Below are 57671 nucleotides of genomic sequence, written 5' to 3'. Positions count from 1 at the left end.
AGCGTCGAAGATCCTGCAACGGGCATCCCGTTCTTCAGGGTGCAGGTGGTCGTGGCCGACGCGGAACTGGGTCGGATCGGTGATGTGGCTCTGGTACCAGGTATGCCCATAAACGCCTTCCTGCAAACCGGCGAACGCAGTGTGCTCAGCTATCTGACACAGCCCATGATGGATCACGTTAATAAGGCCTTCAGGGAACAATAAGGCGTTTCGTACAGAATTTGGATCGTAATCGCCCGATTTCGACCACCTGCCGAAGCAGAGGTGAACTTCTACTCCGCTCTGGAAAGATCAGACGTGACCGTATAGCTAAGATACATGAACAGCCGGCAGACCCGGCGCGGTTCGATCATACAGCAATTATCGCTTTCTCGAAGGCATCTGTGCTTTCTTGTTTTCAAAGGATGGCTGTGTTTGGTCTTTTCGGCTTTGCCTTGTGACCTGCTCCCTAGAGAGTCCGCTAATTTAGGTTAGCTCTGTCCAGGTATTGGTCCTTCATTGACCGGTTAACATATTCGGTTGGTGTCATGCCGGTGAGACTGGAATGTGAGCGGTTTTGATACCCTGATTTACGGCATGCACGTCCTTACGTAGATGGGCCAACGCCAGACGTGATTGCGTCGAGTCGCGCTGCTTCCAGTCAGTCATTTTATCATCGACAAGGGCAGCAATCGCTTGATCACGGTTTTGTCGGTCATGAACCGCACCTCTTTGGGTGTAGGCATTCAGGCTTCTGCGGTATTTCCACAGTAATCCCCCCATTTCTAATGGGGGTCATCAGTAGAATCTAAGCTACTTTTAGTTTCAGGATCGTGCCGTCTGATCCAGCGCTTTCATTATTATTGAGCGCAAAAGCAAAACGTGTTTATAGGCCTCTGCAATCTGACGGGATGCCTCCTCATCCATCTCAAGCATTCCAATATTTGAATGATAGGCAAGCTGTTTAAGATTGTTCGCGATCCGCGACTGCCCCAACAGCCCCAGGATCTGTCCCAGTGCTTCTTTATCAGCGTTCGACGCTGTCGAGCGCGTTCTGCGGCGAGATAGGGCGTCAACGAGAGCTTTCGCGTGAATGTAAGTGCTCAACGCCATACCGCCGGCGAATTCGATCAGCGTTTGGTGATCCTCAACCGCGAGACGCAAAGTCAGCGCGAGCAATCACGAGAGGTCTTGTAGCGGCGCGAAACGCTGCGACTGGTATTCATGGGAGCCGGTTGGGTTGCTGTTCCTAGGGCGTTGAAATGTTTACGAACCGTCGTCATAGCCACGGTCCTGAATGTCGACGAGACCTTGACTACAGTTGTTGTTTCGTCCCTCCTTTAGGCAACAGATTCAAGGACGCGCAGCTTGCGAGGAACATTCGGATCGCTCTCAAGATAACGCTCTCAGTCATCAAGTACTATGAGAAGATCTGAGGTCTGAGCGGGTTCCAGGTTTGTCCGATCAGCTGCACCGTTTCAAATTCTCCAGTATTGCCGAAATGCCTATGCGGTCAATCGTTTAGCAAGTTTGACAGCTTGTGTTTGAGTATCTTGCCGGTCGCGGCGGCGGGGAGCCGTTCTGTGAGGATGATCTTTGACGGGCGTTTGTAGCCTGTCAGGCGGGCGGCGGCGAATTGGCGGAGCGCGTCTTCGTCCGGCCAGTCATTCTGCGCGGCTTCGACAAAGGCATAGACTTTTTCATCGCCGTCTTCGGCATGACCAATCACCGCGCATTGAATGACTTGTGGGTGATCGTTCAAGGCCGCCTCGACCTCTGGCGGGTAGACGTTGAAACCACCGTGGATGATCAGTTCCTTCGACCGGCCCTTGATATGAAGATGGCCCACATCATCGATCATCCCCAGATCCCCGGTGCGTAGCCAGCCGTCATTGGTGAAGACCTGCGCTGTGTCATCGGGATTGCGGAAATAGCCCTGCATCACGCCGCCGCCAGCCACCAGGATTTCGCCAACGTCGTCTTCCGCACCCTGCGCCCCCAGATCCAGTTTGACCTTCACCCCGGGCGAGGGCGGACCGACCGAGATGTCGTCATTGCTGTCCGCATGCCGCGTGACGCAAACGCCCGCGCTGGTTTCGGTCATGCCGTAGCCGTTTTGTAGCGGGATGCCGTAGAACGCCTCGGCCCGCCGTTTCCAATCCGGGTCAAGTGGCGCGGCCCCTGACGAAACATAGCGCAGCGTGTCAGAGGGCAGCCGGTCATGCCCCTGTTCCTTGGTGTATTGCATGAGAAGCGCGTGCATCTGCGGGACCGCAAAAAGGATGGTCAGGCCCGATGTCAGCGCCTGATACAGCGTCGCAGGGGCAAAGCGCGGTTCAAGCCGGATCGACGCACCCGACACCATCGCCCCCATCAGCACCGACACCAGCCCGAAAACATGGCTGATCGGCAGCACACCATAAAGCACGTCACTGTCCCGCAACTGCCGGGTCGTGCGCGTCGCCTCACCCCCGAAAATCAGATTTGCATGGGTCAGCATCACGCCCTTCGGCTGCCCCGTGGTGCCGGTGGTGTATAGAACCGTGGCCACATCCGCCAACACCCCATCAGGGGCCGACGCCCGGGCCAGCACCTGCAGACCGGATGTCAACGGGACAGCGGCCAGCCGGTCGGCATGAGCCGTCGCCTCTGCCGAAATATCGGTGGTAAACAGGATCGCCGCCGGATCGGCATGGGCAATGACCCGGTCGATCTCCACCCCGCTTTGGCGGGCGTTGACCGGGATGAAAGCGGCACCAACGCGCGACACCGCGAAAATCGCAGCCAGCGCCGGGGCGCAGTTTTCCATCACGATCATCACGCGATCATTGGCACGCACGCCCAACCGGGCCAGCCGCGCAGCGATATCTTTGCTCGCCACCCCCAGATCGGCATAGCACCAGACATGGCCAAGCGTATCGGTCAGCGCGGGCGCATCGGGCTGCGCAGCAATCTGCTGGTCCAGAACGCCATGTATCAGCATCGTCATGCGGGCACCCGCACCGCATCAAGCCGGGCCAATGCCGCCTGCGCCTCCACCTCGATCTGCGCGATGATCTCGGCCATCGGTGCAACCGCGTTGGTCAGACCCAGCGCGTGCCCCGCAGACAATAGCCCCTTGGACACATCACCGGTCTGATACGCCCTGCGCCCGATCTTGCCCGACACCAGGGGCATCAGATCGGCGATGGTAATATCGGGGTTTTCCGCCTCCATCCGGGCAACGGCCTGCGTGGTGTCATTGGCAAGCGACCGGACCGTATTGCGCACCGATTGCATGGTCAGGGCGGTGTCACGTTCGCTCGCTCCGGCAATCGCCGCCTTGTAGGCGGGATGCGCGTTCAGCTCCTCCGCCACCAGCAACCGCGTGCCCAGCACCACACCCGACGCACCCATGGCCAGTGCCGCCACCAGTTGCGATCCATGCCCGACGCCACCGCCAATCAGAAACGGGATCGTCAGGTCCCGCCCCGCCATCGCCGCGTTCACGAACGACCCGATCATATCCATCCCCGGATGCCCGCCACATTCCGCGCCCACGATACTGACCATATCGACACCGACCGCCTGCGCCTTTTTGGCAAAACGCACCGCGGGCACCTTGTGGATGACGGTCAGACCAAGATCCTTCAGCAGCGGCATATAGGGTTCAGGATTGCGGCCAGAGGTTTCGACCACCGTAATCCCCTCATCCGCGATCAGCCGGAACAGATATTCAGTCCGTTCGCCGGGCACCAGTTTCGGCAGCATCGACACATTGACGCCAAACGGTCTGTCACCACACAGCCTGCGGGCACGGGCGATTTCAGCTGTCAGATCAGCATCGTCAGGAAAACTGGCCGCAGTGATAAATCCAAGGATGCCGGCATTGGCGGCGGCGGCCACATAATCGGCATCGCCCAGCCACATCAGCCCGCCCGCCAGCATCGGCAGTCTGATACCCAGCCGGTCAGTCAGCGCCGTCCGGAACAGGGTCATGACCGGAACACCGGGGGGCGTTTTTCGCAAAACGCGGCCATGCCCTCGGCCGCCTCTGGCGATGCGACGGCCTGCGCCATGCTTTCAACCTCGCGCGCCATCTGCACATCCAGCGGCTGATCGGCAGCACTCCGCAGCAAGGCGCAGATCTGCGACTGCGCCTGCCTTGGGCCTTCTGCAATCCGCCGGGCAAGGGTTTCGGCCTCTGCCAGCGCCTGCCCTTTGCGGCAAAGCCGGGTGATGCCGCCCAGATTGTTCAGCGTTTCCGCGCTGATCGGTGTGCCAAACAGACAGGCCTCCATCGCCAATTGGCGCGGCAGCAATCGAGAGAGCGCGGATGTCAGCCCGCCATCGGGGGTCAGGCCAACCTTGACATAAGCGGCTGTAAAGGTGGCGTTTTCGGCGGCGACGATCAGGTCGCAGGCAAGTGCGAACGACAGGCCAGCACCGGCGGCACCACCTTCGATGGCCGCGATCAGGGGGACAGGACAGGCATGCATGGCCCGGATCACATCATGCAACTGTTCGATCCGCGCGCGCCGCTCATCCTCTGGCAGACTGGCGCGCTGCCGCAGCTGGGTCAGGTCGCCACCGGCACAGAAAAACGGCCCGCCGGTCAGAATTACAGTGCGAATAGCCGGGGCCTCTGCGTTCTGCATGGCCGCCTTGATCGCCTCGTAAAGCTCTGGCTGGATCGCCCCGCGCCGTGCCTCCTGATTATGGATGATCAGGGCGGCATCCTTTTGTTCCAGTCTGATGCTCATGGCGCTGACACCTGTTTGTAGGTCCCGGTCGAGGTGGCAATCAAGCGCCCATCCTTATCGCGCAGTTCTGCGCTGGCTAATTTTAGTTTGCGCCCACCGCCTGTGATCTGGCCAATCGCCTCGACCGGGCCGGGGCGCGCCGGGGCGATGAAATTGACGTTCAGCGAAATGCTCAGAAACGGCTGGCGACCGCCCGGGTCCACCTGCATCGATGCCGTTGCACCGGCAGCACTGTCCAGCAGGCAACTGATGATGCCGCCATGCAGAACGTTGTGGCGGTTCAGATGATCGTCACGCACATCCAGCCGACACCGGGCGCAGCTGTCCGTGCCGGACACATCCAGCACATAACCGATCAGCCGTTGCGTGCCGGTTTCGCCGGTGATGATCAGCGGATCAGGCGCGCAGGGCAATGAACCGCTCCAGATGATGATCGGTATCGCCAAAACGGTGATCGGCCATGATGATCCGTTTGGCAAACCGGCCCAGCGCATATTCCTCGGTCATGCCGATACCGCCATGCATCTGGATCGCCTCTTCCGCAATCATCCGCCCGGCACGCCCGATCAGGTTCTTGGCGGCCGAAACATGCAGATCCCGCTGGGCAGGCGCATCATGCAGATGCCCCGCGGCCAGGATCACGGCAGAGCGGGCCTGTTCGACTTCAAGCATCATATCAGCCAGCCTGTGGGCCAGAACCTGAAAGCTGCCGATGGGCCGCCCGAACTGCTTGCGGGTCTTCAGGTAATCCTGCGTCATGGCCGCCACCGTTTCCATGGCGCCCAGCGTTTCGGCCATCTGCGCCAGCGTGGCTGCGGCCACGGCCTGCGACAATGCATCAAAGGCCTCAGGCAGCAGCGGTTCGCCCGGCGTATTCTCCAGTGTCAGCTCTGCCGCGCGGCCCCCTTGGGCAATGTCGTAGCCATGCAGCGTCAGACCGGCAGCATCGCCCGCGACGCGCCACAGGCCGATACCGGTGTGGTCATTTGCAGCGCCCGCATGACGCGCTGTGACGATGATGCTGTCGGCGTCCTCTGCCCCCACCACAACGGTTTTCTGCCCGCTGATCGCATCGCCATCCGCGCGTGTTTCAACCCAATCAAGATCGTAACGCGCGCCCAATTCGCCATGCGCCCAGGCCAGTTTTTCAGTCCCCGCGATGACATCGGCTATGTCGTGCCCCGCCGCTGTCAGCAGCAGACCGGGCACCAACGCGCGGTCGATCATCGGCAGGGCCACATCAGCGCGCCCCAGCTCCTCGAAAACCACTGCGATGTCGAAACCCGTACCGCCGAAACCACCAGCACCCTCGCTGAAAAGCGCGCCGATCACACCCAGTTCGGCCAATGCCGCCCATGGATCGTTTGCTGTCGCCAGCGCCTTGCGCAGCGTGTCCTGCAGCATGCGCTGTTCATCTGTCAGATCGAAATTCATGTCGCGTCCCGCATCATGTGTTTGGCGAAAATCTCGCGCTGGATCTCGTTCGAGCCGCCAAAGATCGACAGTTTGCGGTTGTTGAAATAGGCACCCGTCACATTGCCCGCGTCAAACGGATCAGGCAGTGTCATGTTGGTCCCTTCGATCGCTTCGGACGCAAAAGGCATGGCATGTGGCCCAACCGCGCGGCGGGCCAGATCGGTGATTTCCTGCCGGATCTGCGTGCCCTTGATCTTTAAAAGCGAGCTTTCCAGCCCCGGCGCCTGCCCGGCAGCGGCCTTGGACACAATGCGCAGATTGGTCGTGGCCATCGCCATCAGGTCGATTTCGACCTGTGCGACACGGGCCGCGAAATGCGGGTTTTCGATCAGAGGGCGCCCGCGCATCCGCACCCGGCCCGCGATCCGTTTGACCGCATCCAGACCGGCCCGCGAAAACCCGACACCCGCGATATTGGTCCGCTCATGGGTCAGCAGATATTTGGCATAGGTCCAGCCCTTGTTTTCCTCACCCACCAGATTTTCGACCGGCACACGCACATCCGTCAGCCAGACCTCGTTCACCTCGACCGACCCGTCGATCAGGGTGATCGGGCGCACTTCGACCCCCGGCGCTGTCATGTCGATCAGAAGGAATGAAATGCCTTCCTGCTTCTTGGCCTCCGGATCAGTGCGGACCAGGCAGAACATCATGTTGGCGTATTGGCCCAGCGTGGTCCACGTCTTTTGCCCGTTGACGATATAATGGTCACCGTCGCGCACCGCACGGGTGCGCAGTGCAGCCAGATCGCTGCCTGCCCCCGGTTCGGAATAGCCTTGCGCCCACCAATCCTCACCGCTCAGCACGCGCGGCAACCAATGCGCCTGCTGCGCCTCTGACCCGAATTTCTGCAAGACCGGCCCAAGCATCGACAGCCCGAAAGGCACGATCCGCGGGGCATTGGCCATCGCGCATTCTTCTTCGAAGATATAACGCCGCACGGCCCCCCATTCCGCTCCGCCAAAGCGTTTGGGCCAGTTCGGCGCAAGCCAGCCACGCGTATTCAATTTCGCATGCCAACCATCGTAATCGGCCTTTTTCAGCGGCTGCGACAGGCGGACCTTTTCCGCCAGTTCTTGCGGCAGGGCCTCGGCCAGAAAATCGCGCAGTTCGGCGCGGAATGCTTCGTCTTCGTCGGCAAATGTCAGGTCCATGTCTTGGCCTCTCAATAAATCTCGAACAGACCAGCGGCACCCATGCCACCAGCGATGCACATGGTCACGACGCCCAGCTTTGCACCCCGCCGCCGCCCTTCATGCAGCAGATGCCCGGTCAGACGGGCACCTGTCATGCCAAACGGATGGCCAACAGAAATCGACCCGCCATTCACGTTCAGCTTGTCAGGATCGATGCCCAGTTGCTGCTGACAATAAAGCGCCTGACTGGCGAACGCCTCGTTCAGTTCCCACAGGTCGATATCATCGACCGTCAGTCCGTGCCGTTCCAGCAGTCGGGGCACGGCAAAGACCGGGCCGATGCCCATCTCCTCCGGTCCGCAGCCCGCCACGGCAAACCCCTTGAACGCGCCCAAGGGTTCCAGCCCGCGCCGCTCTGCTTCGCCCGCGTCTATCATGATCAGGGCCGCAGCACCGTCCGACAACTGGCTGGCATTGCCGGCCGTGACAAAGCCGCCATCGCGCACCGGTGCCAGCCCCGCCAAACCGTCAAGCGTCGTGCCCGGCCGGTTGCATTCATCGCGGTCCAGCGTAACCTCGCGCTCGTCAACCTCTCCGGTTTCCTTGTCCTTGACCGCCATCACGGTCGTCATCGGCAGGATTTCCCTGACAAAGCGTCCTGCTTCCTGCGCGGCCGCCACCCGTTCCTGACTGACCAGTGCAAAGGCATCCTGCTCCTCGCGCACAATACCATAACGCTCCGCCACCAGATCGGCGGTTTCGATCATCGTCATGTAAAGCTGCGGCATTGTCTGCGCCAGCGCGGGTTCCGGCACACGCCGCACATTCGGGATGACCAGCGAAATACTTTCGACACCCCCCGCAATCTGCGGGCCAGCGCCATCCATGATCGCCTGTGCTGCGGTGGCCACCGCCTGCAAACCACTGGCGCAGAACCGGCTGACCGTCTGCCCAGCACTGGTCACAGGCAGCCCGGCGCGCAGCGCGCTTTGCCGCGCAATGTTGCCACCGGTCTCGCCCTCAGGATAACCGCAGCCGATCACCACATCCTCGATCATATCGGGCGACAGCCCGGTCCGTTCCAGCAACCCGGCAATCACATGGCCGGTCATGGTCGCGCCATGGGTGCGGTTCAGCGACCCCCGATGCGATTTGGCAAGGCCGGTGCGGCCTGCATCCACGATCACCGCTTGTTTCATGCGCCGGTCTCCTTGTTCAGATCGTCAAATTCGCGGCCATCGGCCACCAGTTGTTCCAGCAGCGGGGCGGGTTGCCAGAAATGGGCATCCTCCTGCGCGAACACATTGATATCGGCGAGGATCGTGTCCAGCCCCTGCAGATCCGCCCATTTCATCGGCCCGCCATGATAACGCGGAAACCCGTAACCCAGCAGTAGCGTGACATCGACATCCAGCGGACGGCGGGCAATGCCTTCGCCAACCACCTTCGCCGCCTCATTGACCATCGCCGCCATGTAGCGGCGCAGAATCTCGGCCTCGTCAAACGCCCTTGGGGTGATCCCCAGAGCCGCGCGTTCCGCATCGATCAAGGCCACCACATCAGGATTTTCGACCTTGTTGCGCCCGTCATAGACATAATAGCCACGGCCCGTTTTCTGACCGAAATGCCCCTGTTCGCACAGACGATCCGGATAGGTCGGCACCCGGTCCTTTGGATGCCGGGTCGGCGCAAGCCTTTTGCGATTGGCCCAGCCGATATCCAGCCCGGCCAGGTCGGCCACCGCAAACGGACCCATAGCAAAGCCGAACTCTTCCATCACCCGGTCAATCTGAAACGGCGACGCGCCGTCCAGCACCATGTGATCGGCGGCCGTCCGATAGCTTGACAGGATACGGTTGCCGATAAACCCGTCACAGACCCCGGCGCGCACCGCCGTCTTGCCCAGCCTTTTGGCCAGCGCGAACCCGGTCTTGACCACATCCGGTGCGGTCTTCTCACCGACAACAACCTCCAGCAAACGCATCACATGGGCAGGCGAAAAGAAATGCAGCCCGATCACATCCCCGGGCCGGCCAGTGACATCCGCAATGGCATCCAGATCAAGATATGACGTGTTGCTGGCCAGAATGGCACCGGAACGGGCAACCTGATCCAGCCGGGTAAAGATCTCGCGCTTGACCGCGAAATCCTCAAACGCGGCCTCGATAATCACGTCGGCGGTGGCAAGCGCATCGTAGTCCGTCCCGACCTGCAGCACCTCATCCATCAACCGGTCATACGCGTACTGACTGATCTTGCCGCGCTTGACCGCGCCTGACAGGTTGCCCGCGATCCGCGTGCGCGCCGCCGTCGCGGCATCGTCGGACTGTTCGATCAGCGTCACCTGCAGCCCCGCCAACAGCGCGGCAGTCGCAATGCCTGCACCCATCGTGCCGCCACCGATCACGCCGATCCGGTCAAATGCCCGTGGGCCGACACCCTCAAGCTCCGGCAATTTGGACACCTGCCTTTCCGCAAAGAACGCATGGATCAGCCACTTGCGCTGATCGGTTTGCATCAGAGTCTGAAACAGCCGCCGTTCCTCGGCCAGACCGTCATCAAAGGTCATGCGCGCCGATGCAGCGATGGCATCGACCGCCGTAACCGGCGACAACTGACCGCGTGCGGCCTTGGCCACCCCGGCCTTGGCGGCAGCAAAATCCACCGGTTCAGGCGGGGCAATGTTGCGCACGGGGCGCGGCGCGGCACCTTTGCTGATCAGCGCGCGGGCATAGGCAAGGCCGAGTTCGCGCGGTGTGCCGCTGTCTACACGGTCGACAATGCCTGACTTCAGCGCTTCTTCTGCCGAAACAGGCTTGCCGCTTGTGATCATTGCAATCGCCTTGGCATAACCGGTCAGACGCGGCAGGCGCTGGGTACCGCCAGCACCCGGAATGATTCCAAGCGTCACCTCTGGCAGGCCGAGTCGCGTACCGGGCACAGCCAGCCGGTAGTGGCAGGCCAGCGCCACCTCCAACCCGCCACCCAGAACGGTGCCATGCATGGCGGCAATCACCGGGATCGGACATGCCTCGATCTGGTCGCAAACGGCGGGCAGGATTGGATCCACGGGCGGCTTGCCAAATTCGCGGATGTCGGCGCCGGCAAACCATGTGCGTCCTTCGCCATAGATCACAACGGCCTGCGCGCCATCAGCGACGGCGCGTGCAATCCCATCACTCAATCCCTGCCGAACAGCGGCGCCCAGGGCGTTCACCGGCGGATTGTCTACCGATAGAACGGCGATGCCGTCGACATATTCATACTGCACGGTCATGTTGCACCTGTCATCGCTTCGTCCAGCAGGCGAGCGCTGCCGGTTTTCATTTCCAGATCGCGGATGATGTCACGCAGGGCCGGGCCGACCTCTGCGGTGATCCGCTCATCCGTCAGGGTCTCTGGCACGGCGCCGCATGTAAAGACCACAGGCTCGCCCAGATCGCTGGCGAAATAAGGGCGGGCCACGGCGTTGATCGTGTTAGCGAAGCGTTTGTCCCGGTTCACGAACGTGAAGCCTTGCCGTGCCAATTGTGCCCGTCCGGTCGCGCGCTGTTCGATCAGCACATCATCCGGTCCCATCGCGTCGAACTTTCCCTGGTTGAGTGCCGCGACGAAGGCCTGTCCGGTAGAAGACCCGGCCAGCGGCACGCGATTGCCCTCTTCTAGCCAGATCGATGACGCCTCTTGCGGTCGCCATGTGCGGACCAGCGTCATGCTGGCACCGTCACGGACGGCCATCAGCACCAGCGTTTGGGTGCGGTCGGCAAGATTCTGACAGGCCCCGCCCACCATATCAAGAAACGAAGTTGTCGCATTTGCCACGCTCGCCATGGAAAGTGCGGCCGGACCGAACCGCAACAGATTGCCGTTCTGGCTCAGATACCCCAACTCGCGCAGGGTATAGGTCAGCCGTGTCACCGTCGCGGGCGACAGGCCGGTACGCTTGACGATCTGGGCATGGGTCAGCCCGTCATCGCTGACCCGAAAGGCGCGCAGCACCGACATCCCCCGTGCCAGTGTATTGGCAAACTTGCGGTCACTCATCACATACCCCCCGGGATCCAAAGCGAGATGATGGGAAAGCACATGATCAGCAGAAGAACAATGAAATCAACCGAAAGGAACCGGGCAATCCCCGCAAATATCCGCTCCAGCGGGGCGTCCTTGCCCACGACACTGGCAATCACAAACACGTTCAGCCCGACGGGTGGGGTGATCAGCCCGATCTCCAGCAGTTTGATGACCACAACACCGAACCAGATCAGGTCAAGCCCGTAACCCTCGACCAGCGGGATCACCAGCGGCAGGGTCAGCACCATGATCCCGATAGGATCCAGAAACATGCCCAGCAGCAGATAGATCAGCGCAATCGCGGCCATCAGGGCGAAAACCGACAGATCGGCAGAGGACACCAGCGCGACCAGTTGCGGGGCAACCCCGGTCAGCGCGATGAAGGCCACGAATATCTTGGCCGCCGCCGCGATGATGAAAATACTCGCGGTCTGGATGCAGGTTTCCTTCATCGACACCCACAGATCGGCCAGGGTCAGACGGCGCTGCGCAAACCCGATGGTAACCGCGGCGGCAACGGACACCGCCGCCGCCTCTGTCGCTGTGAAAATGCCACCGTAGATGCCGCCGACGATAGTCACAAACAGCAGGACGGCGGGCCATGCGGCGATGGCTGCCTTCTGGCGGTCTGTTGCGGAATATTTGATGTCTGTCATCGGCGCGATGGACGGGTCGCGCCGCACCCAGACGGCGACAACCAGCACGAAACCGGCGAGCGTCAGCAGGCCAGGGAGAATGCCCGCAAGGAATAGCTTGGACACCGATGTTTCGGTGAAAATCCCATAGATGATGAACAAAACCGATGGCGGAATCAGCGACCCCAAGGTGCCGCCCGCCGCGACCGAGGCTGTGGCAAGGCGGTTGTCATACCCCATGCGCAGCATTTCTGGTGTGCAGATGCGCCCCATGGTCGATGCGCAGGCAATCGAACTGCCGGTGATCGCCGAGAACCCGCCGCATCCGACGATGGAGGCCATGGCGACACCGCCGCGCAGATTGGTCATCCAGACCTTTGCGGCCTCATAGATATTCGTCGTAATTTGCGCGCGATAAGCGATATGCCCAAGGGCCACGAAAAGCGGGATCATGGACAGATTGTAGTTGTGGATCAGATCGAAGGCGTTCGAGAAGATCATCGAAGTCGTCGGACGAATGGCACGGTCAGGCGCGAAGTCTCCGGTGCGCAGGGCGAAGACGAAGAAGGTGCCGATGATCGCCGCGCTAGCCATGGCAAAGGCGATCGGCACTCGCAGGGCCAGCATCAGCAGAACAGCAGAAAACGCGATCAGCCCGATTTCGGAGGGATCCATCTATCCCACCTCTGTCCGGCGTACGAACGCGCGCGTATCCTCGACCAGCACGACCACCAGACGCAACCAGCACACGGCCAGTCCAATGAAGAAAGCCAGTCTGCCGGGCCATTTGGGCAAGGACAGATCGCCGAAAAAGAAACTGCCATTGGTGGCCGTCGTGGCCAATTCGCGCCAAGCGGCATAGACCAGCGGTGTCAGGGCGATCAGCCCGACTACCCAGCCGAACAGGATCAACCCCTCCTTGACCCGCACCGGCAGCTGGTTGACCAGTACCTCGACACAGACGTGGGCCCGCGCCGCAGTGACCGCTGCCAAAGGCAGTACAATTGCTGCCACCATCAATTCGCGCACGATGACCACACTGTCGGGTAATGACGTGCCGAACAGGCGCAGGATCACGTTGACCGTGATCATGGCCCCCATCAGCAGCACCGCCAGGGCCGCGAGCCCCAGCAATATGGTTTCAACGCGTTTGAGCATGCGCGATCAGCTGTCTTCCCAGGGATAGCCGTTGGCATCCCGCTCGGCCGCATATTTCGCGATCAGCGACCGGTATTCCTCAAGGATCGCCGGGCCATCCAGCCCTGTCGCCGTTGCTGTTTCAGCCCATTCATCCAGATAGCTGGCCCCCATTTCCAACAGCTTGGCGCGTTCTTCTTCGGGCAGTTCGATGATCTCAAGTCCCTGGTCGCGCATGTCTTCGACCGCTTGGTCGTTGGCTCCGGTCAGAATGCGGGCGAAATAGTCGACTGTGTCTGATCCGACCTCCAGTAGAATGGCCTGTTGTTCAGGTGTCAGCGCATCAAAGGCGTCCTTGTTCATGAAGGTGCCGACGCCGCCGACCTGCCCCCAATTCAAAAGCGTGTAGCTGTCCATGACTTCGGCTTGTTTCAGCGCCGAGACGGCATAGGAATAGCCCTGTGAACAGTCGATCAGCCCGCTGTCCAATCCCTGATAGGCGTCATAGATCGACATGCGGACCATGTTTGCCCCCATCTCGCCGAACACTTTGCCATAGGCCCCGACGCCGCGCACCTTCAGCCCGTCGATATCGTCCGCTGTGCGGATGGCCGCGCCATTGCAGCCGATATTAACCTGACTGGTGGTGAATGTGCCAAGGTAGACAAGGTTCTTGTCGGCGACCGCAGCTTCTACCGCCGCATTGTTGCGAAACAACTCATCGGTTGCGCGCATGCCAACCCAGGCGTCAGGGTTGTCTAGCGGCAGGTCAGCGACACCGTAGGCCACGAATTCCTGCGGATAATAGACCGCGATCACTGTTCCCATGTCGGCCACGCCATCGCCAATAGATTGCAGGGCCGCGTTCGCCTTGAACAGCGCACCACCCCACTGGATATCGATCCGCAGATCCCCGCCAGAGCGTTCAGCGACCTGATCGGCAAACCACTGGATTGCGTTGGCACGCGCGCCGCGATTTGGGCCAGCCTCACCATGGATCAGCACTGTTTCTGCAATGGCGGAACCGGCCAATAGCCCCATCGACACGGCAAGCGCCGTGGCTTTAAAAAGATTCATGTTTTCCTCCCTGAATTTCACTATGTAAAACAGTGTTTCATTTTATATCTTAGCGAGATTCTGAACCACTCCTCAAGCCCCATTTGCTCTGAAGCGTAGGCCAAGCGGTTCAGCAGACGTACCGCGTGAGTGAAGCTTGAGTGATTTGAGGCGGTTAGCCTTATTCGCCCGCTTCGCGCATTCCGGCGTTGAATTCCACCTTCAGGGCGGCGAAACGTGCGGAGAGATGATCATGCATTGCCTGTCGCGCGGCACTTGGGCTGCGGGCGGCGATGGCTTCGATCAGGACCTCGTGTTCGCTTTGCGGCACGGAGAGTGACGCGCGGCTGCGGGCGCGGGCGCGTACGGCGACCCAGTCGGGGTTGGAACGGATGCGATCCAGCAGCGCAAATGCGGTCAGCAAGGGGCGGTTGCGTGCGCATTGCGCGATCAGCCGATGGATCGCCCCATCCCACAGCTCGATCGTCTGCGCATCAGCGACCACTTGGCGCGAGGCAAGCGTGCGCAGGCGGGAGATCTCTTCATCCGTCATTCGGATGGCGCAAAGGGCGGCCAGTTCCGGTTCGATGCACAGGCGCGCCTCCATCACCTGGAGGGGGTCGGTTTCACCGGCAATGCGTGCGGCCAGATCACCTGTCGGGTCCGAGGGCTGGCCTGCATATGTACCGGACCCCTGTTTGCGCCAGACCAACCCTTCGACCTCCAGTTGGTCAAGCGCCTGCCGCACCAGCCGGCGTGATGTGCCGAACCTGTCAGCCAAAGCCCGTTCCGTTGGCAGGCGGCCATCGGGGGGCAGCTCGGATTCGATCAGTGCCATCAGGCGGGATTTGAGTGTTTCGGTCATTTTTCCACGGCTTGCGACAGGCTTGGGCGTCCCTCCGATAGCCTACGTTCTTCGGCTTCGGCAATAGCCGCATCGATATGATCGCGGGTGGGGCTGCCGGAAAATGCCTTGGCCGTGGGCACGCCGAGTGTGAAATGCACATACCGTTCCTGGGCCACCTGCCAGAGACGGTCGAGTTCTGCCAGCGGATCGGCGTGGTCATCCGCCCGGAGCGATAGCCACGGATAATCCTCGCCACGGTGGATCGTCAGCCCGGCGGCCTGCCGCCCCCGTTTATCGCCGCCTGCCGCCTCGCCCGCGTGCATGGCTGCAATCAGGCGTTCGGCCAAGGAGCCGGTGCTGGCCTGAAAGGCGGCGGAGGTTGCTTCGATCACGTCGGGACCGGCGAGCATGTTGCCCGCGACAGAATGGTCATCGCGGATCAGGTGGCCGGCCCAATCGACGCAATCAGCGCCGGTATGGGCGGCAAAGGCCCCTGTCGCGTCGATCATGTGGGCCTGCCGGATCGCCTGACCGGCGTCGCGCCCGACCAGATCGGCGAGTACCGTTTCTGCGGATTCAGTTTCCAACCTTGTGCGCCCCTCGGTGCCCCAGAGCGGGTTGCAGAATGCCTGGCTGGCCACCGCCGTGCGGGGGCCGACATAGGGCACCAAGGCCCCGCAGGCAAAGAATTTGGACGCGACGATCAGGCCGATGTCGTTCCCATCGCGGGCAATCAAACTCCAGGTCATCGGCCCACCGCATAGGCTTGCATCAGACGCGGGGTTGCGGCGGCGCGCAACACCCCGTCAGGGTCGCGCAAAGCGGCCGTCAGACGCCCGACGGACCAGGGTTCGGCCACATGGACGACATGGCCACGTGCCCGCAGATCATTGATGACGGCATCGCCAAAGGCGGGTTCCAGCATCATTTCGCCCGGCCTCGCCTCACGCGGATAGAACGACCCCTGAAAGTGCATTGAGTGAAAGAGCGGTGCGTCCATGCAGGCCTGAAGCTCCATCCCCCAATGCACAAATCGCAAGAACCAGATCAATTGCCATTGATCCTGCTGATCACCGCCGGGTGTGCCGAACACCATACGCCGCCCGTCTTCATGCACGGCCAGCGAGGGTGTCAGCGTCGTGCGCGGTCGTCGTCCCGGGGCCAGCGAGGTGGGTAATCCTTCTTCCAGCCAGAACATCTGTGCGCGGGAGTTCAGCGGAAAGCCAAGGCCGGGTATGACCGGGTTCGATTGCAACCAGCCGCCTGATGGGGTGGCCGCGACCATATTCCCCCAGCGGTCGATGATATCGAGATGTACCGTATCGCCGCGCTTTTCGGTGAGATGGGCCATTGTGGGTTCTTGCGGGGCAGCATCGGCAGCCCCGAAATCGCGGGCGGCGCGGGTGACATAGGCATCGGCCAGATGGGCAAAACCGGGCACGCGACCGGGGCGCTGTTCGGCGCTGGCCTTTGGCCCGATCAGCCGCGCGCGTTCGGCGTTGTAGGCATCTGATAGCAGGTGATCCATCGGGATTTCGCTATGCTCGGGGTCGCCGTAATACGCCTCACGATCTGCGTATGAGAGTTTGATCGCTTCGATGATGGTGTGGACGAATTCCGCGCCCAGCGGGTCCATCGCTGCCAGATCGTGATGTTCCAGTAGTGCCAGTGCCTGCAGCAGGACCGGCCCTTGCGACCACGGCCCGGTCTTGTGCACGGTCCAGCCGTGATAGGTATAGGACAGCGATGGTTCTGTTGTGGCGGACCAGCCCGCCATGTCCGATTTGCGCAGCACCCCTTTGTGTGGTTTGCCGGACACATCCATGATGTTGGCATCCTGCAGATATGTGTCAATGGCGTCGGCCACGAACCCGTTTGCCCATTCCTTGCGGGCGGCGTCGATCTGGGCGGTGCGGTCATCGCCTGCGGCTTCGCCCGCGGCGACCAGACGGTCATAGGTGCGGGCCAGATCGGGGTTCTTGAAGATTGTATTGGGGGCAGGGGCCGTGCCGCCGGGTGTCCAGACTGCGGCGCTGCTGGGCCAGTGTTCGGCGAAATACTCCGCAAGTCCGTCAATCGTGTTTGCCACCCGTGGCAATATAGGATGGCCGTCGCGGGCGTATCCGATAGCGGGGTCCAGAACATCGCGCAGGGTCATGGTGCCGTGGTCGCGTAGCATAAGCATCCAGCCGTCAAACGCGCCGGGGATCACGGTTGCCAGCAAACCCGATCCGGGAACCAGTGTCAGATCCTGTTCCCGATAGTGCGCAATCGTGGCCCCGGCTGGTGCCGGACCCTGCGCACAGATAACTTGCACATCTTCGCCGGCCTTCTGAAAGATGGCGGGCATGTCGCCGGCGGGGCCGTTCAAATGCGGCTCAACCACCTGCAATGTCAGACCGGTTGCGACCGCGGCGTCAAAGGCGTTGCCGCCCCTTTCGAGGATCGACATGCCAACGGCAGAGGCGATCCAATGGGTCGAGGTTGCAACGCCGAAGGTGCCTCGGATCTCAGGACGCGTGGTAAAAGTCATGCGATGCCTTTCAGTGTTCGCGCGGGTCAAGCGCGTCGCGCAGCCCGTCGCCCAGAAGGTTGAACCCCAACACAACAAGAAAGATCGAGATGCCGGGATAAAGCGCCATCCACGGCGCCTGATTGAGGAAGTTCTTGGCCGTATTCAGCATCGATCCCCAGCTTGGTGACGGGGGTTGTTGGCCGAGGCCGAGGAACGAAAGCGACGCCTCCGCAATGATTGCCGTCGCAATGGTCAGGGTTGCCTGCACAAGGATTGGCGGCAAGGCATTCGGCAGGATGTAGCGTGACAGGATCAGCCGGGTTGGCAGCCCGATGGCATGGGCGGATTCCACGTAATCCTCGACCTTGATATTGAGCACCTGGCCGCGGGTCAGGCGGATGAATATCGGTGTGGCCGAGATGCCAATGGCGATCATCGCGTTAGTCAGGCTCGGCCCCAGAAAGGCCGCCAGCGCGATGGCAAGGATCAGGAAGGGAGCGGCTAATAGAGCTTCAGTACAGCGCGAAATGATGGCGTCAATCCAGCCACCAAAATAACCGGCCACGATGCCGAGCGGCACCCCGATGGCCACCGCGATCCCGACCGAGATGACGCCAGCCAAAAGCGACGCCTGCGCCCCCCAGATCATCCGCGACAGCACATCGCGCCCGATCTCATCGGTTCCCATCCAATGAGCCGCAGACGGTGCCTGACGCACCGCACCCCAATCTGTCGTGGCCGGGTCGGGAATTGGCAGGACGGGCGCGAGCAGGGCGATGGCGATAAAGAAGGTCACCAGAATGCCGCCCAACATCGCCGATTTGTGGCTGCGGAACTTCTTCCAGACCCGGTTTTCGGGTTTGGGGAGTGCTGTGGCGGTCGTTTCAGCAACGGACATCAGGCGCTCCTCAGACGAGGGTTGAGCAGGAGGTAGGCCATATCCGCCAATAGGTTCATGATGATGAAACCAACCGCAGTCACCAGAACAATGCCCTGCACAACGGCATAGTCGCGGTTGAAGACCGCATCGACGACCAGTTTGCCAAATCCGGGTATGGTAAAGATCTGTTCGGTCAGAACCGCACCTGCGATCAACTCTCCGAACAGCAGGGCCGTTAGGGTAACGATGGGCGTCAACGCGTTGCGAAAGGCGTGCTTCAGCACGACCTTGCGCTCTGACAACCCCTTGGCGCGTGCGGTTCGAACATAGTCAGAGGTCAGAACCCCCAGCATCGCGGAACGGGTGTGCCGCATCAGCGTGGCCGCCAATGCTGTGCCAAGCACAAAGGCGGGCATCAGCATTGTCTTGATCGACAGCCAGAAATCCTCGTTCAGCGGGACATAGCCCGACGCGGGCAGCAATTGCCATTTCACGGATACGAGCAGGATCAACATGATCCCCAGCCAGAAATTCGGAATAGACAGCCCGGAAAGGGCAACAATATTGGCGATGTAATCAGTCAGCGTGCCTTTTTTATAAGCCGACAGGATACCTGCCGGAATGCCGATCAGGACCGCGAAAATCAACGACATCACCGCCAGCTGGATCGTCACTGGCAGCTTCTGCCCGATAAGTTCGGTCACAGGCTGATTGGTGCGGAACGAGGTGCCCAGATCACCCTGCAGCGCATTGCCCACCCAAGTGATGTACTGCACCGGGATCGGATCATTCAGACGGTATTTCTCGCGCAGGAATTCCAGTACCTCTGGGTCACGCTCTTCTCCGGCCAGAACCAGCAGCGGGTCGCCGGGCAACAGTTTTTGCAATGCGAAAACGAAGATCGAGATCAGCAGGATCGTCGGGATCGCGATAGCAACACGGCGCAGGAAGTATGACAGCATGGAATGCCTCTTGTTGGGTGGCCCGACCTCAACCAAGGTCGGGCCGGCTCCACATCACTCAGACAGTGACACGCCTTCCAGACGGATCATGCCATCGGGGTAGGGGGTGAAGCCGTCGATCCCAGCATCAAGCGCCGTGATCCAGCTTTGATGATAGAGATAGACCAGCGGTGCTTCGTCGATCAGGACGGCGCGGGCCTTGTCATACTCGATCTTGCGGGCCTCCATGTCAGCCTGTGTGCGGGCGGCATTCAACGCCGCATCCACATCTGGGTGCGAAAATCCACTGTCATTGATGCCGCCATCGGTGGTCACGAACTGGTGAATATTGCCATCTGGATCGACGCGACCGGACCAGCCGATCTGGCTTGCCTGATAGTCACCGGCGGATTGGTCGGCCAGCAGGGTCGCGAATTCCTTCGACACAATCTCAACCCGGATGCCCGCCTCTGCCGCCATCGACTGGACAACCTGCATCAATTGCAGCGGGATCGTGGTGTTGGGGACCTGTACCGTCAGGTCGACACCGTCGGGATAGCCCGCCTCTGCCAGCAAGGCCTTGGCTTTTTCCACATCGCGTTCTTCGATCGGGAAATTGGTGTTGTACCAAGGCGAGGTGGGCGGGAAGGACTGGTTGCCCGGTGCATAAGCGCCTTCAAATACCACCTGATTGATCGCGTTGCGGTCCATGGCATAGCTGAACGCTTGCCGTAGCCGTTTGTCGTTGCCAAAGGGGTTGTCGGCCTTCTCGCCGTTGCCAGTGTTAAAGGTGACGCCCTGATAGCCGAGCGATACGGCAGAGACCACATTGATATCTGGGTCCGCTTCGGCCTGCGCCAGATCGGTCGGGGCCAGACGTTCCAGAATATGGATATCGCCCGACTGCAGATTGGCCAGACGCACGGTGGTATCGGGGATCGGGAGGAAGGTCACACTGTCGAAATTGATCGCATCGGCATTCCAGTAATCGTCAAACTTGTTCAGGACAATCCGGTCCTGCGCCACACGTTCGCCAAAGCTAAATGGGCCAGAGCAGACCGGCGCGAGCCCGAAATCAACACCCGTTTCGGCGGCAGCTGTGGGCGAGACCATCATACCGGCCCGGTCTGCAAGTTGCGCCATCACGGTTGCATCAGGCGCGCTAAGGTTCAGTGTCAGGGTGTAGTCGCCAGTGACATCAACCGAGGTGATTGACGACAATTCAGATTTGCGGCGGCTTTCCTCAAGCGTTTGGGATCGTTCGATATTATCGGCGACAGCCTGTGCATTGAAAGCGGTCCCATCATGGAACACCACACCCTCGCGCACGGTCATGTCGATGGACATGCCATCCTCGGCCACGGTCCATTCGGTGGCGAGTTGCGGAATGATTTCAAGGTCCGGGGTGATATCGACCAGTTTGTCGCATAGCGACGCATAAACGATGCGGCCTACGAATGTTCGCGACTGGTCGGGGTCCAGAATGTCGGCATCCGATTGCAGCGCGATGCGCAGGTCTTGCGCCATGGCACCGGTCGCCATCAGCGTCAGTGCGGCAGTTGTCATTGTCAGGGATTTCATCATGTTTCCTCTCTGTCGGGATGATGTGCGACCGGGGTGATCTTCGCCCCCTCGGTCGCTTTTCGGTAAAGGGCGAGCCGCGCTTCGGTGGCAGGGCTTCGTTTGGGAGGGGGGTTGCGGCTGGCCGTTACACCGATGTCCTGCCAGTGATGACATGCCGTCATATGGCCATCCGGTGTTTCTTCCGGCATTGGCGCTGTGCTGCGGCACAGGTCGGTGACAAACAGGCAGCGCGTGTGAAAGGCGCAGCCGGACGGTGGTGCGGACGGGCTTGGCATTTCGCCTTCGATCCGGGCACGATCAGTGCGATTGCGATCATCCGGATCGGGAATGGCATCAAGCAAGGCGCGCGTATAGGGGTGGCGTGGTGTGTCGAAAAGCGCATCGGTCGTGCCTTGCTCGACGATTTTGCCTAAATACATGACCGCGACCCTGTCCGACATGTGTCTGATGACGGCAAGGTCGTGCGCAATCAGGATCAGGGTCAGACCAAGATCGCGGCCTAGGTCGCTGAGCAGGTTCACCACCTGCGCCTGAACTGACACATCCAGCGCAGACACCGGTTCATCCCCGATAATCAGTCGCGGCCCTGATGCCAAAGCGCGGGCGATGCCGATCCGCTGGCGCTGTCCGCCTGAAAACTCATGCGGATACCGGTCTGCATGTTCGGGCTGCAAGCCGACCTGTTTCAGCAGTTCGGATACTTTGGCGCGGCGGTCCTGTTTGGACAGGTCTGGCGCGTGAACCTCCAGTGGTTCTGCCACCAGCCGGCCCACCGACATGCGCGGGTTCAGCGACGAAAAAGGGTCCTGAAAGATGAACTGCACATCCCGACGCAGGTCTGACAGCGCATGACCCCGCGCTTGGGTCACTGCCTTGCCGTCAAAGATGACGTCGCCTGCCGTCGGGTCCAGCAGACGTGCCAGCAACCGGGCGAGGGTGGATTTCCCGCAGCCGGATTCGCCCACGATGGCAAAGGTTTCGCCGGACGTGATCGACAGCGACACACCATCCACTGCGCGCACCGATCCCTTCTTGGCGAACAGGCCGCCGCCCGTCTGGAAGTGCTTTTTCAGCCCTTGTGCTTCGAGGATGGGTTTCATCCGGCCACCTGTAAGGTTTGTTCGAGTGGTGCAAAATGACAGGCGGTCTGGTGATTGGGCCCTACATCGGACAAGGACGGCTGAGTACTGCAAACGCCGGTCGCAAACGGACAACGGCTGCGAAAGCGGCATCCTTGAGGCATGTTGTTCATTGTCGGCACGGTGCCCATGATCGTGGTCAGTCTTGCGCGGGGTCCTGACAGGCGCGGCACCGAGGCCATCAAACCAATCGTGTAGGGGTGCTGCGGATTGCCGAATATCTCGGCCATGGGCCCGTATTCCACCATCTGCCCGCCATACATGACCGCTACGGTATCAGCGATTTCGGCCACCACACCCAGATCATGGGTGATCATGATGGTGCCCATGCCGGTATCGCGCTGCAGATCGCGGATCAGGTCGAGAATCTGCGCTTGAATGGTGACATCCAGTGCTGTTGTCGGCTCATCCGCGATTAGAAGGCTGGGGTCATTGGCCAGCGCCATGGCGATCATTACGCGCTGGCGCTGACCACCTGACAATTGGTGCGGGTGCCGATCCAGTTGCAGTTCCGGTGATGGCAGACCGACGCGGCGCAGCATCTCCAATGCGCGTTCCAGCCCCTTGGTGCGGGAACAGCCGGTGTGACGTTGCACTGATTCTGCAATCTGGTCGCCGATACGGAAGGCGGGATTAAGAGAAGTCATCGGTTCTTGAAAAATCATCGCCATGCGACCGCCGCGCAGGTCTGCGGGGATGCGTTCCTTTGTTAAATCAAAGGCTTGCCCGTCAAACACCATCTTTCCCGAAGGAATATGCGCCGCACCCGGCGGCAAAAGCCCCATCATGGCCATGGCGGTCACGCTTTTTCCGCATCCAGATTCGCCCACGACACAGAGGATTTCACCAGACGCCACCGACAGGCTGACATTCTCAACCGCACAACTTGCTTGCCCCTTAAATCGAAGGCTCAACGCAGCAAGTGACAGCAAGGGGGCGGTTTTGGTCAGCGTCTTCATCCCAATGGTGAACCAATTACACATTGGTTCAGCAATTTTCGACATGAGTCAATGATGATGACGACGTGACAGCCAGAAGTTTTGAGGCCTTGGCCATCGGTAAGGGATCTGCCGGGTATTTGGGCGCTTCCTCTCATTTATGTGCACACAGGACTCCCGTTGGCGAAAATGGCTAGGCGATTTGGCTTGCAAAACGTGCCGGCGTGTTCTAAGTTTCTGTCATGACAGAAATATCACAAATAACCAAATCAGCGGCCGTTGAGCAATTCATTCTGTATTGGGGTGACATGGGCGGGCAGTGGGGCGTCAACCGCTCGGTCGCGCAGATCCATGCGTTGCTATATCTTTCGGTCAGTCCGATGAATGCAGAGCAGATATCCGAGACGCTGGGGATTGCCCGGTCAAACGTATCGAACTCTCTCAAGGAACTGGTCGGCTGGAAACTGATCCGTCGCGTTCCCATCGTGGGTGACAGGCGCGAGCATTTTGAGGCAGAGGTTGACGTCTGGGAGATGGCGATGCGCATCGCTCAGGGCCGCAAGGAGCGCGAGATTGATCCAGCAGCCGCAGCGCTGCGTGATTGCGTAACCAAGGCAGAGACCGAGAAGGGGTTGAACCCCGAGGTGCTGCACCGGCTGCGCGAGATGCAGGAATTCCTCAATACGACGACCCGTTGGTACGACCAGATGCTGGGTGTGCCCAAGGCCCAGCTGACGCGGTTGATCGGCATGGGCGACAAGGTACTGAAGGTTTTGAAGTTCACAGGGCGCAAGGCCAAATAGGTCGCCCCTTTTTTTGGCGACTAATTTCTGTTCCTACAGAAATATATGATGATACGAAACGGAGGAAATGATGGAGGTTCAGGGACATAAGCAACAGGTCATACCGTTTGTGCCTGCCAATGATGCCAAGGCACCGCAGCCTTTGCCAGACAGCCGGTTTCGCAACCTGCTGGGTGATGGCTGGAACCGGCTGCCTGCAGCGATCCGCAAACGATTTGGTAAGCGGCTGAAGGGTGGGGATAGTGTGACCTATCAGGGTGTTGTGACATCCATGCGCATGAACCGGACGGGGCATGTTCTGGCGCAACTGGCGCGCCTTGTGGGCGCGCCATTGCCCTATGATATGACTTCGGTCGATCGTCCCGCTGTTGTGATTGTGACCGAAGACAGTGTGACAAATGGCCAGTTCTGGATCAGGCAATACGGGCGGGCCAAGGGTTTCCCCCAAACCGTGCACAGCTCCAAACGTTTTGCAGGTCCCACCGGGCTCGAGGAATATATCGGCTATGGCATCGGTATGGCGTTGCGGGTCCAGGCGACCGCCCATGCACTGCTCTTCAAAAGCGATCATTTCTTTCTGCAACTATGCGGCCGCCGCATCAGGCTGCCACGTTTGCTCAGCCCGGGTGCGTTGGTGATTGGCCACCATGATCTGGGCGACGGGCAGTTTGCCTTCACACTTTCGCTCAAACACCGCGTCTTTGGCGAGATGATCGCCCAAGACGCCGTTTTCCAGGACGCAAAGGAATAGATAATGGATGATCCGATCCTTTGGACCCTCATTGCCATTCAGGTTGTGATGGGCGCGTTTGACACGCTTGTCCACCATGAAGGCACTGAACGTCTGGCATGGCGCCCGTCGCAACGGCAGGAACTGCGCCTGCACGGGGTGCGCAACTTTTTCTATATGGTGATTTTCCTATGCTTTGCCTGGCTGGAGCCGCGCGGTGTCTTCACGATGATCCTGACAGGCATTCTGGTGGTCGAGGTGTTGATCACCCTGTGGGATTTCGTGGAGGAGGACCTAACACGGAAACTGCCAGCGACCGAACGGGTGAACCATACCCTCCTTGCCCTCAACTACGGTGCAATCCTTGCACTTGCCGCGCCCTACCTGTTGGAGTGGGCAAGGATGGAAACGGCGCTGATCCCAACCAGCTATGGCTGGTGGAGCGTCATGGCGACCCTGTCTGCCTTGGGTGTCGGCCTGTTCAGCGCACGTGATCTGCTGGCGGCGGGGCGTAGCGACAGGTTGGCACGCCCGGACCCTGCAAAGCTGGCGACTGATCTGCCGGGTCGTCAGAATGTTCTGATCACCGGCGCGACCGGGTTCATTGGCGCGCGCCTGACTGCTGCCTTGGTGGCTGGTGGGCATCGTGTCACTGTATTAACGCGGACCAAGGCCAAGGCAGATGATCTGGCCCATCCGATCCGGATTGTCACTGATCTGGCGCAGATCCCGGATGATGAACCTATCGACAGCATCATCAATTTGGCCGGTGATCCCGTTGCCAGCGCGCCTTGGACGACACGCAAACGCGCCCGGATCATCGGATCGCGTGTGGATATGACTCGCGAAATCGTGGCCTTGATTGACCGGCTTGCCGTAAAACCAAAGGTGTTGGTCAATGGCTCTGCCATCGGATGGTATGGTTTGCGCGGCGACGAAAAACTGACCGAGGATGCAGCCCCGCAGGATTGCTTTACCCGTCAGGTTTGCGCCCGCTGGGAAGCGACAGCAGAGACCGCGCAGGCCCATGGGGTCCGTGTTGTCGCGCTGCGCATCGGGTTGGTTCTGGGTGTCGAAGGCGGGATGCTGGCCAAGTTCCTGACCCCGTTCGAATTCGGCCTGGGCGGCGTTATTGGCGACGGAAAACAATGGATGTCTTGGATTGATCTGGATGATGTTGTGCGGATGATCGTCTTTGCCGTGGCGACGGATATCCAGGGGCCGCTGAACGCCACTGCGCCGAACCCAGTAACAAACGCGGATTTCACCAAGGCCGTGGCAGGCGCGCTGCACAGACCGGCGGTTCTGCGCTTTCCTGCCGCGATCTTGCGTGCTGGTCTCGGCGATCTGGCGGAAGAGACGATGTTATCCGGTCAACGGGTCGTACCCGCCCGGGCACAGGCCGCAGGCTTTACCTTCTGGCATCCCGATCTGGATCGGGCTTTGCAGCAAATGACGGGTGCAGGCGACACACGCGCAACGGTCGTATCGCAGCCGCAGAATGCGTCTTGAACTTGTGATGTGGTTTTGCTCTGACTTCAGACATGAGCCTGACGACATCCGCCATTGAAAACGCTGCGCCCGATCAGGCATCGCTTAAGGCTGCGAGCAAATTGCTGTCACCCAACAAATGGCCGGAGCGGCTGATTTCGGGTGACAGCCGGCTGATCTGGGGGGCTTGTCAGGGATCTGGGGCGAACCCCTATCGGGTGGTTGTGGACCTGAGCGATCTGGGGGCGAAATGCAGCTGCCCATCGCGTAAGTTCCCTTGCAAACATGCCTTGGCTCTGATGCTGCAATATAGCAGCGCGCCGTCTGATTTTGGACCCGGTGATGTCCCCGATTGGGTGACCGAATGGCTGGGGCGACGGCGCAAGACTGCGTCGACACCGACCGCAAGTGGCGAAAAGAAAAGCCTCGCCGCCGCGCAAGCTGACACGCCTGAAAGACCCGATGACCCGAAGACAGTCGCCCGCCGTGAAGCTGTCGCGGCGAAGCGGGCTGCGGCCACGCAAAAGTCAATCACTGATGGTCTGGCAGAGATGGAGGCGTGGATCGCAGACCAGTTGCGTACCGGGTTGACGGAACTGCTGGCCGATCTGACTGGGCGATGCCGCCGGATCGCGTCGCGCCTTGTGGATGCCAAGGCAGGATCACTGGCGGGCCGGATTGACGGCATACCGGCGCGCGTTCTGGCGCTGCCGCAAAAGGATCGGCCAGACGCGTTGATCGCGGAACTTGGCAAGCTGGTCATCATCGCGCGGGCGTGGGGCGATGGTGACAACCCCGATCCCGCTTTGCGCCGTGTCATCACGGGTGCCGAAAACCGGGATGTGTTGTTGGAGGATAAGACGGCGCTGCGCCATGCGGGTCCATGGGAGGTTTTGGCAAGCCGCGACGAAACCCGCCGTGACGGGCTGATTGCCCGGTCAACATGGCTGTTGGGCCTTGATCAGGCCGGACCACGATTTGCGCTGTTGCAGGATTTCTTTCCGGCCAGTCTGGGCAAGCAAGGGGCGGCCTTCACCGCCGGGGATCAGTTTCAGGCTGAGTTGGTGTTTTACCCCGCGCCCGTGCCGCTGCGGGCGCAAACAGTCGAGCGGACAAATGCGGATGAGCATCGGGACTGGCCCGCAGTTTCGGTGGATGCCGACATCCTGCGCCTGTTTTGCGATGCCTTGGGGCAAGAGCCTTGGTTGACCGAACTGCCGGTTTTGCTGCCTGCCGGACGGCTCGCCATAGCGAAGGAGACTCACTACTGGCAGGGAAATGACGCGGTGCTGCCCCTGACCACCACCGGCCTTGCCGATCCGGTTCTTGGCGCGGAACTGCACCAATCGGTCGTGCTATGGAACGGTCACGCCGCCGATCTGCTGGCCGCGGACACCAATATGGGAAGGTTTCATGCCGATGCTTGATGAAACCTTGGGCCGGCTTGAGGCGGCAAAACTGCGCTGGACGACAGGCGGGGTCGCGGAGGCAGGCGACGATTCATTCACCAAGGGTACTGACAGCGCTGAAACCCAACTGCGCCTGCTGGCACAGGCAGCGTTGTTCCGGCAATCCTGTCTGCGCCCGGAACCGCCCGGTGACCTGACAGAGATGCAGCCGCTGCCGGCACCCACCCTGCCGCTTCTGCCCGAACCATTGCGCCCGGCCTTCCGGCAGATGATGCAGCAACAGGACCGCAGCATCTGGCAGGCGCTGACCGGCCTGATGGCCGCGCGCGGCGTAATGGCCCACCCATTCGACTGGCTGCCGCCGCAGGACATGTCAGGCTACCCCGACGCCTATATCCCGCTGGCGAAATGGAAGGCCGGGCTTGGCCACAACTCCACCGCTTTGACTGCTGACACATGGGATGACATGTACCCGGCCGAGCGGCGCAAGGCCTTTGCTGACCTGCGCGCGTCTGACCCCACCGCCGCACGAGAATTGATGCAGGATCACGGCGGTGGATTGCCCGCCGAAGATCGGCTGGGTCTCGTCGACGGCTTCGCCATAGGCCTCAGCATGGATGATGCTGAGTATCTGGCGGCACTGACCCAAAACGACCGTTCATCCAAAGTGAAATCGCGTGCGCAAAGCCTCTTGGCGCGCCTTGGTGTCGTCACCGGCGGTGATGATGCACAAGAACTGGCCGATTTCATGGAGAAATCGACGACCGGCCTGATCCGGCGGCGCAACGTGATCAAACTGCGCAGCAAACTGAACGAGGCGCAAAAGAAGCGGGCGAATAGCCTTTTCGAAAACGTATCCTTCGCTCAATTGACCTCCGCTCTTGCGGTAACACCTGACACGCTTGCCGCCAGCTACGTCACTGAACCGCGCCCGATGATGTCACCCTTCCTGCAGATGTGCATCCGCACAGCACCCGATGATGCGTTGATGATCTATTGGGACCGTTTGCGTGCCGATGGTGTGGCCCAGTTTGCTATGCTCGCAGATATGGCCCAACGATTGTCAAAGGATCAGGCACTGGCAGAGGCGCAGGCGTTGCTGCGCGCAAACATCCTGACCGATTTGCGTGATATGCTGGCCGTGACCGGTCCTGATGTTGGTCCAACCTTGTCAGACGCGCTGCTAGCCGCGCCGTTTTACGCAAACAAGCTGAAAGATGTCAAAGCGGCCCTTGCCAAGCGGGCGAAAGGCGAGGGTGATTATCAGGGCAGCCACACAATCTCCCAGTTTGAAAACTTCATCACGCTGTTGGCTTTTCTGATCACGGCGTCGCATGCCACGCGTGTTATGACCGATCTTGAAGCGCTGGGTTTTCATAGCGCTGACCCGGTTTTGCGCCCGCTCAAATTCAATATAGCCTTGCAAGGACCCACCCCATGACCGATGTGCTCCGCCAACCTGCCGAAATCGTCTGGAAAGCCGAAATTGACGCCCTGCGCGGCGATGATAACGGCCCCAAACCCGCTGGCTGGGCGATGTCGCCACGGGCGGTTGTGACCTATCTTTTGGGCGGAAAGGCAGCAGATGGCACAGAAATCACCCCGAAATATGTCGGGCAGAAACGGCTGATCGAAACGGCAGTGGCGACGCTCGCAACTGACCGGGCGCTGTTGCTGCTGGGTGTGCCGGGGACGGCGAAATCATGGGTATCGGAACATCTGGCCGCCGCTGTGGCGGGCGATTCAACCCTTGTAGTGCAATGCACGGCCGGTACGGACGAAAACCAGATCCGCTATGGCTGGAACTATGCGCAGCTGCTGGCCAAGGGACCGAGTGAAGAAGCACTGGTTCCCACACCACTTTACCGCGCGATGGAAGCGGGCAAACTCTGCCGGATGGAGGAACTGACTCGCATGGGATCAGACGTGCAGGACACGCTTATCACTGTCCTGTCGGAAAAGATGATGCCGATCCCCGAACTGAACTCATCAATCTACGCCACGCGCGGCTTCAACATCATCGCCACCGCAAACAATCGCGACAAAGGGGTCAACGAACTGTCCTCGGCCCTCAAACGCCGGTTCAACGTGGTCGTCCTGCCGCTGCCGGACACCATCGACGAAGAGGTGTCGATCGTCACCAAACGGGTTGGCGAAATGGCCGCCGGACTTGACCTACCACTGCCCAAGAACGTCGCGGCAGAGGTCGGACGCGTCGTCACCATGTTCCGCGAATTGCGCAACGGGCAAACCATGGACGGCAAAACCGCGCTCAAGGCCCCAACCGGCACCCTGTCCACGGCAGAGGCGATTGCTGTCATGGTCGGCGGTCTGTCGCAGGCCGCGTTCTTTACCGACGGGACACTGAATGTGGATGGGCTTGCCCCCAACGTGCTCGGCGCGGTGGTCAAGGATCCAGTCCAGGACAAGACCGTGCTGGCAGAATACCTCGAAACCGTCGTGAAAAAACGGCGCGACTATGCCGATTACTATTCGGTCCTGACCGAACTGCTCTGATCCGATGGCCGACATCCACTACCTTGGCATCAGGCACCACGGGCCGGGATCGGCCCAGCAGGTCGTGGCGTCGCTGGATGATCTGCAACCGGCCGTCATTCTGATCGAAGGGCCCGCAGACCTGACCGACCAGATCGCCCATGTGGCCGACGCCGCCATGGTGCCGCCCGTGGCGTTGCTCGCCTACGCCAAGGATGCGCCGGAACGCGCGATATTCTGGCCTTTCGCCCGGTTTTCACCCGAATATCAGGCCATGCGCTGGGCGCTGGCCCGCAATATCCCCCTTGCTTTCATCGACCTGCCCGCATCCGCCACCCTGTCAGAGGATGCCGAAGACCGGCTACCGCCCGAAAACCCCGTGGCCCGCGACCCCATCGGTGCACTGGCCGGGGCTGCCGGGTACGAAGACGGCGAAAGCTGGTGGTCCGACGTGATCGAGGAAAACCCGGACCCCGGCACGCTCTTTGACGCCATCGGCGACGCGATGGGCACCCTGCGCGAAGGCCACGATCCCGACAGCCGCGAGGCGCTGCGCGAGGCACATATGCGGCGCGCCATCGGCAAGGCGGCCAAAGGTGCGGACGGCCCGGTCGCCGTAATCTGCGGTGCTTGGCACGTGCCCGCCCTGCGCCAAAAGGTCAAAGCGTCAGACGACAACGCCCTGTTGCGCGAACTGCCCAAGGTCAAGGTGCAGGCGACATGGGCGCCCTGGACATCACCCCGGCTGGCTCGCGCGACCGGCTACGGGGCAGGGGTGGCGGCCCCGCTCTGGTACGATCACATCTGGGAAAACGGCACCGGGCCGAAGGCCGACGCGCTTTGGGTGGCGCGGATGGCGCAGGTCCTGCGGGACGAAGGGTTTGACGCCTCGACCGCCAGTCTGATCGAAACGGTCCGGCTCACGCGCAATCTGGCGGCGGTGCGCGACCGGCCCGCCCCGGGCTTCGAGGAAATGCGCGATGCGGCGATTTCGACCCTGATGATGGGCGAACCGCTGCAATGGCGGATCATCGAAACGCGCCTGCTTCTGGGGGCGCAGGTCGGACAGATCCCCGGCAACCTGCCATTGGCCCCGCTGTTGGAAGACCTGCAGCAACAGCAAAAGAAACTCCGGCTCAAGCCAGAGGCGCTGGAGCGCGAGCTTTCGCTTGATCTGCGCACCGACAGCGGGCTGGCGCGGTCTACCCTTCTGCACCGGCTGACTGCACTTGACGTACCATGGGGCAAGCTGATCGATCCGGGCCGCAGCCGGGGCACGTTCCGCGAAAAATGGATGCTGCAATGGGATGCGGAATTCGCCGTGCGCCTTGTCGAACATCTGGTCTACGGCCCCACCATCGCCGCCGCCGCCGCCGGGCGCCTGACCGAGGCGATGCAGGGCGAGGCGCGGCTGGCCGATGTGGCCGAACGAGTGCGCGACGCGCTGGTGGCGCAATTACCAGAGGTCGCCAGCATCGGCATCGACCGGCTTGATGCGCTGGCCGCCGAAACGGATGACTGCGCGCTGATGCTGACCGCGCTGCAACCCATCGTCGACACATTGCGCTATGGCACCGCCCGCGACATGGCGCTCGACCGGATGGAGGCTTTGCTGGACCGGCTGATCGTGCAGGCCGCACTGGCCCTGCCACGCGCCGCACGCGGTCTGGACGCGGAAGAGACGGAGCGTCTGCGCAGCCTGATCGCCGCAGCCGACCGGTCCATCGCGCTGGCCGAACGGTCGGATGCCGTCCTTGACCTGTGGCTGTCCGCCCTGCACGACACAGGTACCTCCGACCATACCGTGCCTCTCGTCGGCGGCCTGACAGCACGGCTCGCCTACGAGGCAGGGCGATTGAACGCCGACCAGATCGCAACCATCATGTCCCTGCGCCTGTCACGCGCCAAACCAGCCAGCGAGGCCGCCGCCTTTTTCGAAGGGTTCTTTACAGGGGCAAGCCTCAAACTCGTCCACGATGCCGACCTGCGCGGGGCGGTGGATGCCTGGGTCATGTCACTCGACGATGAGGCATTCACGGAAAATCTGCCGCTGTTCCGGCGGGTGTTTTCCACGCTCGATGCCAATGAACGCAAGGTGTTGCTGGAACATCTGCTAGGCAAGGTCAGCGGCGGCACCAGTGCCGATTTCGCCCCCGATGCCGACCGGATATGGGCGGCCCAGATGTCCACGCTGACACGCATTTTCGGGGGCAGCACATGACCGATGAACACGAACGCCGCTGGCGCATGGCGCTGGGCGAAACCGAAGATGCCGGGGCACTGTCCGACCGCGACATGGCAATTAGCGCGGCCCTTGATGCGCTCTATCAGGACAGCGGCGGCAAGGGCGCGGGACTCGGCAAATCCGCACCTAAGGTGTCGCGCTGGCTGGGCGATATCCGCGAATACTTTCCGGGCACCGTGGTGCAAGTCATCCAGAAAGACGCATTCGACCGGCTTGGCCTGAAACAGATGCTGCTGCAGCCCGAATTCCTCGAAGCGCTCGAGGCTGATGTGCATCTGGTCGCCGACCTCGTCTCGCTCCGCTCCGCCATGCCCGCCAAAACAATCGAAACCGCCCGGATCGTGATCCAGAAGGTCGTGGATGAACTGATGGAGCGGCTGGAAAAGAAGACAGCAGAGGCGATCCGCGGTGCCATCAACCGCTCCTCCCGCACCAACCGGCCCCGGTTCAACGATATCCACTGGCCGCGCACCATTCAGGCCAACCTGCGGCACTATCAGGCCGACTACCAAACCATCGTGCCCGAAAAGCTGATCGGCTTCCTGCGCCAGCAACGCCGGATCACCGATCTGGACGAGGTGACTCTGTGTGTTGACCAATCCGGGTCAATGGCAACGTCCGTGGTCTACTCCTCGATCTTCGCGGCGGTCATGGCGTCGATCCCGTCGGTCCAGACCAAACTGGTCTGCTTCGACACCGCCATCATCGACCTGACCGAAGAATTGGAAGACCCGGTGAAGGTCCTGTTCGGGGTCCAACTGGGCGGTGGCACCGATATCAACCGGGCGGTCGCCTATTGCGAGGAACGGATCGAACGGCCCAGCAAATCGCACCTGATCCTGATCACTGATCTGATGGAAGGGGGCGATGCCAAGGCGCTGATCGCGCGGCTGATGGCGCTCAAGGCATCCGGGGTCAACGTTATCGTGCTGCTGGCCCTTACCGATACCGGCCAGCCCTATTACGACAAGGATATGGCCGGCAAGGTCGCCAGTCTGGGCATCCCGGTTTTTGCCTGCACCCCCGATCAGTTCCCCGATCTGATGGCCACCGCCCTGCGGCGCGAAGACGCGCAAAGCTGGGCCGCGACCGAGGATATCAAGACGGTCAGACCGGGCGAACAATCACACGAATGATCGCGATTATTGCGGCTTGTAGCTGGCAAATGATCCAAGGGCATCATCAATATCGGCCTGCGACAACAACACCGGTGTGCCGCTGGACAGCGCCAGAATGTAGACGCGGGCCAGATTTTCCAGCTCTTCCATGCGCCACAGCGCGCGGTCCAGCGTAGGGCCAACCGTCGTGGCACCGTGATTGGCCATCAGGCAGCCGTCACGATCTTTCAGCGCGTCCGCGACCATCGCCGCCAGTTCCGGGCTGCCGAACAATGCATAGCCTGTGATTGGCACATCACTGCCGCCGAACGCCGCGATCATGTAATGCACCGGCGGAATGCCCCGACGCTGGGTCGCAATCGCCGTGGCATAGGCGGGATGGGCGTGCACCACGGCACCGACATCTGGGCGGGCCTGCATGATGGATTGGTGAAACCGCCATTCGGTTGATGGCTTGCGGCCCACTGGATCCGGGTCACCGTGCAACGGCAGCTTGCAGATCATATCCGGGGTCATTTCGGCATAAGGCACGGCCGACGGGGTGATCAGCAGGCCATCCGCCACTCGGGCCGACACGTTGCCAGCGGTTCCCTGATTAATTCCAGATGCCTCCATCCGCAGGCAGGTATCGATGATCGCCTGTCGGGTCTCTGTCGTGTCGGGCAGGCAGGTGGTCATTCCGCCGCCTGCGCCATTTCAGGGAAAAGACCGGCCAGCCCTTCGGCTGTGGCAGAGCAAATCCCGCGTTCGGTGATCAGGCCGGTGACAAGCCGATTTGGGGTCACATCAAAGGCGGGGTTGCCGCCTGGGGTTCCCATCGGAGTGACCTGCACCTCACCGATCTGACCATCAGGAGCGAGGCCCTGAATGTGGGTCGTTTCACGGGCGTTGCGTTCTTCAATCGGGATTTCGGCGACGCCGTCATCGACCGTCCAGTCGATCGTGGGTGAGGGCAGGGCGACATAGAACGGCACACCATTATCTTTTGCGGCCAAAGCTTTTAGATAGGTGCCGATCTTGTTGCACACGTCGCCCCGCCGCGTCGTGCGGTCGGTGCCGGTGATGACCATGTCGACCTGACCATGCTGCATCAGATGCCCACCGGCATTGTCGGTGATATAGGTGTGGGGGATCCCGTGGCTGCCCAGTTCCCACGAAGTCAACGCGCCCTGATTGCGCGGGCGGGTTTCATCGACCCAGATGTGCAGCGGAATGCCCTCATCATGGGCGTGATACATGGGGCTGGTCGCGGTCCCCCAATCGACGGTAGCAATCCATCCTGCGTTGCAATGGGTCAGTAGGCGCACGGGTTCGCCCGCGGGTTTTTTCGCCGCGATGTCACGGATCAATTCCAGCCCGTTCAGACCGATATTGCGGTTGATTTCGACATCTTCATCCGCGATCTCATGCGCCAATGTAAGCGCCGCCGCTGCTCGATCCGCTTCCGCCAATGGCAGCAGCGCTGCTTGGCACCGGTTCAGCGCCCATCGCAGATTGATGGCAGTCGGACGGGTGGCGTTGAGATAGTCCCAGACCTTGTTCATATGGGCGTCGCTTGGGTCCAGCTTCATCGCCAGAGCCATGCCATAGGCGGCGCTTGCGCCGATCAGTGGCGCGCCACGTACCCGCATTTCCACGATTGCGGCGGCAAAATCCTCAAGTGTTTCGACGGATTGAACGCGGAAGTCATGTGGCAACCAGCGCTGGTCAATGATCTGAAGCGCGCCTTTGGCATCGTCCCACCAGAGCGAACGGTAATGCGTCCCGTTGACCTTCATGAATGCTCCCACCTTTGCTTCATTCGCGCTCAGCTTGCGCCTTTCAGGCCCGGCCTGCAACTGCCGAGCCGGCATCACTGTTCAAATATGGTGACAGTGACGGTTAACCTGTCGATTGCAGGGTGGTGCGCAAAAGCTGATCGGCGTCTGCCTCTGCATGGCGACGGTGCAGCAGGCGGCTGAAACGCGCTGGCGTCATTGGTCGGTAAAAGGCAAAACCCTGACCCATCTCAACCCCGGCCGCATTCAGTTCCCGCGTGATGTTCTGGGTCTCAACCCCCTCTGCGACCAATTGGAATCCATTCGTCTGGGCAAGCTCGCGCATGGCCTTGACGATGATCTGACTGCTTTCGTCAGTGTCCAGATCCTCGATCAAGGATTTGTCGATCTTGAGGATATCGGTCGGATACCTGCCCAGATAGCCAAGTGAGGAATACCCGGTGCCGAAATCGTCAATGGCAATCCGGACCCCTTGCGCGCGCAGGTCGCGCAAGTTCGCCTGCACGGCGTCGCTGTCCAGTAACAATCCGGTCTCGGTCACTTCGAGCCAGAGCCGCTGCGGGGCAAAGCCGGTATTGCACAAGATATTGGCGACACGGCTGGCCAGATTAGTCTGCTGCAGATCGGCAGAGTTCATATTGACCGACAAAAATCGGGCGCCGGGCCAGGCCTTGGCGTTTGTAGCGGCGACCTGCAGAATATAGTCAAGAAAGGCTGGCCCCAACCCTTCGGCCTGAGCCACGGCGACAACTTTTTCAGGGTTGATCGCGCCGAGGATCGGATGATCCCAGCGCGCCAAGGCCTCTGCGCCGACGATGGCGTCGGTTTTCAGATCAACGATGGCTTGAAATTCCAGCGTCAGATGCCTTTTTTGCATTGCATCTTGAATGTCATTGGCGAGCAGACGGTCCCGGTGAATTTCGATACCGATCGCGGCGTCATAGACGCTGACCTCACCCTTGCCGCGGGATTTTGCCCGATAAAGGGCGCGGTCAGCCTCAACCTCAAGCGCGCGCAGCGATGCGCTGACATCATCAGCAACGCTGATCCCGATACAACAGGATAGGGGGATTTCCGCCTCGCCAAAGTGGAAACGTCCATTGATGCAGGCGACCAGATCACGCCCCCAGGCGGTCTCATCCGTATCTGGCGGGACAAAGGCCAGCGCCACAAATTCATCGCCGCCTTTCCGGCCGATCAGGCTGGGCAGGTGGAACTGTGCTTCAAACCTGGAGGCCAGGGTTCGGATCAGGACATCACCCGCTGCATGGCCGAAATTGTCATTCACGGGCTTCAGATTATCGGCATCAATAAAGACAAAAAGAGCCTTCTGATCAGTGTTGGCCAGATCGGCGAGTGCGTTGCGCGCCCGCTCGTTGAAGGTCGAATAGTTCAGAAGGCCCGTCATCGTATCGCGAGTGGCAAGCTGATAGATTTTGGCCTTGGCCTGGGTTTCGGCGGTCACATCCTTGATATAGCCGTGATAGCCGGCTGTGGGCCCGCTTTCTCCGGGGTCGGGGCGACTTGCCAATCGGATCACACGGTCATGATGGATTTTCAGAGTGGTTTCGGAATTGCCGGACAAGGTGTTGTCGGGGGACTGCAGATGCGACACTTGCATATTGAAATCGGGATTGTGGTCGGTTGCTTTCGCTTGATCCAGGATCGTCAGCAGATTGGGCTCGGTCATCTTGGGGGCAGGCAGGCCGAGCATCTGGCACAGCGGCTCGGGGTCGGTCTTAAGAGCAAGATTCTTATCGGCACGCCATATATACTGGCCGCCTTCCCCTTGAAACGTGTCCAGCAGCAAGGCCACCACATCGCGCTGACGTTCGGCTTCCATCTTGCCCAGTAGTTCGGACAGAAACATGCTGGTATGACGCCGGACCGAAAAATAGACGATAAAGCAGAACGCAGCGATCACGATGCCGAAGGGCAGGATCGGCAGGATGCCATTGAAGATGATCATGACAAAAGCAACGCATGACAGTGTCGATGTATAAAGCAGCCCTGCCAGCGGCACCGGATAAAGCGCTAATGCGCCACCTGCGATCATACCCGCAACTAGCGCGCTGAGAAACGCAACCTCCAGCAATTCGCCATGGGGCAGCAGCACGATCAATGGGTAGCACCAGACCAACGCAAGCAGTGCGGACGAGATCACGACCTTGCCCGGTGCGCGCGTGCTGGCGGTGGGGCGCCGGGGTGCTTTTTTGAAACGATGGGCGCTGCGCAGCCCGTAAATGGCAAAGGCAACAACGATGGCCGACCAGACGAGCGTCCAGCCCGAAAGACTGCCAACATGATGTTCAAGCGCGATGAGCGCTGCGATGTTCAGGATGTTGGCGATCATCATGGGCTGGGACGTGGCCATGATGGCCGAGATTTGCGCCTTTCGCACGACGCCCTGACGATCGCGCACCAGATCAGCAGATGCGTCTGCCCGATGTTGAGATAACATCCTGGTCGTCAGGTAATCTGATAACTGGCCAAGATACGTGGCGGCACTCATCTTCAATCCAACTGCTTTTGAGTCTGCCGCTTACCTTACGTTAACGAACCTTTCCAAAAGGTTAATGAACCAGAGGTAGAATGTCGGGTCCAACTTCAACCCCTGCAAGGTTTGACGAAAGCCACTAGATGGAGTAGAACAAATGAAGAACATTAGTTGGGATTCGGTGTGTCGTGTATGGGTTCGCTTCGGGTGCAGAAACGTCTTGCAGGTCAGGTTCGCGAGCCCGATCCGCTGACACATACTCTGTCCGAAGCCTTTCCCGAAACTGCCACCGATGCGGCGGCTGTCGGCTTTGTGCTGGCCCGCTTGCCCCACACGACCGCGCCAATCCTGTGGGTGCAGGACCGACTTTCGCGCAAAGAAACGGGGCGCCCTTATCTGGCGGGGATCGGTACGGACAGACCTTTGATCATGGTCAGTCTGTCCCGCGCTGCGGATGTGCTCTGGGCGATGGAGGATGGATTGCGATGCAAGGCGTTGGGTGGCGTGATTGGCGAGGTATGGGGCGATCCCCCCGTGCTCGACTTTACCGCCACCAAAAGGCTGGCGATGCGGTCCGAGGCAGCGGATGTGCCCTGCTGGCTGATCCGGCGCGCCGCCAGTCCCGACCTGAGCGCGGCACGCGACCGCTGGCGTATCGCCTCGCTGCCTTCCGCCCCCCATCCACACGATGCCCAAGCGCCAGGCCTGCCGCGCTGGTCGCTCGATCTGTTTCGCTCGCGCCGTTCCAAACCGGGGCAATGGGTGGCCACCTATGACCGGGCGGCGGATCGTCTCGATCTGTCTGCCGCAATTCGCGATGGAACGCTGGCAACGGGTCATGGAACGGCAGGGCAACGGGCCGCCGGATGACATCCCTATCGTTCTGGCGCGCGAGGGGCATCATGGCCCGGTGATCCACGCCGCCAACCGGACCGCACGGATTTCGGGGATCAACCCGGGGTCGCGGGTGGTCGATATGCGGGCAATCTGCCCTGAACTGCAGGTCGAATATGCCGATCCGGAAAGGGACCGGGCCGCACTGGACCGGCTGGTGATCTGGGCACGGCGCTGGTGCCCATGGACGGTGCGCGATGGCGATAACGGGCTGATCCTTGATACCACCGGGGCTGACCATCTGCTGGGTGGCGAGGCCGCAATGCTGGTGGAGATGGAAACGCAGCTTTCCCTGCTGGGGTTGAGCGCCCAGTTGGCCATTGCTCCCACATGGGGGGCGGCCTGGGCGCTGGCGCGGTTCGGGCCGGTGCGATCAATTTGCGGGCCGGATGAGATGGGGTTCAAGCTGGGCGCACTTCCCGTCACGGGGCTGCGGCTGGATGATGACACTGTGCTGCTCCTGCGCCGCTTGGGGCTGAAAACCATTGGGGCGGTCATTGATGTCCCCCGCCTGTCGCTGACCCGGCGGTTCGTCAAGGCGGGGCTGACGTCCAACCCGCTTTTGCGGCTTGATCAGGCGCTGGGCAAACTGGCCGAACCGGTCGCCAGCGTCGATGCCAAGCCGCGGTTTCGGGTGCAAAGTCGGCTGGCCGAACCGATCTTTGATCCCACCCCTTATCTTCCGGAGTTGTGTGAAAACCTCTGCGAGGCACTCAAGCAGGCCGGTCAGGGCTGCCGCCGCCTGCACCTGATGGTCTATCGCACCGACGGGGATGTCAGCCATGTGGATGTGGCGACCTCTGCCACGACCCGGGATCCAAACCACCTGCATGGGCTGTTCCGGGATAAGGTCGAGCGGATCAACCCTGGTTTCGGCTTTGATCTGATCACGCTTGAGGCGGGTGGTGTGGAGGATATGCAGGTGGTCCAGAACCGCCTTGATGGCAGATCGGACGATGATCTGCATCTGACCCGGCTGGTGGACAGGCTTAGCGCGAAATTCGGCGCGCGCACCGTGACCCGGCCGATCTTGCGAGAAAGCCACGTGCCCGAACGGGCCGAAATGCAAGTGGCCGCCTTGGTCAAACTGGCCGATGTCCCTGCACCTGTGGCCAAGGACCGGCCCATCCGCCTGTTTGACCACCCCGAAGAAGTGCGCGTGCTTTATGCCGTCCCAGAAGGTCCGCCCGCGCAATTCATCTGGCGCAGACAGACGCATCGGGTGGCCCGCTATGCCGGCCCTGAACGGATCGCACCCGAATGGTGGCATGACCGGCCGGGCACCCGGCTGCGGGATTATTTCAAGGTCGAGGATCAGGCGGGGCGACGCATCTGGCTTTACCGCGAGGGCCTGCACGAAGACGGGCGCGGCGGCGACCCGCGCTGGTTCGTGCACGGGTGTTTTGCGTAATGGGTACCCTGGTGCGACAGAGGGCGGCGCCCGACCCTGGGTGGGCGCTGAGAGGGGTCATGTGGCGACCAAAGTCGCAACAAACGCGGCGGTATTTCCGTAGGCTGAGGTTGCAATGCGCCCTCCCGGGGGGAGGGTCGGGCGCCGCCCGGGCAAGCCGGGCGAAAGCAGAAAGCAACCGCCATGCCTGAAATGGACAACCAGCGCCCGCGGCGCACGATTGAAGATGACGGGTTTCGCCAGAACCCGCGTGCTGCTTATGTTGAACTCGGCATCAGCACATGTTTTTCCTTTCTACGCGGGGCCTCGGACGCGGTGGACCTTGCCACGATGGCCAACACTTTGGGCTATGACAAACTGGGCTGCGCCGACCTCAACACAATGGCAGGCGTTGTCCGGCTGCATGCGGAAACGCTGAAGGCGCAAATTACTCCGGTCATTGGGTGCCGGCTGCAACTTGTCACGGGCGAGCAATTCCTAGCCTACCCCCGCAACCGGGCGGCCTATGGGCGGCTTTGCATGCTGCTGTCCAAGGGAAAAATGCACGATACCAACGGCGACTGGCAGGCCAAGGGGGCCTGCGATATCACGCTCGATGACCTCGCCAGACACAGCGCCGATGTCCAACTGATCGCAATGCCCGGCGCAGATCTGAACCATTTCAGCGCCGGGTTCCGGCGGCTGAAACGGGCGTTGCCCACACTGAAATACATTGCCGCCAGCTATCTTTACCACGGCGACGACCGGGCGCGGATCAACCGGCTGGATCAACTGGCACGGGGCAATGGCCTGTCGATCCTCGCCACCAATGACGTGCGCTATCATGTGCCTGACAGGCGGCCTTTGCAGGATGTAATGACCTGCATCCTGCACAAGACGACAATTCAAAAGGCAGGGTTCCTGCTGGATGCTAATGCCGAACGCTACCTGAAATCGCCTGCGCAAATGGTGCAGCTTTTCAGCAACTGGCCGCATGCGATCCGGGCAACGCGGGACGTGGCGGATGCCTGCGATTTCGACCTGCGCGAACTGGCCTATGAATATCCGCGCGAAACCGTGCCGGAGGGGCGGACGCCACAGGAATATCTGGAGGAACTGACATGGAAAGGGGCCGCCTGGCGCTATCCTGACGGTGTGCCAGAGACGTTGAAAGACACGTTGCGCAAGGAACTGGCCCTGATCAAAAAGCTGGAAATTGCCCAATATTTCCTGACAATCCAACAGGTTGTGAACTACGCGCGTTACGACTGCAAACCCCCGATCCTGTGCCAAGGCAGAGGATCAGCCGCCAACTCTGCCGTGTGTTATGTACTGGGGATCACCGCCGTGGACCCTGACAAGAATGACCTGCTCTTCGAACGTTTCATCAGCGAGGAACGCAAGGAGCCCCCCGATATCGACGTCGATTTTGAACATGAACGACGCGAGGAGGTGATCCAGCATATCTATGACAAATATGGGCGTGATCGGGCGGCGCTGTGTGCCACCGTGATCCATTATCGCCCCCGCATGGCCGTGCGCGAGGTGGGCAAGGTCATGGGGCTGTCTGAGGATATCACCAGCGCGCTGGCCAAGACGATCTGGGGGTCATGGGGCCGCGAGGTTGGCGCGCGCGAGGCGGCAGAGGCGGGAATTGACCTGAACGACCCGCTGATGGCGCGCACGATCAAGCTGGCGGACCAGATGATCGGCATGCCCCGCCATCTGGGCCAGCATGTAGGCGGGTTCATCCTGACCGAGAAAAAGCTGATCGAAACCGTACCCGTAGGCAACGGGGCGATGCCCGACCGGACCTTCATTGAATGGGACAAAGACGATATCGACGAATTGCGCATCCTCAAGGTCGATGTGCTCGCACTTGGGATGCTGACCTGTATCCGCAAGGCGTTCGATCTGATCGAAGCGCATTACGGAATAAAACATGCGCTTGCGAGTATCGAAGAGGGCGATGAAGCCACCTATGACATGCTCTGCAAGGGCGACAGCCTTGGCGTGTTTCAGGTCGAAAGCCGCGCACAGATGAACATGCTGCCCCGGCTGAAACCACGCGAGTTCTACGATCTGGTCATTCAGGTCGCCATTGTCCGCCCCGGCCCGATCCAGGGCGACATGGTGCATCCCTACCTGCGTAGGCGTGCCGGGAAGGAGCCAGAAGATTACCCGTCACCCGCCCCCCCGCATGATCCGAACGAATTGCGTAAGGTGCTGTCGCGGACGAAGGGCGTGCCGATCTTTCAGGAGCAGGCGATGAAGCTGGCCATGGTCGCGGCAGAGTTTTCCCCGGACGAGGCGAACCAGCTACGCAAAGCCATGGCGACGTTCCGGTCCAAAGGCACCATTGGCGAACTGGAAGACAAGATGGTCAGCCGCATGATCCGCCGCGGCTACGACCCGGAATTTGCGCATCGCTGTTTCAACCAGATCAAGGGGTTCGGCGATTATGGCTTTCCGGAAAGCCACGCGGCAAGCTTTGCGCATCTGGTCTATGTGTCCAGCTGGATCAAATGCCACTATCCGGATGTATTCTGCGCGGCGCTGCTGAACGCGCAGCCTATGGGGTTCTATGCCCCGGCCCAGATCGTCCGAGATGCTCGCGAACACAAGGTGATCGTGCGCGCTCCTGATGTGAACTACTCCGATTGGGACAACACGTTAGAGCCGATCAGACCCGGTGTTTTTGCGGTCCGCCTCGGGTTGCGGCAAGTCGATGGCGTGCGCGAGGAAATGGCCGAGCGGATGATGCGCGCGCGCCAGCAGCCCTTTACCGATCTCGCCGATCTGAAGAAACGTGCAAGGCTGGATGCGGGCACCATGCGTAAACTGGCGGCAGCGGATGCGGTGCGATCGATGACGCTGGACCGGCGGCAGGCGCTGTGGGATGCGCGGGCGCTGCGAGACGCGCCAGATCTGCCGCTTTTCACCGACAAACGGGACGAAGGCGAGGAGGTGCGTTTTGATCTACCACAGATGCCGATCTGCGAACATGTGGTCGCCGACTATCAGACCACGCGCCTGTCGCTGAAGGCACATCCGATGTCATTCCTGCGCAAAAGCATGGGCAAGCAGGGGTATCGCACGACGGCTGCGCTGAATGACATGCGCAACGGACAGTCGGTCAAACTGGCAGGTATCGTACTGATCCGGCAACGGCCGGGCAGCGCAAAAGGTGTTTGCTTCATTACACTTGAGGATGAAACAGGCGTGGCAAATCTGGTCGTCTGGCCAAAGGTGATGGAGGCATTTCGCAAGGTGATCATGAGGGCTCGTATCATTGATGTGCGCGGCTATGTGCAGCGGGACGAGGATGTAATCCACGTGGTCGCCACACATCTTGCGGACCGCAGCGATGCGCTGGAGCGGCTGTCAAACGACGTGATGGAACCCCCGCTTGCGCGCGCCGATGAGGTCAAGAAGGCCCTGCCTAACAGCACCCATGGCCACCCACGCAATGTGCGGGTGATCCCAAAATCGCGCGATTTTCATTAACGGTCAGGATGCCAAATCTTGATGTCCTGTTGGATTAGAACCGATTAGAACTCCGCACATGGCGTAAGGATGGCGAAAGCCCATGAAAAAAAGAAGAATCCGCTGCCATATCCCGCAGGGGCACAATAGCGATTCCGCTGCTCATTAGCACAATTGGTGAACGGTGACTTTCAACACATTACCCGGCGGCGGCGCGGGATGTGCCCACGATCTGATCCAATGCAATCGATAATGCCTCATCGGCGGGCAGGGGGCGGCCGAAGTAATAGCCCTGCGCATTGCCTGCCCCCATCTCGCTGACGATACGGGCCTGCTGGGCGGTTTCGATCCCTTCAACAGTCACCGCGAACTTCAGGTTATGTGCAATGTCCAGCACCGAATCCAACAGGAACCGCGATGTGTCAGAGCTTTCGATATCTTCGATCAGTGACCTGTCGATCTTGATTTCATCGGCTACGGTTTTGCGCAGATAAGCCAGCGAAGAGAAACCGGCGCCAAAATCATCAATGGCAATCTTGGCCCCCAGATTGTGAATGCCGGCGATGATCTGCTTGGCCTTGTCCCAGTCGCGCATTTCCACCGATTCCGTGATTTCGATGGTCAAAAGATCAGGGCGCAATCCGGAATATTCCAACGCCTCGGCAATCACACCGACGAGTTTGTCGGAATTGAAATGCAAGGCTGAAAAATTGATGCTGACCGAAAATTCCGTGCCATGCCGGGCATTGAACTGTGATAGTTTGCGGCTCGCCTGGCGCAGCACGTGACAATCCAGATCTGTGATCACACCGCTTTCCTCGGCCGTGGCGATGAATATCTGCGGCGGTACGATTTCCCCGTTGCGGCGCCACCGCACCAATGCCTCAAACCCGTATGTTTCTTCGGTGTTCAACAGAACCTTCGGCTGCAGAAAGAACTCCATGCTGCCATCCATGATTGCACGTGGCAGTTCATCGACCATGGCGCGACGGTCAAGAAACTGCTGTTCAAGCTCTTTATCATAGATCGTGAAAATCTTGCGGCCATTGGATTTTGACGCATAAAGCGCGAAATCGGCGACGCGAAACAGGCTGTCCACGTTGACATCAATTTCCGCACCGATCTGGGTGTTGGTGGCCAGCCCGATACTGGCATTCACCGCCAGCGCCTCGCCCTCGAATTGGATCGTTTCGCCCACGTCGTTGATGATCCGCTCACATAACGGAATCAGGCGATCCAGATCATCCGACTGGATCAGAACCGAAAATTCATCGCCGCCCAGGCGCGCGCAGAATGCGTCCTGATCCTGCACAATCCGGCTCAGCGTCTTTGACACATGGCGCAGGATCGCATCACCGGCCGCATGCCCGTGCGTGTCATTGACCAGTTTGAAATCGTCCAAATCCACAAGCAGCAGGGTGACCGCCGCATTTCCGTTCAAAAGCGCGCTCATCCTGTCCTGAAACTGCACCCGGTTGGGCAGCCCGGTCAGTGAATCGAAGAAGGCCAGATGATGCACCCGTTCTTCCGCAACCTGCCGGGCGCGCCGGGACATGACTTCGCGGCGCAGAAGAACGATCGCGGCAATGCCCAGCACCGTCAGTCCGCCCAGTGTGGTCCAGAGCAACGACAGTTGCCTTTCCACCGCCAATGATTGCTTGAGCAGAAGCGCATCCTGCAGGCGACGCATTTCGTCCATATAGATGACCAGCGCCTGCCGCGCCTGTTGCGATTGTTCGGTCAGATCAATCCAAAGCTGGTCAAGATCATCGAAATCTGCCGCAATGGCATCATCAGCGATGGCACCGATGACCTCAAGCTGTGCAATGGCCTGACGGGCGGTCTGCTGATCCGTCCTTGTGCCCAGCACCCGGCGAAAATTATCGATGCGTACATAAAGAAAATCGGCTGCCGCCTGAAAATCGGCCGCAGCTTCCGGGGTCATCCTGCCCGCGCTCAGCGCTTCCTGCAGGACCAGAACAAGGCGTTGGATATCGCTCATCGCGACATAGCCGTTGCGCAACTGGCGATCGTTGAACACCTGGTGGGTGCTTTTGAGTTGGTTAACGGTGGCCTGCACGTAATTGCCCGCAACCAGACACACGGCCAGAATGGTCAGCACACAGGCGCCGGCCAGAATGCGCCCCCAGAACGCACCGCGCGTCTGGTAGGCGGTCATGTGTTTGTTGATTCGGGTGGGCAATATTCGTGCCTATTCCGCTTCGATCCGGGCGGCCATCCAGACCAGATGCGCCTCGGTCGCCAGTCCGGAAGAGGTATAGTCATCCGCGCCGATAACAAACTGGATCGGCCCGCGTTCCCGGCGCGAATGGGGTTGCCCATTCACCCGGGTCGCCACCAGAACCGGCACGTTTTCCCACAAAGCGCGCTGCAGGGTCGAGCCAAAGTCGTTTTCGGCGGTCACCCGGATGGCTGCGACATCATGCAGCCCGCTTTCCTTCAGGATGTCTGACAAAAGTACGCCGTCAAAATCCGCCGGTTCCGGCCGCCAGGGCGTGGTCGTGCGCAGCCGATAGGTGGTCAGGGTTTCAAGCTGTTCGGGGGTATAGCGTTTTTCGGTCCCGTCAGCGCCGATCACGATCAGTTCCGCATCAAGCAGATCCATGGGTTCCAGTGTCACCGGTTCAGGCGTCTGGGCCAGGGCCGGGGTCGCGATGAGAAACGCGAAAATCAGGTGCAATAGGGCTTTGATAGACATGCGCAATTTCCTTGATCAGTTCGTGATTGCGCACCGTCCTAACCCGCCGCTGGTTAAATGCTGGTATCAATGCAAGGGTCTCGCCAGCCGCACATCCGGAAAACTGGATAAAACTTTAGCGATCTGCCGGTTCCGGGCGTTTTCCACCCTGGGCGACCCACATGCCCGCCAGGATCAGGGCGACCCCGATGCTGCGTGCCCAGATGCTGCCCGGCGCGCCCATGATGATATCCAGCGCGACACCTGAAATCATCTGCCCGGCAATGATCAGCAATGCGGTCTGTGCTGCCCCGATCCGCGCAATCAGCCAACTGCCCGCTGCAATGAAGATCACCCCGATCGGTCCGCCCAGATAGGCCCACCAAGGCGATGCCTGCGGCGCGCCCGCAAAGAGCCCGCCCAACAACAAGGCGACCGAAGTGATAAAGACCAGCCCGACGATATGGTTCCAGAACGACGATTCCATGGCAGAGGTCGACAGCGCCAGCCGCCCGTTGATCTGCCGCGACAGGCCCACCAGCACGCCCGCCAGCACCGCAAAGACAATCATGCGCCGCCCCCGTAGAAAATCAGGATCAGACTGCCCGCGATGATCAGGGTCAGCGACAGGTAATCGCGCGCGCCGGGCATCCGTTGCGGCAGCCCGAACAGCCCGCGCATATCGGCGAACAGGCTGAACATCACTTGCCCCGCCAGCCCAAGGGCAATGGTTCCGGACAAGGCCAGGGCCGTGTTCATCGTGGCCGAAGTCAGCATAACCGTCAGCGCCCCGGACACGCCGCCCAGATAAGTCCAGAGCGGGGGACGACCCGCCGCAACCCGTTTCGGGCGCAGGATGATGAGCAGAGTCAGCGCGGCCACGGTGCCGGTCAGGTGCGGCACCCAGGATGCAAAATAAAGCGATCCGTAAATCGCCAGCGTGCCGTTGAACAGGATCATCAGCGTCAGCAATCCGCCCGCACCAAAGGCGGCGGCGAAATGGTAAAAGCGCGGGGTCGGGGCCATGTCGGACATGGCCAATGCATCTAGCTTTCGGAGGCGGAACGCAATCGTTGTTGCGCCCGGATCGCCCCGAAATGGATGGGCTTGTGGTCTGGGCGTGATGTCTTGATGAACTGCAACTGACTGACAACAGTCCGTTCGGTGCCGCGCAACCGCCGCTTCGCGATATTGACCACCCAGCGTGGCAGTTGCTCGACCGCATAGGCGTGCAAGGCGATGCGTTGTTCTGCAGGGGTCAGCGCGTCGTAGGGCAGGGTGCAGTGTTCCTTGCGGATCAGGTCAATTGCCAGCGGAATCAACCGTGGTGCATCGTCCTCGGCAGATGGGGCAGCAATTGCAGATTGATAGGCCGCGGGTAAGAATTTGTGCAGGTTGTGCAGCTTGCGCCGCACAACCTGGTGAATGGACAGCCACGCTGCCGCCACACCTACTAACAAAATACTAACAAACACGGGCGATATCGTTCCTTATTGCTGCCCCAACGTCAGGAATAGCGGGTTGGTATGGTTACAATTTGACGCAAACGGCACCTTATTTCGTCAACTTCAAGTGCGGGCCGCCATCTTCGTTGACATGGCCCGAATCCTGTCTATAAGCCCCGCAATCATTGGTGTTGGTGGCCCCCGCAAGGGGATGCCTGTCGCCCCGGCCAAATCCGGGGAAAGGACAACGCCCTTCACAACAGTAGAAGGAGATCAGCGTATGACAAAGCGTACCGCTGCCAAGTACAAAATTGACCGCCGGATGGGCGAAAACATCTGGGGTCGCCCAAAATCACCCGTCAACCGCCGTGAATACGGCCCCGGCCAGCACGGTCAGCGCCGCAAGGGCAAACTGTCCGATTTCGGCCTGCAGCTGCGCGCCAAGCAAAAGCTGAAGGGTTACTACGGCGACCTGACCGAAAAGCAGTTCCGCCGCATCTATGCAGAGGCCGAGCGGGTTAAGGGCGACACCGGTGAAAACCTCATCGGTCTGCTGGAACGCCGGCTGGACGCTGTGGTTTACCGCGCGAAATTCGTGCCAACCATCTTTGCCGCCCGCCAGTTCGTGAACCACGGCCACGTGACCGTGAACGGCAACCGTGTGAACATCCCGTCCTACCGGGTCAAGGAAGGCGACGTGATCGCCGTACGCGACAAGTCCAAGCAGCTTGAGCTGGTCCTGGTCGCCGCGCAACTGCCCGAACGCGACGTGCCCGACTACATGGATGTTGACCACAACAAGATGAGCGCAACCTTCACCCGGACTCCCGGCCTGGGCGACGTGCCATACCCGGTCTCGATGGAACCGAACCTGGTCGTCGAATTCTACGCCAAGAACTGATTTCTGCATCTTTTCAGAAATCATCCGGGAAATAAAAAATGCCGCGCCCAAATGGCGCGGCATTTTCATTTGTGGGTCTCAAGATTGATGAATTGATCGCGCACTGATCCGCCATTATCGGTCGCCGCCGTCGCTTTTTCGTGTCGGAACCTGTCCTAAAGTAATAACGGGAAAAGAAACAATTGGTTTCTCGCCCGACGTGCATTACTGGCCTTCAGTTGGAATTATTCAATAGGGAGAATCATGGTGCTGTCCCCGTTAAAGAGCGTCGCTGTTTTTGTTGCCGTCACAGTAACCGCAATTCAGCCAACGGTCGCGCAAACCAATTCCGAAGACTCTGAATCCTTCGCCGAAGGTCTTGCGATCTACAACGAAAACTGCGCCATTTGCCATGGACCCAACGGGGATGGCGGCGGCAGTCTGGCACCGCAATTCACACCACGGCCACGCGATTTCACGCAGGGCAGCTTCAAGTTCCGTTCCACCGGTTTTGGCGAACCGCCGGCGGCGGTCGATCTGCTGACAACCATCACCAGAGGGGTAGAAGGCTCTTACGGGCGGTCCATGCCGTCCTTCGAACATCTGAGCTTCGATCAACAGGTGAAATTGCTGAAAGTTATTCAGGAATTTGCTGGTATCGCCAACTATGGCGTATCGCGGGGCATACAACCGCGACCTGACAGCGCCAATGTGGAAAAAGGGCGCCAGCTCTATGTCGAGCAAGGATGTATCGAATGTCACGGTGCAAATGGCGATGGCCTTGGCGTGCTTGCACAGGACTTGCGCGACGCAGACGGCTTGCCGATCCGGCCGACCGATTTTCGGACTGGGTTATTCAAAGGCGGCAACAATCCCGAACAGATTTGGATGAGAATACAAACCGGCCTGGACGGCACACCAATGCCTTCTTTTAGTCGAAATCTGACGCTAGATGAATCGTGGTCGCTGGTCGAATACGTTCTGGAGTTCAGTGACGAAGAGTAGTGAATAAACAGGTTGTGGAGTTGAGTTGGTGACGAGTTTGAATAGGCGGGAATTGCTGCTGGGTGCCGCATCCGGTGCCGCTGGGTTATCTTTCGGATCGAGCCTTTTTGCCCAAAGTGGCCCGGCTTATCAGGAAATCGGTGTTCCGCGAAACGCTGGCCGGCTGACGGGCAGCATCAAATACGATGGTCCATCGTTTGATATTCCGAAAGTCCGGGTGACGAAGGACACGACGATCTGCGGTGAAAGCCTCAGAGAGCCGCAAACAATCCGCGTGAGAGATGACGGTGCCTTGGCGGATACTGTCGTTCAGATACGCAACATCACGCAGGGAAAAGCGTGGGAGCCGATCTTTGATGAAGCACGCATTTACCAGATCGGGTGCAGCTTTCAGCCTTATGTTCAGATCATCAAGAATACGGCAGACGTCTATGTCGTGAATTTTGATCCAATTCTGCACAACATACATGCGTATGAATTCTATCGCGGCACCCGCCGGTCCATGTTTAATTTCTCGCAGCCAAATGCGGGTATGGAAGACCGGATTCCATTGCGCCTGCGTCGCGGGCATCTTTTGACCATTGATTGCAATGCACATAACTGGATGGCGGCATGGCTGTATACATCGCCAAATCCATATATCGCGGTCACAAGTGTCGATGGGCAATTTGAATTGCCCGACATCCCGCCAGGAGACTACGAACTGGCCATCTGGCATCCCATGCTTGGTGAGAAACTGATCAATCTGAGTGTCACAGAAGGAGCTGATCTGCGGTTCGATTTGGTTTGGACATAATCGGTTCAGGAGAAGAGTAATGTTTTATCGAGTACTTGCGCTGTCATCAGCTGTTTTCGCGACCAGTCTTGCTGCACAGGATTTCCCTGTGATCAGCCCCTTGCCGCCTTTGGAACAGGCCAATACCGGCTTTGACGAAGAGGCGATGTCCGACTTGGGCCGGCTGTTGTTTTTTGACACGCGGCTGTCCGGCGATGCCTCAACATCCTGCGCCAGCTGCCACGATCCCGCTTATGGCTGGGGTGATGGATCTGACCTTGCGCGTGGCTATCCCGGCACGATGCACTGGCGCAATTCGCAGACATTGGTCAACGCCGCCTATATGACAGGCGGGATGCATTGGGACGGCACAGTGCCGTCACTGACGGAGCAGGTTCCCGGTGCCATGGGCACATCGGTTGTGTCCAATATTAACGCAGTTCTGGCCGAGGAACGGCTGCGCCAGATCCCCGAATATGTCGCACAGTTCGAACAGATTTGGGATGCCGAACCCAGCATCGACACGATCAGTCAGGCGATTGCCGCCTACGAGCGGACCCTGATTTCCGATGACAGCCCGTTCGACCGTTTTGCGCGCGGCGAGGCCGATGCGCTGAGCCTGCAGGCGGTGCGGGGTTTGGTTGTCTTTCAAGGCAAAGGCAACTGCTTGTCCTGCCACAATGGGCCACTTGCAACAGACATGCAGTTCTACAACACCAGTGTGCCCCCCAATCCGGGCTTCACCGAAGAGCCGCTGCGTCAGGTGACATTCCGCACCATGATGCGTGGATTTGGCATCGAGAAAGAGGTCTACGAGTCCTTCGACCGCGATCCGGGCCGCTTTCTGGCGACGCGCAATCCCGCCGACCTCGGGACCATGCGGACACCACCGCTGCGTTATCTGAAATACACAGCGCCCTACATGCATAATGGTGTATTCTATACGCTGGAAGAAGTGGTTGATTTCTACAATGACGGTGGCACGCCCGACGTCTTTGGCACCAAGTCAACGCTGATCCAGCCGCTGGGGCTGACCAATGAGGAAAAGGCCGATCTGGTCGCGTTTCTGGAAAGCCTGTCGGGGTCCGAAGTGACAGAAGACTATCCCGAATTGCCGGACTACGAGATTGCGCAGTTCCCAATGACAACCGGCTCAGGTGCCTATACCTTTGCGCAAGCGCCTCAGTCGCAGGTCATGACGATCAACCTGGAAGCGGATATTCAAATGATTTCGCCCGGTCTGACAGTAGCACCCACCGAACCGGTCACAGCCACACCTGCCGCCGCCACCGTTATCATCGAAAACGGGGAACGTTTGGTTATCGTCAAGGACGGTGACACGCTTGGCACCCTGGCCGAAGAAATCTATGGCGACGTACTGCAATATCAGAAAATCTATGCAGCCAACCGTGACCGCATTCCTGATCCAAATGCGCTGGAGGTCGGGATACGCTTGCGCCTGCCAGAGTAGCTGTCTTGTCCGTGGTTCCGGTTTCAGCAAGTTGCAACAAAAGTGACAAACTGCTTTTACATCCTGCGGCCTGAGTGCTCTCAGAAACTGGAGGATGCGACATGACAATCGGAAACCGGCTGGCGCTGTCGGGCCTGGCTATCGGCGCGTCTGAAGCCGTCGCCACCGCAGCTCCCTGATCGGGCCATACCCGGTCACGATGAAAACCAACCTGGTCGTCGAATCTTACGCCAAGAACTAAGCGGTTCTGGAAATTGAAGAAAAGCCGCGCCACTTTGGCGCGGCCTTATGCGTCGTTCCGGACGGTAAAATGCAGGGCTGCCGCGGTGGCAAATCGGTGATCAATTAGCCTTGTATGGTCGCCCAGGCCCTGTCGAATTTGCGCTCTTGCAGATCGGCGGCCTCGATCATGAACGTAACCTCGCCCACATCCCACCAGCAAAACCGCAGGGCCCTGTCAGAATAGAGGTGAAGCAGCATCACTTCACCATCATCGAGAGACAGCGCGTTCTGGCAGCTCAGAACATGTCCCAACATTTGATGAGGTGTATCGTGTGACGGTGACCGCAGCGGATTGCGCGCCTGTGATAGGAAGTCTAGATATACAAAGAAGCCGTCCGGCAACGCATGACAAAGGACGCCATCTGATGCTGCAAGCCGCGCTACGTTCATCATAGCGTCGATGTAGGGATCGAGAAGACTGACAAGCTCCCTTGTGTATGGCCTGACCACGCCGTCTTGGGTGGTATCAAAGGTGTATGTGTCGTTGGCAACCTGATCCAGAAACCGAACAAAACCATCTGCCATCATTTCAGGCAGCGTTTCGCCTGGGTCCAGACGCGCACACAAGCGCATCCATGTCTCGGCCTGCAAAAGATGTTTCTGCAGTTTCGTCAATGCGGTAGCCGAACCGCGATTAGGGTCACGTTCAAGTTGCTTTTGTCGATAGATGATCGCATGACACAAATGGGCGGCGATATTTTGTGGAAACGCAGCGATTATCGGCAGACGCTGCTTTAGATTGTGTGGCAGATGGTCCCATAGCAATTTCTCATAGGCGCTATGCACCAGATTTTCATAGTGGCTTCTGTTTCTCGGTGGCGTGTCCGGCTGCAGGCGAATGCCCGTTGCCTGTACCAGGTTTTCAGAGACGCGTGCGCTGCGGGCTGCACCATAGGCCTTTCCGAATTCATATTTGTCTTCGGGGGCAACGCCGTCGACCGGATCATAGGTAAAGTGCTGCGGATCCGGGTAGCTTTCGAATGCAGCGCATTTCATGGGCCATTCCGGAACGACGACAAGCTCCTGCGCGTTCAAGACGGTCCTATCTGGCCCGCGCATCATCGGTTGCTTGGCGTCGTCGTCCAGCGTCATCGCTGCCGGTGAACCGCGCACGCCTATTGGCCATATATCCTCTGGCGGCTGGCGGATCGGTGTATCCCGATCAAAATCCGCAACATAGATGACACGGGTGCCGTCATGCGGTTGCGCGTCATCGTCCCACACACATTCCTCGTCAAGCCGCGCAAAGAAGAACAGCATCCCTTTTTCGGGCAAAGCAGGGTTCACATCGGGCAATTCGCCACAGTCGATTTGGGCCAAGAAATGCAATGGCGGCGCGTCGTGCCATTCGCGGTCCGATCGACCGCGAAAATGCTTGGCATAGGGATCGACCCCCCGGGGCCATGAGATCTCGGTCGGCAGGTTCGGCAAACCGCCAAATTTGCTCAGACCTTCGACTGGATGGACAGGCGGATAGGGCCGATAGAGGCAGATCGCTGGCGCGGCGTAGGTCTCTAACAGGTTTTCGATGATCGGTTTATATGCGTCGGACATGCCATTCTTTCGGTTTTGGTGTAGTGGGGCCGCGCCGCCACGTCACCTGCTCGCCCAAAAATGCACCCAACGCAAGTTTTTGCGCCGCCTGATGCAGCCTGACGCAATCGCGCGGTCAGAAAAACATAATCCCTTTTTAGTTGATAATACCGGGCGCCCCGGCCCGTTTTGATTGGTATGATGCCGGCGAACTTGGCATATCTGGGCTTAGTCAGGAACATCGCGGCATCGTCTTGAAAAGGACGCGTGTGGTGATGAGTATGAAAAAACCACTCTTGGGACGGAATGGCCGGAAACTGGCGTTGACGGCTGTACTAGGCGGGGCACTGACCCTTTCGGCACCACTGCTACCCTCAGTTGCACAGTAAACCGGGGCGGCACTGGCCCAAAGCATTGATGGCGGCGGGCAGGCTAGGATGAACCTGGCAGGCCGATTGACTGTCCTTGGTCAGACAGTGGCAGCCGCAGCCTGCATGCTCGATTCAGGCTATGATATAGCACATGAACGGGAATTGCTGGAAGAGACGCATGAAGACTTCACGCGCCTGCTCTGGGCGCTGGAACACGGGGATATGACGGTCGGTATCCCGACACCGGAACGCAACCGCTCCGCCGTGGTGGCAATCCGCGACATCCACGCAATCTGGGAACCGATGGATGCTTCCGCAATTGCCCTGCTCGAAGTTGACCACCCGCATGATCACGCCATGGCCATCGCCGGGGCCAATCAGGCGCTACTGGAAAAGACAGAGCTTCTGGCATCGATCATCGTCAATGAATACGCCGACCCGTTCGAGGTGCTGCTGACCGACGCGCTGGCAATCCCGCTCGCTGGCCGCCCTGCATGTTGGGTACGAGGCGGCGGGGATGGCACCATGCCCCTCCCCTTTGTTAGCATCAGAAGGTCAGATTTAGGGCGTTCGGTGTATCTCGCATTGACCTAAATCAACGTGATCTAGCCCCTTGCGCAGATATCCTGAACTTGCACCAATAAGGAGATCGACAATGGCGATGAGCGGCATTGAGCAGGATGCGATTGTCGAAAGGCTTGATGAGATCATCCTTCGATCAGCGCCAAAAGCGCAAAAGGTTCCGAAATATGGCGGGACGCTCTACACACTGAAACCGGATGAAAAGGAAGCACAGTTCTGCGGCGTTTTTCCGTATAAGGATCATGTCCAGCTTGCCTTTAGCAATGGCACTGCCCTGAAAGACCCAAAACAGGTTCTTGTCGGAACTGGAAAGTTTCGCCGTCACGCCAACTTCTCAAGTCTTCAAGAGATTGATCCCGCGATACTTGGGGAGTTGCTCGATAACGCTGTTGAGTATTCGCTTTCTCAAGACGCAGACTAGTTGACGCGTGCGCAAATACCCAACTCGTGATGCCAGACTTGGGCGCAATGTCGTCTTCTCTCATGACCAAAATGGAGACGTTCGGTGACAACAGCAAGACGCGTAACCATCAAGGACACTGACAATTCGAAAAACATTCCAGTCGAAATCAGAAGCGATATGACCTTGGATGAGATGGAGGAGGTTCTGACCAACGTCGGAACTGACCTTGGTTTGGTCATTTCACACGTTACAACACTTGGTAGCAAGAAGTACCCCGGCAACCGACATTGGCATTTTAAGCAAGACTTGAAGTCCAAAGGCTGCCTGGATGTTACCTATTGGCCAATTGGTCATTTATTCTGGATCACCATCAGAAACTATGAACCCGAATGGGTTCACAGAGCGGGTCGCGACTTGGCGCTTACGCTCGAAAAAGAGTTGGCGGCCGACTGATGAGACGTCGCTCTTCATGTTTGCTCCCACACGACTAAGTCGCATAGCCTTGCTCAATGACACCAAAAATTGGAGAGAAGAGGTCTCTTTGCTCCGGCAGAGCCCAATAATAGCAGACGTTAGCTGCAGTGTAGAAGATTGGTAAGATGGTCTCCTAACCGACCAAAGATACCCCGCAGCATGTTCGCCTGACGACAGAACAAGCCGTTGACGATTGCGCCAATTGAATCCAATCGCGCGTTGGCTCGCCACACTTGTAAAATGGTACCCGCTGCGTGATCGTCTGCGTCACCGTCGGTGCTGACGACATCGCGCAGACGAGGCAGTCTTACCCGGCGTTCCTGCCACCTTGCGTTCAGGTCTTGAGGAGCGGCCAAAGGTCCTGAGCGACGCGCAGTCCCGACGAAACCGGACCGGACGGATAACGCGGGTTTCCCGTCGCCACCATACTTGCGATGCACCCAATCCTTTCCTCATCCGCCAATGCCCACCAATACTGAAACCCGTTGCGGACTAAGCAGCGGCATTGCCAAATTCTTAACAAACCCTACCGCGCGCATCCTTAACCCACCCCCACCGTGCGTTGGGGTCCGACGTTTTGCCGACGCAATGCCGACGCGATGCCGACAGGGTGATTTAGCCTGAAACAGCAGTGTTAACACTTGATTCGCGCCGACCGGCCATCGCATCCGCCCGCATGCACCGTTCGGTGCCATAAGCATTTTCATCGCAATGGTTTTGCCCTATCAAAATCATCAGCTTTGAAACGCAAAGGGCGCAGCGCATGACCTCTCATCCCAATTACGGCCGCATCGACGGGCCGATTGTCATCATCGGTTTCGGTTCCATCGGCAAGGGGACACTGCCCCTGATCCAGCGCCATTTCGATTTCAATGCCGATAAGCTCAGCGTGATCGACCCGAACCCGGACAGCGCGGAATTCCTTGCAGAACAAGGAATTACCCATCATCAGGTTGCCCTGACCCCTGACAATTATCGCGATGTTTTGGGGAATCTGTTTGCCGAGGGCAACGGCTTCTGCGTGAACCTGTCAGTGGATACATCCTCGCTCGATATCATGAAGTTCTGCCGCGAGATTGGCGTGCTTTACATCGACACCGTGGTCGAACCCTGGGCCGGTTTCTATTTCGACACGACCGACAACGCCGAGCGGACAAATTATGCCCTGCGCCAGACCGTGCGCGATGAAAAAGCGGCCAATCCCGGCGGGACCACGGCGGTCAGCTGCTGCGGCGCAAATCCGGGCATGGTCAGCTGGTTCGTCAAGGAAGGCCTGATGACTTTGGCGCGCGATCTGGGCCGCGATGATCCGATGCCCACGGACCGGGCAGGATGGGGAAAACTGATGCAAAATCTAGGGGTTAAGGGCGTTCATATCGCCGAGCGCGACACCCAGGCCCGGGCCAAACCCCGCCCCCGCGACGTGTTTGTGAACACATGGTCGGTTGAGGGTTTCATCGCCGAGGGGTTCCAACCGGCAGAGCTCGGCTGGGGCACCCATGAAAAATGGATGCCTGAGACGGCCCACAAATTTGACACCGGCTGCCAGTCCGCGATCTGGTTCGAACGGCCCGGTGCGATCACCCGCGTGCACACCTGGTGCCCGACGCCGGGGCCGCAATTCGGGTTTCTTGTCACCCACAATGAGTCCGTCTCAATCGCCGATTATTTCACCGTCGGCGATCCGGCCAATCCTGAGTTCCGCCCGACCTGTCACTATGCCTATCACCCTTGCGACGATGCGGTGCTGTCGTTGCATGAGATGTTCGGGGCGGGGGTTCAGCAGAAGGTGCATGAAATCCTCGATGTCGATGAAATCATTACCGGAATCGATGAGTTGGGCGTGCTGATCTATGGTCACGAAAAGAACGCGCTCTGGTTCGGATCGCGCCTGTCAAACGAAGAAACCAAGACACTCGCACCCTATCAGAACGCGACCGGATTGCAGGTGACGTCAGCCGTGCTGGCAGGCATGGTCTGGGCGCGGGAAAACCCGCAGGCGGGCATTGTTGAAACGGACGAAATGGACCACGTGCGCTGCCTCGAAGTGCAGCGCCCCTATCTCGGCCCGGTCGAGGCGCATTACACCGACTGGACGCCCTTGCAGGACCGGTGGGAGCATTTCCCCGAAGACATCGACGAAAGCGATCCGTGGCAGTTCAGGAACGTGCTGGCGACGTGAGGGTGGGCGGCGGCAGAGCGGGATGGGGTGGATGGCCCCTGCTTCAACGGGCGTCGCAATGCGCCATAGTGCAGTTGTCGTTAACCGCTTATGAGAGGAGCCACCCAATGCAAGTTACCACAATCGGCCTTGATTTGGCCAAGAACACCTTTCAGGT

At 59.8% G+C, this 57671-nt stretch carries 50 protein-coding genes (1 of these 50 running past the window's edge); 20 read left to right on the top strand and 30 right to left on the bottom strand.

The genetic code is table 11. The features are described 5' to 3' along the window. A protein-coding gene (locus tag ACFWW2_RS03660; RefSeq protein ID WP_393926277.1) for an HlyD family type I secretion periplasmic adaptor subunit crosses the window boundary here: on the top strand, nucleotides 1-204 show its final stretch. Its footprint begins 1104 nt before the window's first position; the window shows 204 of its 1308 coding nt (coding positions 1105-1308); the start codon falls outside the window, past its left edge; the stop codon is at nucleotides 202-204. A 600-nt stretch (nucleotides 205-804) separates the two neighbouring features. On the opposite strand, the gene ACFWW2_RS03655 is transcribed toward ACFWW2_RS03660, so the two are convergent. The 21 genes from ACFWW2_RS03655 to ACFWW2_RS03555 form a co-directional block, all read right to left on the bottom strand. Continuing rightward, the gene (locus ACFWW2_RS03655; RefSeq protein WP_393926275.1) at nucleotides 805-1143 is read right to left on the bottom strand and encodes a hypothetical protein; all 339 of its coding nucleotides are present in this window, start codon (nucleotides 1141-1143) and stop codon (nucleotides 805-807) included. Nucleotides 1144-1492: 349 nt separating this feature from the next. After that, entirely contained in the window at nucleotides 1493-2968 is a 1476-nt protein-coding gene (locus ACFWW2_RS03650) for a class I adenylate-forming enzyme family protein (RefSeq protein WP_393926273.1), read from the bottom strand. Then, complete coding sequence (locus tag ACFWW2_RS03645) at nucleotides 2965-3957, bottom strand: NAD(P)H-dependent flavin oxidoreductase (RefSeq protein ID WP_393926271.1); 993 nt, start codon at nucleotides 3955-3957, stop codon at nucleotides 2965-2967. The genes ACFWW2_RS03650 and ACFWW2_RS03645 overlap by 4 nt, the downstream gene beginning before the upstream one ends. Next, entirely contained in the window at nucleotides 3954-4721 is a 768-nt protein-coding gene (locus ACFWW2_RS03640) for an oxepin-CoA hydrolase, alternative type (protein ID WP_393926269.1), read from the bottom strand. The genes ACFWW2_RS03645 and ACFWW2_RS03640 overlap by 4 nt, the downstream gene beginning before the upstream one ends. Then, nucleotides 4718-5134 (bottom strand): PaaI family thioesterase, encoded by a 417-nt coding sequence (locus ACFWW2_RS03635; protein ID WP_393926267.1) that lies wholly within the window; start codon nucleotides 5132-5134, stop codon nucleotides 4718-4720. Before ACFWW2_RS03635 ends, ACFWW2_RS03640 begins: the two co-directional genes overlap by 4 nt. Next, the gene (locus ACFWW2_RS03630) at nucleotides 5118-6155 is read right to left on the bottom strand and encodes an acyl-CoA dehydrogenase family protein (protein WP_393926265.1); all 1038 of its coding nucleotides are present in this window, start codon (nucleotides 6153-6155) and stop codon (nucleotides 5118-5120) included. The genes ACFWW2_RS03635 and ACFWW2_RS03630 overlap by 17 nt, the downstream gene beginning before the upstream one ends. Continuing rightward, nucleotides 6152-7351: an acyl-CoA dehydrogenase family protein gene (locus ACFWW2_RS03625; RefSeq protein ID WP_393926264.1), complete on the bottom strand. Its 1200-nt coding sequence runs from the start codon at nucleotides 7349-7351 to the stop codon at nucleotides 6152-6154. The genes ACFWW2_RS03630 and ACFWW2_RS03625 overlap by 4 nt, the downstream gene beginning before the upstream one ends. 11 nt (nucleotides 7352-7362) lie before the next feature. Continuing rightward, a complete protein-coding gene (locus ACFWW2_RS03620; protein WP_393926262.1) occupies nucleotides 7363-8532 on the bottom strand; it encodes an acetyl-CoA C-acyltransferase in 1170 nt (389 codons plus the stop codon). Then, a complete protein-coding gene (locus ACFWW2_RS03615) occupies nucleotides 8529-10610 on the bottom strand; it encodes an FAD-dependent oxidoreductase (protein WP_393926261.1) in 2082 nt (693 codons plus the stop codon). The genes ACFWW2_RS03620 and ACFWW2_RS03615 overlap by 4 nt, the downstream gene beginning before the upstream one ends. Further along, entirely contained in the window at nucleotides 10607-11377 is a 771-nt protein-coding gene (locus ACFWW2_RS03610; RefSeq protein WP_393926259.1) for an IclR family transcriptional regulator, read from the bottom strand. Before ACFWW2_RS03610 ends, ACFWW2_RS03615 begins: the two co-directional genes overlap by 4 nt. Continuing rightward, nucleotides 11377-12714, bottom strand: coding sequence for a TRAP transporter large permease (locus ACFWW2_RS03605; protein ID WP_393926257.1), 1338 nt, complete (start codon nucleotides 12712-12714; stop codon nucleotides 11377-11379). Before ACFWW2_RS03605 ends, ACFWW2_RS03610 begins: the two co-directional genes overlap by 1 nt. Next, the gene (locus tag ACFWW2_RS03600; protein WP_393926255.1) at nucleotides 12715-13197 is read right to left on the bottom strand and encodes a TRAP transporter small permease; all 483 of its coding nucleotides are present in this window, start codon (nucleotides 13195-13197) and stop codon (nucleotides 12715-12717) included. A 6-nt stretch (nucleotides 13198-13203) separates the two neighbouring features. Beyond that, nucleotides 13204-14253, bottom strand: coding sequence for a C4-dicarboxylate TRAP transporter substrate-binding protein (locus ACFWW2_RS03595; RefSeq protein ID WP_393926253.1), 1050 nt, complete (start codon nucleotides 14251-14253; stop codon nucleotides 13204-13206). Between the two features lie 160 nt (nucleotides 14254-14413). After that, entirely contained in the window at nucleotides 14414-15097 is a 684-nt protein-coding gene (locus tag ACFWW2_RS03590) for a FadR/GntR family transcriptional regulator (RefSeq protein ID WP_393926250.1), read from the bottom strand. Then, on the bottom strand, nucleotides 15094-15828 hold the full coding sequence (locus tag ACFWW2_RS03585) for a DUF1028 domain-containing protein (RefSeq protein ID WP_393926248.1): 735 nt from the start codon (nucleotides 15826-15828) through the stop codon (nucleotides 15094-15096). The genes ACFWW2_RS03590 and ACFWW2_RS03585 overlap by 4 nt, the downstream gene beginning before the upstream one ends. After that, nucleotides 15825-17612, bottom strand: a complete 1788-nt coding sequence (locus tag ACFWW2_RS03580) for a gamma-glutamyltransferase family protein (RefSeq protein ID WP_393926246.1) — start codon at nucleotides 17610-17612, stop codon at nucleotides 15825-15827. Before ACFWW2_RS03580 ends, ACFWW2_RS03585 begins: the two co-directional genes overlap by 4 nt. Before the next feature lie 10 nt (nucleotides 17613-17622). Continuing rightward, complete coding sequence (locus ACFWW2_RS03575; RefSeq protein ID WP_393926244.1) at nucleotides 17623-18492, bottom strand: ABC transporter permease; 870 nt, start codon at nucleotides 18490-18492, stop codon at nucleotides 17623-17625. Continuing rightward, nucleotides 18492-19436 (bottom strand): ABC transporter permease, encoded by a 945-nt coding sequence (locus tag ACFWW2_RS03570; RefSeq protein WP_393926242.1) that lies wholly within the window; start codon nucleotides 19434-19436, stop codon nucleotides 18492-18494. The genes ACFWW2_RS03575 and ACFWW2_RS03570 overlap by 1 nt, the downstream gene beginning before the upstream one ends. Nucleotides 19437-19490: 54 nt before the next feature. Then, nucleotides 19491-20996 carry an ABC transporter substrate-binding protein gene (locus ACFWW2_RS03565; protein WP_393926240.1) on the bottom strand — a complete coding sequence of 502 codons (1506 nt, stop codon included), beginning with the start codon at nucleotides 20994-20996 and terminating at the stop codon, nucleotides 19491-19493. Beyond that, nucleotides 20996-22099: an ABC transporter ATP-binding protein gene (locus ACFWW2_RS03560; RefSeq protein WP_393926238.1), complete on the bottom strand. Its 1104-nt coding sequence runs from the start codon at nucleotides 22097-22099 to the stop codon at nucleotides 20996-20998. Before ACFWW2_RS03560 ends, ACFWW2_RS03565 begins: the two co-directional genes overlap by 1 nt. After that, nucleotides 22096-23097: an ABC transporter ATP-binding protein gene (locus tag ACFWW2_RS03555; protein ID WP_393926236.1), complete on the bottom strand. Its 1002-nt coding sequence runs from the start codon at nucleotides 23095-23097 to the stop codon at nucleotides 22096-22098. The genes ACFWW2_RS03560 and ACFWW2_RS03555 overlap by 4 nt, the downstream gene beginning before the upstream one ends. 221 nt (nucleotides 23098-23318) lie before the next feature. Here ACFWW2_RS03555 and ACFWW2_RS03550 point away from each other — a divergent pair, with 221 nt between their 5' ends. The 8 genes from ACFWW2_RS03550 (at nucleotide 23319) to ACFWW2_RS03515 (ending at nucleotide 33386) form a co-directional block, all read left to right on the top strand. Then, on the top strand, nucleotides 23319-23879 hold the full coding sequence (locus tag ACFWW2_RS03550; RefSeq protein ID WP_393926234.1) for a GbsR/MarR family transcriptional regulator: 561 nt from the start codon (nucleotides 23319-23321) through the stop codon (nucleotides 23877-23879). Nucleotides 23880-23949: 70 nt separating this feature from the next. Continuing rightward, complete coding sequence (locus ACFWW2_RS03545) at nucleotides 23950-24630, top strand: DUF4166 domain-containing protein (protein WP_393926232.1); 681 nt, start codon at nucleotides 23950-23952, stop codon at nucleotides 24628-24630. Nucleotides 24631-24633: 3 nt separating this feature from the next. Beyond that, nucleotides 24634-26121, top strand: coding sequence for a TIGR01777 family oxidoreductase (locus tag ACFWW2_RS03540; RefSeq protein ID WP_393926230.1), 1488 nt, complete (start codon nucleotides 24634-24636; stop codon nucleotides 26119-26121). A 32-nt stretch (nucleotides 26122-26153) separates the two neighbouring features. Further along, on the top strand, nucleotides 26154-27527 hold the full coding sequence (locus ACFWW2_RS03535) for an SWIM zinc finger family protein (RefSeq protein WP_393926228.1): 1374 nt from the start codon (nucleotides 26154-26156) through the stop codon (nucleotides 27525-27527). Continuing rightward, the gene (locus ACFWW2_RS03530) at nucleotides 27520-28950 is read left to right on the top strand and encodes a DUF5691 domain-containing protein (protein WP_393926227.1); all 1431 of its coding nucleotides are present in this window, start codon (nucleotides 27520-27522) and stop codon (nucleotides 28948-28950) included. Before ACFWW2_RS03535 ends, ACFWW2_RS03530 begins: the two co-directional genes overlap by 8 nt. Beyond that, nucleotides 28947-30026, top strand: a complete 1080-nt coding sequence (locus ACFWW2_RS03525; RefSeq protein ID WP_393926225.1) for an AAA family ATPase — start codon at nucleotides 28947-28949, stop codon at nucleotides 30024-30026. Before ACFWW2_RS03530 ends, ACFWW2_RS03525 begins: the two co-directional genes overlap by 4 nt. Before the next feature lie 4 nt (nucleotides 30027-30030). Next, nucleotides 30031-32226 (top strand): DUF5682 family protein, encoded by a 2196-nt coding sequence (locus tag ACFWW2_RS03520; protein ID WP_393926223.1) that lies wholly within the window; start codon nucleotides 30031-30033, stop codon nucleotides 32224-32226. After that, a complete protein-coding gene (locus tag ACFWW2_RS03515; RefSeq protein ID WP_393926221.1) occupies nucleotides 32223-33386 on the top strand; it encodes a VWA domain-containing protein in 1164 nt (387 codons plus the stop codon). Before ACFWW2_RS03520 ends, ACFWW2_RS03515 begins: the two co-directional genes overlap by 4 nt. 6 nt (nucleotides 33387-33392) lie before the next feature. On the opposite strand, the gene ACFWW2_RS03510 is transcribed toward ACFWW2_RS03515, so the two are convergent. The 3 genes from ACFWW2_RS03510 to ACFWW2_RS03500 form a co-directional block, all read right to left on the bottom strand. After that, entirely contained in the window at nucleotides 33393-34046 is a 654-nt protein-coding gene (locus ACFWW2_RS03510; RefSeq protein WP_393926219.1) for a class II aldolase/adducin family protein, read from the bottom strand. After that, entirely contained in the window at nucleotides 34043-35146 is a 1104-nt protein-coding gene (mtnA, locus tag ACFWW2_RS03505; RefSeq protein ID WP_393926286.1) for an S-methyl-5-thioribose-1-phosphate isomerase, read from the bottom strand. Before mtnA ends, ACFWW2_RS03510 begins: the two co-directional genes overlap by 4 nt. Before the next feature lie 103 nt (nucleotides 35147-35249). Further along, the gene (locus ACFWW2_RS03500) at nucleotides 35250-37658 is read right to left on the bottom strand and encodes a putative bifunctional diguanylate cyclase/phosphodiesterase (RefSeq protein ID WP_393926217.1); all 2409 of its coding nucleotides are present in this window, start codon (nucleotides 37656-37658) and stop codon (nucleotides 35250-35252) included. A gap of 177 nt (nucleotides 37659-37835) precedes the next feature. Here ACFWW2_RS03500 and ACFWW2_RS03495 point away from each other — a divergent pair, with 177 nt between their 5' ends. The 3 genes from ACFWW2_RS03495 to ACFWW2_RS03485 all read left to right on the top strand — a co-directional run bounded on the left by ACFWW2_RS03495 (nucleotide 37836) and on the right by ACFWW2_RS03485 (nucleotide 43434). Next, the gene (locus ACFWW2_RS03495) at nucleotides 37836-38513 is read left to right on the top strand and encodes an ImuA family protein (protein WP_393926215.1); all 678 of its coding nucleotides are present in this window, start codon (nucleotides 37836-37838) and stop codon (nucleotides 38511-38513) included. Next, nucleotides 38461-39948, top strand: a complete 1488-nt coding sequence (locus tag ACFWW2_RS03490) for a Y-family DNA polymerase (RefSeq protein ID WP_393926213.1) — start codon at nucleotides 38461-38463, stop codon at nucleotides 39946-39948. Before ACFWW2_RS03495 ends, ACFWW2_RS03490 begins: the two co-directional genes overlap by 53 nt. A gap of 183 nt (nucleotides 39949-40131) precedes the next feature. Then, nucleotides 40132-43434, top strand: coding sequence for an error-prone DNA polymerase (locus ACFWW2_RS03485; protein ID WP_393926211.1), 3303 nt, complete (start codon nucleotides 40132-40134; stop codon nucleotides 43432-43434). A 178-nt stretch (nucleotides 43435-43612) separates the two neighbouring features. Here ACFWW2_RS03485 and ACFWW2_RS03480 read toward each other — a convergent pair whose 3' ends face one another. From ACFWW2_RS03480 to ACFWW2_RS03460, 5 genes are all read right to left on the bottom strand, one after another. After that, nucleotides 43613-45592 (bottom strand): putative bifunctional diguanylate cyclase/phosphodiesterase, encoded by a 1980-nt coding sequence (locus ACFWW2_RS03480; protein WP_393926209.1) that lies wholly within the window; start codon nucleotides 45590-45592, stop codon nucleotides 43613-43615. A 33-nt stretch (nucleotides 45593-45625) separates the two neighbouring features. Further along, the gene (locus ACFWW2_RS03475; protein WP_393926207.1) at nucleotides 45626-46132 is read right to left on the bottom strand and encodes a hypothetical protein; all 507 of its coding nucleotides are present in this window, start codon (nucleotides 46130-46132) and stop codon (nucleotides 45626-45628) included. Between the two features lie 115 nt (nucleotides 46133-46247). Continuing rightward, the gene (locus tag ACFWW2_RS03470) at nucleotides 46248-46682 is read right to left on the bottom strand and encodes a DMT family transporter (RefSeq protein ID WP_393926205.1); all 435 of its coding nucleotides are present in this window, start codon (nucleotides 46680-46682) and stop codon (nucleotides 46248-46250) included. After that, nucleotides 46679-47146, bottom strand: coding sequence for a DMT family transporter (locus ACFWW2_RS03465; RefSeq protein ID WP_393926203.1), 468 nt, complete (start codon nucleotides 47144-47146; stop codon nucleotides 46679-46681). Before ACFWW2_RS03465 ends, ACFWW2_RS03470 begins: the two co-directional genes overlap by 4 nt. Nucleotides 47147-47157: 11 nt before the next feature. After that, nucleotides 47158-47586 carry a hypothetical protein gene (locus ACFWW2_RS03460; RefSeq protein WP_393926202.1) on the bottom strand — a complete coding sequence of 143 codons (429 nt, stop codon included), beginning with the start codon at nucleotides 47584-47586 and terminating at the stop codon, nucleotides 47158-47160. Nucleotides 47587-47836: 250 nt separating this feature from the next. Between ACFWW2_RS03460 and rpsD the strand changes: the two genes are divergently transcribed. From rpsD to ACFWW2_RS03440, 4 genes are all read left to right on the top strand, one after another. Continuing rightward, nucleotides 47837-48457, top strand: a complete 621-nt coding sequence (gene rpsD / locus ACFWW2_RS03455; RefSeq protein ID WP_393926200.1) for a 30S ribosomal protein S4 — start codon at nucleotides 47837-47839, stop codon at nucleotides 48455-48457. Nucleotides 48458-48700: 243 nt separating this feature from the next. Further along, on the top strand, nucleotides 48701-49441 hold the full coding sequence (locus tag ACFWW2_RS03450; RefSeq protein WP_393926198.1) for a c-type cytochrome: 741 nt from the start codon (nucleotides 48701-48703) through the stop codon (nucleotides 49439-49441). Nucleotides 49442-49469: 28 nt separating this feature from the next. Continuing rightward, on the top strand, nucleotides 49470-50237 hold the full coding sequence (locus ACFWW2_RS03445; protein WP_393926196.1) for a carboxypeptidase regulatory-like domain-containing protein: 768 nt from the start codon (nucleotides 49470-49472) through the stop codon (nucleotides 50235-50237). A gap of 19 nt (nucleotides 50238-50256) precedes the next feature. Then, nucleotides 50257-51687 (top strand): cytochrome c peroxidase, encoded by a 1431-nt coding sequence (locus ACFWW2_RS03440; protein WP_393926195.1) that lies wholly within the window; start codon nucleotides 50257-50259, stop codon nucleotides 51685-51687. Nucleotides 51688-52032: 345 nt separating this feature from the next. Here ACFWW2_RS03440 and ACFWW2_RS03435 read toward each other — a convergent pair whose 3' ends face one another. Next, complete coding sequence (locus ACFWW2_RS03435) at nucleotides 52033-53523, bottom strand: DUF1963 domain-containing protein (protein WP_393926194.1); 1491 nt, start codon at nucleotides 53521-53523, stop codon at nucleotides 52033-52035. A gap of 416 nt (nucleotides 53524-53939) precedes the next feature. Here ACFWW2_RS03435 and ACFWW2_RS03430 point away from each other — a divergent pair, with 416 nt between their 5' ends. From ACFWW2_RS03430 to ACFWW2_RS03415, 4 genes are all read left to right on the top strand, one after another. Further along, the gene (locus ACFWW2_RS03430) at nucleotides 53940-54467 is read left to right on the top strand and encodes a hypothetical protein (protein ID WP_393926192.1); all 528 of its coding nucleotides are present in this window, start codon (nucleotides 53940-53942) and stop codon (nucleotides 54465-54467) included. A 61-nt stretch (nucleotides 54468-54528) separates the two neighbouring features. Next, the gene (locus ACFWW2_RS03425; protein WP_393926190.1) at nucleotides 54529-54876 is read left to right on the top strand and encodes a DUF1801 domain-containing protein; all 348 of its coding nucleotides are present in this window, start codon (nucleotides 54529-54531) and stop codon (nucleotides 54874-54876) included. 84 nt (nucleotides 54877-54960) lie between these two features. Next, a complete protein-coding gene (locus ACFWW2_RS03420) occupies nucleotides 54961-55311 on the top strand; it encodes a hypothetical protein (protein ID WP_393926188.1) in 351 nt (116 codons plus the stop codon). A gap of 784 nt (nucleotides 55312-56095) precedes the next feature. Then, complete coding sequence (locus ACFWW2_RS03415; protein WP_393926186.1) at nucleotides 56096-57514, top strand: homospermidine synthase; 1419 nt, start codon at nucleotides 56096-56098, stop codon at nucleotides 57512-57514. Nucleotides 57515-57671: the final 157 nt, after the last annotated feature.

Origin of the sequence: Yoonia sp. R2-816, from assembly GCF_046762905.1 — a bacterium.
Taxonomy (GTDB): Bacteria; Pseudomonadota; Alphaproteobacteria; order Rhodobacterales; family Rhodobacteraceae; genus Yoonia.
The sequence above is the reverse complement of the archived record's forward strand: the minus strand, read 5'-3'. Positions and strand labels throughout refer to the sequence as shown.

Bases quoted from the DNA above. Each gene is read 5' to 3' on its own strand.
- rpsD (WP_393926200.1), top strand. From the start codon at position 47,837: ATGACAAAGCGTACCGCTGCCAAGTACAAAATTGACCGCCGGATGGGC.
- mtnA (WP_393926286.1), bottom strand. From the start codon at position 35,146: ATGAAGGTCAACGGGACGCATTACCGTTCGCTCTGGTGGGACGATGCC.
- ACFWW2_RS03605 (WP_393926257.1), bottom strand. From the start codon at position 12,714: ATGGATCCCTCCGAAATCGGGCTGATCGCGTTTTCTGCTGTTCTGCTG.
- ACFWW2_RS03585 (WP_393926248.1), bottom strand. From the start codon at position 15,828: ATGACCTGGAGTTTGATTGCCCGCGATGGGAACGACATCGGCCTGATC.
- ACFWW2_RS03600 (WP_393926255.1), bottom strand. From the start codon at position 13,197: ATGCTCAAACGCGTTGAAACCATATTGCTGGGGCTCGCGGCCCTGGCG.
- ACFWW2_RS03415 (WP_393926186.1), top strand. From the start codon at position 56,096: ATGACCTCTCATCCCAATTACGGCCGCATCGACGGGCCGATTGTCATC.
- ACFWW2_RS03435 (WP_393926194.1), bottom strand. From the start codon at position 53,523: ATGTCCGACGCATATAAACCGATCATCGAAAACCTGTTAGAGACCTAC.
- ACFWW2_RS03575 (WP_393926244.1), bottom strand. From the start codon at position 18,492: ATGTCCGTTGCTGAAACGACCGCCACAGCACTCCCCAAACCCGAAAAC.
- ACFWW2_RS03540 (WP_393926230.1), top strand. From the start codon at position 24,634: ATGGATGATCCGATCCTTTGGACCCTCATTGCCATTCAGGTTGTGATG.
- ACFWW2_RS03545 (WP_393926232.1), top strand. From the start codon at position 23,950: ATGGAGGTTCAGGGACATAAGCAACAGGTCATACCGTTTGTGCCTGCC.
- ACFWW2_RS03490 (WP_393926213.1), top strand. From the start codon at position 38,461: ATGGAACGCTGGCAACGGGTCATGGAACGGCAGGGCAACGGGCCGCCG.
- ACFWW2_RS03580 (WP_393926246.1), bottom strand. From the start codon at position 17,612: ATGACTTTTACCACGCGTCCTGAGATCCGAGGCACCTTCGGCGTTGCA.
- ACFWW2_RS03570 (WP_393926242.1), bottom strand. From the start codon at position 19,436: ATGCTGTCATACTTCCTGCGCCGTGTTGCTATCGCGATCCCGACGATC.
- ACFWW2_RS03590 (WP_393926250.1), bottom strand. From the start codon at position 15,097: ATGACCGAAACACTCAAATCCCGCCTGATGGCACTGATCGAATCCGAG.
- ACFWW2_RS03565 (WP_393926240.1), bottom strand. From the start codon at position 20,996: ATGAAATCCCTGACAATGACAACTGCCGCACTGACGCTGATGGCGACC.
- ACFWW2_RS03500 (WP_393926217.1), bottom strand. From the start codon at position 37,658: ATGAGTGCCGCCACGTATCTTGGCCAGTTATCAGATTACCTGACGACC.
- ACFWW2_RS03645 (WP_393926271.1), bottom strand. From the start codon at position 3,957: ATGACCCTGTTCCGGACGGCGCTGACTGACCGGCTGGGTATCAGACTG.
- ACFWW2_RS03450 (WP_393926198.1), top strand. From the start codon at position 48,701: ATGGTGCTGTCCCCGTTAAAGAGCGTCGCTGTTTTTGTTGCCGTCACA.
- ACFWW2_RS03480 (WP_393926209.1), bottom strand. From the start codon at position 45,592: ATGACCGCCTACCAGACGCGCGGTGCGTTCTGGGGGCGCATTCTGGCC.
- ACFWW2_RS03475 (WP_393926207.1), bottom strand. From the start codon at position 46,132: ATGTCTATCAAAGCCCTATTGCACCTGATTTTCGCGTTTCTCATCGCG.
- ACFWW2_RS03560 (WP_393926238.1), bottom strand. From the start codon at position 22,099: ATGAAACCCATCCTCGAAGCACAAGGGCTGAAAAAGCACTTCCAGACG.
- ACFWW2_RS03535 (WP_393926228.1), top strand. From the start codon at position 26,154: ATGAGCCTGACGACATCCGCCATTGAAAACGCTGCGCCCGATCAGGCA.
- ACFWW2_RS03610 (WP_393926259.1), bottom strand. From the start codon at position 11,377: ATGAGTGACCGCAAGTTTGCCAATACACTGGCACGGGGGATGTCGGTG.
- ACFWW2_RS03550 (WP_393926234.1), top strand. From the start codon at position 23,319: ATGACAGAAATATCACAAATAACCAAATCAGCGGCCGTTGAGCAATTC.
- ACFWW2_RS03530 (WP_393926227.1), top strand. From the start codon at position 27,520: ATGCTTGATGAAACCTTGGGCCGGCTTGAGGCGGCAAAACTGCGCTGG.
- ACFWW2_RS03595 (WP_393926253.1), bottom strand. From the start codon at position 14,253: ATGAATCTTTTTAAAGCCACGGCGCTTGCCGTGTCGATGGGGCTATTG.
- ACFWW2_RS03495 (WP_393926215.1), top strand. From the start codon at position 37,836: ATGGGTTCGCTTCGGGTGCAGAAACGTCTTGCAGGTCAGGTTCGCGAG.
- ACFWW2_RS03555 (WP_393926236.1), bottom strand. From the start codon at position 23,097: ATGAAGACGCTGACCAAAACCGCCCCCTTGCTGTCACTTGCTGCGTTG.
- ACFWW2_RS03650 (WP_393926273.1), bottom strand. From the start codon at position 2,968: ATGACGATGCTGATACATGGCGTTCTGGACCAGCAGATTGCTGCGCAG.
- ACFWW2_RS03520 (WP_393926223.1), top strand. From the start codon at position 30,031: ATGGCCGACATCCACTACCTTGGCATCAGGCACCACGGGCCGGGATCG.
- ACFWW2_RS03620 (WP_393926262.1), bottom strand. From the start codon at position 8,532: ATGAAACAAGCGGTGATCGTGGATGCAGGCCGCACCGGCCTTGCCAAA.
- ACFWW2_RS03440 (WP_393926195.1), top strand. From the start codon at position 50,257: ATGTTTTATCGAGTACTTGCGCTGTCATCAGCTGTTTTCGCGACCAGT.
- ACFWW2_RS03425 (WP_393926190.1), top strand. From the start codon at position 54,529: ATGGCGATGAGCGGCATTGAGCAGGATGCGATTGTCGAAAGGCTTGAT.
- ACFWW2_RS03525 (WP_393926225.1), top strand. From the start codon at position 28,947: ATGACCGATGTGCTCCGCCAACCTGCCGAAATCGTCTGGAAAGCCGAA.
- ACFWW2_RS03625 (WP_393926264.1), bottom strand. From the start codon at position 7,351: ATGGACCTGACATTTGCCGACGAAGACGAAGCATTCCGCGCCGAACTG.
- ACFWW2_RS03485 (WP_393926211.1), top strand. From the start codon at position 40,132: ATGCCTGAAATGGACAACCAGCGCCCGCGGCGCACGATTGAAGATGAC.
- ACFWW2_RS03430 (WP_393926192.1), top strand. From the start codon at position 53,940: ATGAACCTGGCAGGCCGATTGACTGTCCTTGGTCAGACAGTGGCAGCC.
- ACFWW2_RS03470 (WP_393926205.1), bottom strand. From the start codon at position 46,682: ATGATTGTCTTTGCGGTGCTGGCGGGCGTGCTGGTGGGCCTGTCGCGG.
- ACFWW2_RS03510 (WP_393926219.1), bottom strand. From the start codon at position 34,046: ATGACCACCTGCCTGCCCGACACGACAGAGACCCGACAGGCGATCATC.
- ACFWW2_RS03615 (WP_393926261.1), bottom strand. From the start codon at position 10,610: ATGACCGTGCAGTATGAATATGTCGACGGCATCGCCGTTCTATCGGTA.
- ACFWW2_RS03640 (WP_393926269.1), bottom strand. From the start codon at position 4,721: ATGAGCATCAGACTGGAACAAAAGGATGCCGCCCTGATCATCCATAAT.
- ACFWW2_RS03465 (WP_393926203.1), bottom strand. From the start codon at position 47,146: ATGTCCGACATGGCCCCGACCCCGCGCTTTTACCATTTCGCCGCCGCC.
- ACFWW2_RS03630 (WP_393926265.1), bottom strand. From the start codon at position 6,155: ATGAATTTCGATCTGACAGATGAACAGCGCATGCTGCAGGACACGCTG.
- ACFWW2_RS03515 (WP_393926221.1), top strand. From the start codon at position 32,223: ATGACCGATGAACACGAACGCCGCTGGCGCATGGCGCTGGGCGAAACC.